Genomic DNA, 50,827 nt, shown 5'->3' on the forward strand with positions numbered 1-50,827 from the left:
ATGACTGACCTGTCCGATCAACTTAAGGCTTGTGGTTCCCAAGGCGTGGTTATTGCCGGAATGAAGACCCAGTATTGTGTCGATAGTACCTGCCGAGCCGCACGAGATCTTGGATTCGATGCAGTCCTGATCGCCGATGGTCATACCTGCACCGACACTCCCGCTTTGAAGGCTGAAAGTATCGTCGCTCATCACAATGCAACCCTGGCGGGCCCATTCTGTCGTGTCGTTCACGCTGAGGACTGGCGTTTCTAACCGGCATTGATAGATCGACTCAAGTTCTGGGTCGATCTGTCTGCTTTGGGTGGCCGGTGCCCCCACGGCAGGCAGCAATCGGCCATAAACGGACGTTCACAGGTGACCGCTACTGGCCAGGAGCGGACGACAGGATACGGTGAAGGCTATTGAATGGCGTCTTCGATGCAGCTTCTACTCTCGCAGGCCGCAGGGCTTAGCGTCTTCCATGTCGCGATTCTTCATGAGCAATGTCGTGTTTTCCGCAATCACGTCTAAACTGAGCAAGGACTTATAGGACGACAAAGAAGGATTTGCACCTAATTGCTAGGCGTCCGGATCACACACACACAATTGCCTTCGAGGTGAAAAAATGACATCGGAGACAGACCCGTTCTTCTGGAAGCTCATTCCAATCATTACCTCGATCCTTGCACTGGTCGTCATATATGCCAACGCGCGTTTCGGACTGAGAAATAAGCAAGCTGACCTGATTATTCACTTCCACAAGCAGTTCGACGAACTTCAGAAGAAGAGAGCGGAACTTCTAACCGCACATAGCGAGAGGGCTGCAAGCGTTGAAGGAGCATGGTCACAGCAGCGAACCGAGGTCGAGGCAGAGATGTTCTTCGACAGATTCTGGAGTCTGCAGTTCGATCAATTTCTTGCCTGGTACGAGGGTTATGTTCCCACGAGGCTCTATGTCTACTGGGCGTTCTCGCGCTGGCGCGAGCTGCACACGACGACCGCCGAATGGACCATCGCGAATAGGACGATGGCCTCCACACTAGACCAACTGAAAAATCGTTGGCAGAACAACCCCGATAAATCATCCAGGCTATCTACACACGTCAGCAATTTTCTCGGACTGATGTTCGCGCTTAAGCAGACCTCCACATCTGCCGACATGAACGACCTCCTTCGTAGGTATGGTCCTTCGAGTTTGCGTCGACTAGCTCGTCTTTTTTTTGGTGCTGACTGACGCCTAACCCTTCGTTCCAGCGGACCGCCTTCGGCAGCCGGTGAACGTATGTGCCGGTCATGGCACGTAACTATATCGGTGAAAGTTTTGCAGGTTCGCTTCGACCTCAATCTGATCAGATGTTTGTTCTCCTAATCGATTTTAAAGCAATGCTAAGTAATCGCTCGGCTAAGTCTGCGATTGGCGCGATTCCCAGCGAGACAGATAGGCGATCGTCGCTTCCGTTGCCTCGACACAGATTGCTTCGCTGATGCTGCCCTCTGTGAGGTATCCATAACGCAGGCAGGCAAACGCGATCTCGACCGCCAGCGTCGCGGCATCCGGTTGCCGCGGCAAGTCTTTGAGCACGCCCTGAGCCTGCAAGGACTGACGCAGGAGGTTGCCGATCATGGCGTCTTTCTCCTCATGGGCCTTGCAGTCGGTCGGGGTGAAGTTGCCGCGCATGAGCAAAGCGGCCGCCGCCGGATGCTCGTTGTAGTAACCGGCAACGCCACACACCACTCTGCCGATCGCCACTTTCCAGTCCTCACCCTCCTGCGGATGCATCGCCAGGACGAGTTCGCCGATGCGTTCCATCTGCAGCGCCGCCAGATGGGCGAAGAGTGCGTACTTGTCGGGAAAGAACTGGTAAATGCTGGCCCTTGGCACACCCGACAGTTTGGAAATTTCCGGGATCGATGCCATATCCGGCCCGACCTCTCGGAGCAGTTGCTCGGCGGCCTCCAGCACCTTGCTGATACGCGTCTGCGAGCGCGCCTGTTGGGGGAGTCGTCCCTCCCTTTTACTTTTGGATGTCGACGAGGGGTCTTGCATGCTCACTAAATCAGACATATGTTATGTTTTAAAACGTGACAAATGTTGTATTTATAGATATCCCACCCTTCCTTGTCCAGCGCGAGGCCGTCGATGAGCTACACAGAACAGACCCAATGGCAGGCAATTCAGGCATTCCTTCCACCCAACTACCGCATCGACGCGAGCAATGCTCCTTTAGAAGAGCACTGGCCATGGCGCGGGCATACCGTTCACCTGGATCGCTACACCAACCCCACGGCCCCGGCGCGAGTCATCCTGTTTCATGGTGTCGGTACCAATGGCCGGCAAATGTCCACCATCACCGGCCTGCCGCTCTTCCGGCAGGGACTGGAGACCGTGGCCATCGACATGCCTGGCTACGGTGAGACCAAGGTCGCGACAGGGGCGAATGTCCGCTATGACACGTGGGTGGAGCTGGCCAATGACTTCATCGAATACGAACGCGCCCGCGACCCGCGTCCGATTTTTCTATACGGTCTGAGCGCGGGAGGGATGCTGACCTATCACGCCGCCGCCATGAACCGGCACGTCGCCGGCATTATCGGGATGACTTTCCTCGATCAGCAAGTTCCGAGGGTTCGAGAGCAGACCGCTCTTTCTCCCCTGATGGGGCGCCTGGGCATTCCGATGATCCATTTTCTGGCGCGCACGCCGCTGAGCGGGCTGAAAATGCCGATGTGGCTGGCCAGCAAGATGCACACACTGGTCAATGACCGAGCTGCGTTGAAGGCTTGCCTGAAAGATCACACCTCGGCCGGCAACTGGGCCAGCCTGCGCTTTTTGAGTTCCTACCTTGGATACACGCCCGCCATGGAGCCGGAATCCTTTGACGTCTGCCCTGTCCTGCTGACCCAGCCCGCAGCCGACCGCTGGACGCCGCTCGCGCTGAGCCAGCCATTCCTGCAACGCCTCATCCGTGTCGAGGTGGCGACCCAGATGCTCGACAACGCCGGACATTACCCGCTGGAGGAACCAGGCTTGAAGCAAATGAACGAAGCGATTCTTGCGTTTGTGGAACGAACCTTAGCGATGCAAAACGTCGAGTGGTCGGCATAGAGATGAACACACACGAGATTTTAGTGAGGAGTTACCGACATCGCTTAAACCGTAATGTCAGGCGTCACTTTAAGGTGCTGCATGTAAAGTTAGGATTCGGGAGGAATGCGGAGATAACAGAACACCCATTACAGGTCGAAAGCCTACGGTCGCGAACGGCAGAATCGGCCAAAAATGGACGTTCGCTAGTGGCCGCTAACGGACATTAACTGAAGGCTAATGCAGCTCGTCGTCTCGTCCTCGTCGGCCGAGCCCGCCTCATTTACTGTATATCCAAACAGCCAGCAGCAAAGCCCTACCGTGGATCCCTACGAAATCGAAAACACCGACGACTGGCTCGGCTGCCCGACGCCGCTCGAAACCTGCCGGCACCAGCTCAAGATCTACGAGAACGAGTTCGAGGAACTGACCCTGTAGCTGCGCCAGCAGCGGGATCGGATCTTCAAGCTAGTCCAGAGGTAGTTTTAGACAGCTTCTTGGTTCAATTTTCCAATTCTTAGGTAGCCTGTTGCTCTTTCTCAAAAGCCCTGAGAGAATCAAAGCACTTTGACATCACTGGCGATTATCAGTGGTGCCTTCGCACTGGTTGGGCTGCTGTCCCATTGTGTCCAGTGAACACGCAAAGACAGCAACAGTCTGAACTTCCCCGCCGGCCACTACATGAGACTGGGAAAACAGCTAGGGAGGATTGCCATGGGCATTTCTGAACAAGCTGGTTCAGCAGCTTTACATCTACGCCTTGGGGCGTTGGGTAGCTTCGTCGGAGTGCTCTGCATTCATGGCGCCGCTCCGGTACTCGCTGTTGCACTGGGGCTTATTGCTGCTTTTGTTTTAACAAAGATGTAAGGCTAGAGTGGTCACGGAACGCGAACGTGACCATTCGAACCTTAGACCTCCCTCCCCTGCAACTTCCTGCCTTCCAAACACCAATACCTACTTTTGCACTTCCCGCACATAAGCCTGGCACGCCTTCAGCGCGATCAGCCCCCGGTCTCCTTCGTCGGTGATGGCGACAATTCGTTGAGCAAACGCCGGGTCAAGCTCGGCTCGTACTCCTGCATGAACCACGCCGCCGGCGCCGGCGGCCTTTGGCACGTCACGGGCACCGGCGGAACCTGCATCGAGGATGACTGACAGCCGCAGATCAGCAGTGGCAAGACGATCGCGCAGGTGCGCTTGGTCTTTTTGGGCATCGCTGAGTTCCTTGTAGTGGGTTTGTTCGCTGGCCGACAGCCGCTGCTCGAGCGCCAGCCGCTTGTCCTGCTCGGCCTGCTGGGCGCCGGCGGCGGCCTGGGTCAGTTGGTTGAGGGTTTCGGCGTGCTGGCGGGCCTGCTCGGCCAGCTGCCGGCCGTAGCGCCAGTCCTGGAACCGCCAGGCAGCGCCGGCGCCGATCAGCACCAGCACCACCCCGGCGACCACCTTCCACGGGATGGCCATCACGGGACGTCCCTGAAGAAGACGTGCCCGCCAAGCTGCAAGGTCTTTTTCGCCTCCGCGGCCCAGGCCGGCGGCGTCCTCATGCTGAGTGCGTAGTAGTGCGTGGCCCCGCCGGTTGGATCTGGCACCTTGCCGTCGATGACCTGGTCCGCTGCCACCCTGGCCTGGGACAGCTCGCGGGCCGGGATCGGCTTCGCGCCGGACAGGTAGGCGAAGTTCGGGTCGCCCTTGTTCCAGCAGCTGAACTGGTACGGCTTCTGGCACACGCCGGCGTAGCCCTCGCCCCACCAGGAATTGGCCTTTCCGTCGAGCACCCGGTTGCGGATCGTCCAGGCCACGGCCACTTGGCCGGCGGGAGTCTCGCCGCGGGCCTCGCCCCACAGCGTGCGCGCGAGGATGTCTCGGTCTTGTTCGGTGACTGTCATGCTTTTCTCCAGGCAAAAAAAACCGCCCGAAGGCGGCGCAAAAGTTATGTAACTTGATTAGTGGATTAGGACAGCTGAGTTCCGAAGTAAGCACGCGACTCCATACGCTATCGTGCAGACTGAGAACGCTCCTACTGTTTGCCAAAGACCATAGGTCGTTATGCAGAATTTAAAAATCTCTGCGAAGGGAGTAAAATCAGGCATCGTTAGCCTCCTTGCTTTTCAAGGGGTTGATGTAAAAAGCCCCAGAGCGTTGCGAGCGCCTGGGGCTTTTGCTTTGTGTAAGCCATGGTGAGGGGTTTTGCTTTGATCTATCTATAATGCAACTTAATTCCCGTTCTCTAAATGTTGGATCCGCCATGACGGAGGCCAGCCATTCGAGATGGATTGGGGCTATGCATTAGACTTTTCCTGCTACCATTATATGGGGCTTCAAAGCTCTCCTGTTTTACCTGTCAACCTCCTCCATGTAGAAAACCTGTTCGGTCACTGCTGGTCTTCGGCAAATATCCCGGCGCTGATCATCACGCTGCCGACGATCTGGTACTTATGCATGGCCGCATTGAGCGCGGGCGCAAAAACGCCGGCTTTCTTGCCGGCGTTGGGGAGGATCTGCAGCAGTTATAAGGTCACTCCGATTAGGCTGCGTCTGGCGACTTGCCTTCCGGCGAGGCGACGATGACTGGAGCTGGGGGCACCACAGGCCACACAGGGGCGGCGTGCCAAGTAGGCTGCTTCGTTACCTTGCCCAATGCGAACTTGTAGGCCTTCCAGGCGGCCAGGACAGGCTGCAGCGCAGCCTGTTCGGCGATCTCCTCTTCCGTGGCCTCGCCGAGCTCTATGCCGTATCCGATGGTCTCGATCCTGTCATTCACCCGCGCGATCTGCAGGACAGCCTGCGCATTGCGCTGCGCCAGTTCTGCCTTCATGGCTGCCAAGTGCTCGGCATCAGCCGCCGCAGCCTTCATCGCGGCCGTCACCAGCAGAGACCAGTTGATGTATCCGTCCGCTGTGCCTTCCGGAGGGAACTCAGGAGCCTGGTATGGCGGGTCGTTTTCGCCGAGAACGGGTTGGGGGAATGCAATATAGCCGTCCGGCACATCAAGCAGCGGGACGGGGAATGCCTGCTCCTGGCTGTAGTTCCATGGCAGCGGGAGCAATAGCGTCACAGACAGCTCGCCGCTTACGACATCAACCGATCCGGCCTCGGACAGCCAGATGCTGTGGAAAGCTGATCTCGGCAACGTGTCACCTTCCTGCATCCTGGAGAAGTCGAAGACCTCGCCATTGATGGTAAGGAAGGCGCCAGACTTGTAGACGGTCAACGTGTCGTCGCGGCGCTGAGGGCTAAGTATGATCTTCATCAGAACCATCTCCCGATAGCGATGCAGTCAAAATCGACGCCGTAGGTGGCGATATCGCCAACCACAAATTGAGCGAGACTGAACACGGAAACGCTCGCGCTTGTGCCTGTGCGTGCATAGGCGCTCGCCGCTGTTACCTGCTTGGCGGTGCCGAGCGTCCCAAGAAGGTTCGCCCCGACATACCCAAGTGCCGCAAAGGTGATAGGGAACGTCCAGGTGAACCCGATATTGGATGTGTTGAAGAACCCAATGCCGCCGGCGCCGAGCCTCCAGGCGATCATGGTTCCATCGGCGATCTTGATGCATGAACCATTGCCATTGGTGACGTATTCAATGACTGCCCCGGTTGGAGCCCCGGCGGTCTGGGAGACTGTCCCAACGATGTTCGACCTGTTGTAAGAGAACCCGACCGTCCCGCCGCTGTCACGCTTGTAGAACAGGCAGATCCAATTGCCACTGCCCATGCTCAGGAACTCGGCCGAGTCGTTAATGGCGGTGGTGATATTGGCCCCTGTCGGCAAGATCATCGAGGCGCCGTTATAGGTAAGGGTGAGCACCCCCGTGAATCTGACCGTCCTCCTGGCGCCTGCGGCTATGGTGCCGAAGTTGGTGATAGTCGTTGTGCCAGTGATATAGACCACGTTCGAAGTGGCCGCACCGATGTCGGTGGTCGCCCCGGACGCGATCGACTGCGGTGGCGCATCATTCATGGCGCCAGTGAGCGTGCCACCGGCAATCGGGAATTTCTGGTCTCTCAGGAGCGCGATGTAAGATGCATAGACCCTGAGATAGTCGTCGATCAAGGACGGCGATTCGGATCCCGGCGGGCTGTTGCTGCCTGCAGTCGTGGACAGATCGTTTATCGAAGACGGGAGCGGCATGTTTGGTCATCCCAATAAAAAGCCCGCTCAATGGCGGGCTCTAGTTGAATGATTCGCTACGCCCTAGAGAGATTTATGGACGAGCATTGGTTGAAGGCGATTCAGATGTCCGCCGTTTTCATCGGCGTGCAGCTGCTGGTCAAGCTGGAGGACTGGCTGACCGTTCTGGCGAAAAAGCACCTACCTAAAGGCAGCAGGATCAGGAAGATCGTCCTGATCAACCCCGACGAGGACTAGGCTACTGCTCCGAGAACCCAAGCAAGCCTGGCGCCGTGAAAAGCGGCAAAAGGCTTGGCTTCGGGTCTTTCGGGACGATCACCTTCAATGGCGGGTTCAGCGCCGAGCCGACGTCAGCCATCTGCTTGGCCTTGCCGGCGGCTGTGACCGTCATGTTCAAGAGCCCATGTGCAATCGGAAGCTTGGGCATGGCCTGGACGAACCTCAGCAGGTTAGGAACCGTGCTGGAGCCGGCAGGCTTCATTGGTGGGTTCATGATCGCCCCGCCAGCCCTGAGGATGCGCTGGTAGTCGCTCCAGCCGGCGTTGCCGAAAAGTTCCTTGCCTTTCTCTGGCCCGATCTTATCCAGCGCCTTCCGCATACCATGGATGGTGAACGAGCCGCCCGTCTCTCCCTGAAGCGTCGCTGAATCCCGGATGTAGGCCTGGGCCGCGCTGCGCAGCGAGCTCATGATCGGCACGCCTCTCTGGCTCTCAAGCTGGGAAAGGTCTTTCAGCTGGTCGACCTTCATCTTGCCGACGATGTCAGGCAGGTCTTCCGCAGCATAGTTTCCCTTCAGGATCTTCTCTATCAAAGGACTGGCTTCCTGGAAGCGGAAGCGATCTGCCGCTGCCGTGCGCGCAGCGCGGAAAGCGTCGGCGATCCCCATTGGGCCATCTGCGGCGGCCTGCTCGGCGCCCCCGGTTAACGGCCCGATCCCACCCTGATATGGAACGATGCCGCCTTGCCCTGGAGCTGGGGTACCTCCAGGAAGGAAGCGCCCCGGTCCTTCGATCATGCCGATATCCGATGGAGCCGGCTGGACACCTGGGGTCGCACCAGGGCGGAATCCCGGTGCCGGGTTGAAGGCCGCCGACTCGCCATTGTCGATGGCGTTGATCAGATGCCTTTTGACAATGTTGAGGGCCACCGCCTCGGCCTTGTCGTTCGTGCTGTAGATCCTGCCGTTCAGGGCCTGGAGCCGCTGCAGCGCAGTCCCCATGTCGAACGGCTCCTTGCCAGTGGTGGCCTTCTGAAACCAATTCAGGGTGTCTGCTGGCAGTTTTGACCCGAGCATCTGCTGGTCAAGTTCGGTGGAGGCATCATTGACGAACCTGTGCGGGTCGAGGGGAATGTCTCGCCCGGCAGTGTCGCGGGCTGCCTGGTAAAGCTTGTCGGCTTTATCCTTCAGGCTGGCATCGTAGTCGGTGATCGACTTTTGCAGGGTCTGCCCGCGCTGGTAGTCGGTCTCCATGCCGGCGCCCTTGCGGACGCCATAGAGCAGCGACTGATTGGCATCGACAAACCGCTTCTGGATCTGGTCGTCGACAGTGTTCAGGTTGTTCTCCATCCACCATTGCTTCGGATCGCGGCTGAGCCAGCCGCGCATTGGCTTAATGCCAAGAGAGTTGAAATCCGCCATGCGGCCCAGCTGGACGCCGTCAAGGTTGTCCACGTCATCCATCGACTTCTTGCCGATATCGACGATCTGATCCTTGATGGCCTGCGGCAGTGCCGAGAAATCGACACCCTTCCTGGAGAGCTTGGCAGCCACTTCCATCTCAATGGGCGCAGCCGGCTTCATCATGGCCTGGATGCCGCTGGCGACCTTGCCGATTCCTCGCCCTAGCGCCAGGCCTGCTCCACCCCCAGCGCCGCCAGCGAGGGTATTCGCCAGCCGGTCAGATATGTCGCCAGGCTGAGAAACAGCTCCGAAAGCTGCGCCGGCGCCGATAGCCTGTTTGTAGGTTGAAGGTTTGACCATGGCAGTGCCGGCGCTCTCCAGAAGGCCACCAGCGGTTTTCAGGCTAGGCATCATGCTGGCTGCCTTGGTCGCTCCCAACGCCTGGCCGCCGGCCTGAAGTCCGCGTCCGCCAAGGTATGCGAGGCCAACCTGCCCGCCGATGTTGCCGACAAGGCCCGCAGGATCTGACATCAGGTCGTCATCGGCCCCCGGCGCACGCTGCCACCCACGAGGCCAGATGACGCCGCCTAGGCCGATGCCTTCCATCAGGTCTGCGACCGCCTTGCCAGCGCCGAGCGTGCCCCGCTCAAGCCAATTCCTGCCAGCCAGACGATCTGGCGGAGTATTTCGCGCTGGTAATGCAGCGGCCGTCGCCGGAATAGCCGAGGCCGGATGCGCTTGGGCATCGTCCCAGACTATTCCAGATGGGTTGACAGCCGGCTCGTCATCCCACTGGATTGATCCTTGTTCAATCGCCATAACCGATGCTCCCGTCCGAGTATTGAACAACTCTACGTCCGCTGGCATCTCGCCCAGTACGCAATACTCTCACTTGAGGCATTGAAGCCGCTTGACTAGGCTGTGCATGGTTACGTGGAGACAACTTGTCTGCGCCACGGCCGGCCGGGATACGCATGTCCTGTTCAGTTTGGCGCCTGGCTTCAATTTTTTGCTGAATCACTTCCGGGCTATCCCCGACAACTGGAAAGAAGGTCCGAATATTGTTGTCGACTTCATCCGCTGTCGCCGCGGCTCCTGTCTTTGCCCGCAAATATGACTCAGCCCATTGGCGTTGAGTCTGGGCGACCTTTTGCGCCTCCGCCCCTGCAAACATGTTGGTGTATTGGCTGTTGGTCAGCGCAACACGCGCAGGCGATACCGACGCGCCAATCTTGTCGAAGGTGTTCGAAGCATCGCGCATTTGACTCAAATAGAGCGTGTTCTTGCCTTCCGCCTCCGTGAGTTTCGACGCGGTTCCATCTTGGAATGGCATGCCATTTTGTGTAACCACAGGAGTGGCTTGCCCGGTCCCCTTATCAACTCGGTAAGTGTTTCCGTCAGGCCCTGTAAAGATCTGCATGCGCTGTGCTTCCTTGTTGATGTTATTGGCATCGTCCAGTGCCCTGATATTGGCCCAACCGCGCGCATTGGCAGCCTGTTCTGACGGAGACATCGTGACGTTGAAAGCTTGCCCGGCAGTCGGCACTACGAACTGCTTCATGCCACCTTGATCAACCAGCTGCGGCGCCACGTATGAGTCGACGGCCTGGCCGACCGGGCGCCCATACTCGTCATACTGCATGGTCTGCTTGCTGCCGTTTGCGCCAGGTACTTCTATGGTGCGCGCAACCTTGCTCATGGCCGCATTCGGCATCTGCGCAAGCTTCATGATGTCTTCAGGCGTTGCGCCGACCTGCAGCGCCGTCTTGTAGTCGAAAGTTGGATTACCGTCGGCATCCTTACCGTACAGAGTCGGCAGCGTGTCACGCTGCAGCTGCAGCAACTGGGCTTTCTGGGCCTTCAAGGCATTGGCGTTTGCAGCTGAATAGCCAGCGACTCCGGAAAGCCCGGCGGCACCCAAAGTGTTGATCGGGCCGCCCCGGCCAGCGCTGGCGAGACCGCCAAAAGCTGCCGCAAGCAACCCCTGGCCTGCTGGGGTCTTAACGAAATCAAGAAGTCCGTCCATTTCAGCCTCGCAGGAATCGGTGTTGGGCGTTCATCTGCTGCCGGCGTGCGCGCAGGGGGTCTTGCGGGCCATCGGCGAGCGCGGCCATGGTTTCCGGGCCGCCGCCGACCTGTTGCATTGGGGCTGCCTGTGGCTGGCCCTGGCCACCGCCAAGCAGGCCTGCTGCCTGCATACCGGTAGACGCCGCATCCAGGAACGGTTTGGCCTGGGAGGCGAACTGGCCGGCCTGCTGGCCGAACGTACCGAGCAGGCCTGGCGAGGCCGCTGCGGATCCGCCGGCGGTGGTCGATGCCCCCATTGCGCCGCTGACAAGTGGCTGGCCAAGGCCATACCCTGCGCTCCCAGCCCCTGCCCCAGCGCCGGCCGCACCTGCACCGCCTGCAGCAGCACCGCCCGCCATGGCGCCCCCCAATAGGCCGCCTCCGGCACCCATGGCGCCACCGATGGCAGCGCCCTTCAGTGGGTTCTGACGGTTCGACATCGCGCCTGCGACGGCCCCGATTGCGATTGGAATCAGAAGTGGGAGCATTACTTGCCGCCTCCGGACGATTTGGTGGTCGAGGTCTGCCCAATGCCAGAGCCGAACACGCCGGACATGGCGGCGAGTTGCTTGTATGGCAGGTTCTGTTGATCCAGGAACGACTGGTATTGCGTGTCCAGTTGCTGCTGCTGGTTGTCCTGGTACATGTTGGCCGCGTTCATGAAGTTGTTGGCGACGTTCATGCCCTGACTCTCGTAACCCGGCGCAAGGCCGAGCATCTGGCTCTTCATCTGGTCGTTGCGATTGGCATAGTTCTCGGCCAACTGCTGTTGGGCGGTGTAATCCTGCATACGCATGTTGGACGCTGTATTGGCCAGGTTCTTGGTCAGGTCATTCAGCGAGTTCTGGGTCGCCGCCTGGTTCCCGGTATTGCCGAAGGAGCCGGAGTTGACCATCTGCGTGGTCAGTCCCGGGGCGATCGCATCGTTGTAGTTGCGGGTGATGTCGCCCATGGCTGCATCGATGTTCTGCTGCAGGTATGGGTTCGATCCGGAATACGGGTTCTTGGTGGCTGCGGATCCAGAGGTCAGGCCGGCGGTCACTGCGTTCCTGGCCGCATTCATGGAAGAATCGCCATTGTTGAAGATCTGCCCCAGCCTGGCGGTCGCCGAGTTCTGGAAATCGTTCATGCCGGCGACTTGCTGGCCCCAATATGGCTGGTATGGCTGGTTCGACAAGTCCATGGCCTTGGTAGCGTAGGCTGACGCAAGCGGCTTCAGCTCTTGAGGGATGGACTGGGTAGTCGTGCTCGAGCCTCCACCGCCCTTGTGCGGACGCAGCGCATCACCGCTGAACCGAGGGATCGCCCCAAATGCAGGTCCGCCGAATTCGGCGTCCAGATGTTCGTGCAGGGTATCGATGTTCACAGGTCGACCTCCAATACTTGATATACCGGCGCGAAACCGCAACGCTGCCGATAAAGACGCTCCTGGGCCGGCTTTGCTGCGCAGCGCAGCTTCAGGCATCCGAAACTGATTGCCATGCCGCGCAGCTCGTCGAAAAAGCTTTCGAAATGGCCATTGGGGGCATAGACCTCATAGACATATAGGACGCGGAAGTTGGGCAATTGCTCGACGCCGATCACCCCCCAACCGGCGATCGTTTCGTCATGGTCAAGACGCACCAAGGTGCGTTCACCGCGGCTGAGCATCATCTTCAGCTGGTCGCCGGTGATCTCCCCGCCGGATGTGGCGCAGGCCAGCCCAAGGTTATGGGCACCCTCCTTCCAGGCCACGTCGATATGGGTCTGCGGCACAACGATGATCTTGCTCATCAGTTCCCCGTGAGATAGCGGTTCTGAACCCAGGTGCCGGGCGTTCCAGAGACAACGCATGTCCACCCGGCGATGATGTATTTCGAGCCGGCTGTGCCGAGCTCTGTGGGCGCCGAGTTCTTCAGCGAGTCGCCCTGCATCCATGAGCCTGTGGTCGGAGCCGCGGTGCCGGCGGTGTAGAAAGCGGTAATCCGTCCTTCGGACAGAAGGTTGACCTGACTGGCATGCTCGCGCAGTTCGCGCTGCATGACCGGATCAGTTGTGCCGGCGCGCGGAGTCGTGTTCAGCCTCATGTCAGCGCATCCCCTGCGGCATTACCTCGGCATCCATGTGCGTGACCCGCACAGGCCCGACGAACGTGAACGTCGCCTTGTGCCAGCGCGCCGACTGCCGCAGGTCGAATTTCCCGTCCAGTACCGATCCAGTGGTGCCTGCGGTGAATCCAGCCCCAGAGTTCTGCTGCATGAACGTCTGCACCGTTGCGCTCATCGGCGCCTTGGCATAGCGCAGGCGGATCTTGTTGATGCATGACACCGCGTCATCATCGCCGACTTCGCCGGTGGTGAATGAGCTCCCAGTTGAATTCCCGGTCATGGCCTGCAGCTGATGCGAGTTGTTGAAGATCGACAAAGATTTGCCGCCGGACAGCCAGAACTGCGAATCAAAGGAGTACGGCGCCAACCCGTCGATGGTTGAAGAGATCGATGACAGGCCATCGATGGTGACGCCAGACGAAACATAGTTCAGGGCCGCTTCGATGCTTCTATTGGCAACACCCCATTTCCTAGCGTTGACGTGATAGACAAGCGCGGCGTCTGGGGTCTGCGAGCTAAGCGAAGGGTAAAAAATCCAGACCAGGTTCTTCTGCCGATCGAAGACGCAGATCGTCCTATAGCGGTAGGACGGATTCGAGTTGTCGAAGAAGAACTGCCGTACGAACCCATCGGCCACCGGCGCCGGCCGCGTTCCGTCGAAGATCCACATGTTGTCATCGCCGACGAAGAAATGCGCGCCGCCGATGTCGCAGATCGCCTCTTTGCCGATGCATCCTGCGTCACCGCCGGGCACCTGCAACCAGTTCCATACCGTAGGTGCCCCGACATACTGCCCCAAGTAGATTGAACGCTGCTTGTAGGCTATGGCGTATTCGCCGAGCCGCATGCCTGCCGTGAGGCGCCCGGCAGTCGCCACAAGCCTCCCTGCGGTAGCCTGAGTGGCCAGGCTTGGCGTCCACGATGTATCGTCGAAAGCCGCGCAGCACTGCCAGCCATCTGGCTTCTCTGAGCCGTCGTTTAGGTTGAGTGCCATGACGAACGAGCCGACGGTGAACAGGATCTCGGCCTTTGGCGCTCCTGACACGTCGGAGAAGGCTGCCCCTGTAGAACGCTGGATAACGTCCGCGCGGTTGGCGCACAAGGTCGCGTCTCCGAATTGGGTGATCGACCATCGGGTATCCACGCCACCGCTGTAGGGCGACGCGCGCGAAACGTCATTCCATGAACCTGAGGCGAGCTCGTAGAGCTTTGTCGCCGTGCCAGCGATGATGCGACGCGTATCATCAAGCTTCGCCACTACAGCGGCACCGATGCAGGAGGCAGCCAGCGCCGGCGTCCCGGCAGGCGTTGCAGGCTCAGGAGCGCCCTCCATCCCATTGAGGTATGGGATGAGGTTCGTGCAGTCGGAAACAAGCCCTGGCGTCGTCACGTCAGTATCCGGCGCAAAGCCTGTCAGTTGGATCATCGTGCGATGACCTTCATGGTGGAGCCGCTGTACCAGTCGATTCCGTTGATCCCATCGACCGCTTGCTGATAGAGCTGCCCCCAGGTCGCAAGGCGCGCGTCGTTCATCAGGAACGGCATGGCGGCCAGCAATGAGGCATAAAGATAAGCATTCGGCCAGCTCGCGAGCAGCCAATTGCTGGTGTTCGTGTCGGATAGCGCCGGCAGCCGCTGCTTGTAGATCAGTTCTAGCGAATACACCGCATCCGGGGTCGGGCCCAGCTCAAGCTGTCCACCGATGACGGTGAACACGACCGGCTGGCCGGAAGTATTCGCTGCATAGTCGATGCCGATCTCGTCCGGCGACCTGTAGGAAAGCGGCTGGTTGTACGTGCCGACGACCTGCAGCCTGCGCATATCCAGCATGTCGGTCGGCAGCGTGACGGTCTCTGTGCCGGCTACGGTGGCAAGCGTCGTCCTGGCCTCCATGCTGCGCGCATTCAGGTCGATGTTCAGCTGGGTTTCGGCCAGCGTGATGAGGTCTGGAATGATCGCGGACAAGTCGCTGCGGTTGAGCCAGGAAGCGACAGAGGCCTGCAGCTCTGCATAGGTCGTGATGCTCATACCTTGCCCTTCCAGACGCGGAACGCAGACAGATCAGGATCGTTCAGCATGCGGCGCATGTGCTCCTTGTTGCCGATGCACTCGTGGAACGTGATGTTGTGCTTGTTGCAGTAGTCCTCGATGATTACGAACGGGATGCTGGCGGCATGCTTCATCTCCGAACTGCCGTGCAGGCCGGCGTTGTGCAGCGCCTTCGTGTGCTCGGCGATCGGCGTGCAGTCCTGCGTGCGCTGGACAATCATCTTCCCGTCGTCGAAATGGAATTTCGTCTCAAGGTCGAGCATTACATGTTCTCCAATGGAGATACCTGCACAACGCCGGCAGACGTCACCTGAAGTGCAGCAATGTTCTTCAGGTTGGATACCGCGATGATCACGGCGTCACCTGGCTGAACCATCATGTCGGTGTTGACCGCAGTCACCGTGCCATTGCCGATGCGCACATATGCACCGGTGCTGGCCGTGATGCGGATGTAACGTGGCAGTTCGCCGCTCTGCGCATTCGGGATGGCTGAGCTGGCCGACGTTCCGCTGGTGGCGATGTTGACGCCCGTGGCGACGACCTGGATCGCGCCTTCGAAAGTGTTGCTCATGGCGAGCCTCCTCGATGGTTAGCGCCCCCACAGGGGCGCAGGTCAGGCCGGGTTGAGGGTCACGGTGAGGTTGCCGACTGCGGAAGTCGCGGTGCCGGTGAGGTCGTAGCAAAGCGAATCGCCGGCCGCCATCAGCAAATCGCTGGCGGTGGTCGACAGTGTCAGGGCCTGCTGGGCATTGGCGGTGCCGACGAGGTTGTAGCTGCCGGAATGCAGCGCGGTGCCGGAGGTGATTGCGGTGCCGCTCGGAACCTTGCGGATGACCGCGGTGCACGCGCCACCGGTGCCAGCCACGTCAACGCGGCCACGGATGGCCTTGACGGTGTACGGACGGTCGGCGGTGAAGATGGTGCAGTCGACGGTTGTGGCCAGGTAGTTCAGCGTCACCGGGATGAAGCCGCCATCGCCGTTCGCAGCACCCTCGATGCCGAGCGAGCTGTCCGCGTTCTGTCTGATCTGGGGCATTTTCGTTCTCCAAAAAGAAAGGGGAGCCGAAGCTCCCCATGGTTTTGCCGTCAGGATCAGGCCACGTCGTACACGGCGCCATTGGCTTTCGGGGCGCGGGCTTCGACAGTCCATTCCACGATCAACTCGCGCTTCTCGGCGTCGCCAGTCTTCGCCAGTTCCACGGTGCTGAATGGGCGAATGTAGCTGATCGCCCATTTGTCGGCCTGGAGCACGAACACGTCGTTGGCATCCTGGAAGCGCGAAGGGATGGCCTTCAGCTCACCGAAATCCGAGACGTACACGTCGACCGACGCATACAGCTTGGCGTCCTCGCCCTTGTCAAAACGGGTCGAGTTGCCGGTGAAGGTGGAGAAGGTCTGTTTTGCGGTAGGAGGCAGCAGGATCGAGTCAGGATCGCCGCCGGCGGTGAAGCATTTTTGCAGCACGTTCTTCAGACGAGCCTCGGTGAACGCCACGGCGGTGCCCTTGGTGCGGCCGGTGTTGCCGGTGTAGGACGCCAGGGTGCCACCATTACGGTCGACGTTGTCCACGACCCAACCAACAAGGCCACGAGATTGGCGCGGAGCGGTTGCCAGCACGTCGAGCTGGGTAGCGGAGCTCTCCATGTCGCGGCGCAGTTCCAGCGATGCCAGGCTAAGCTGGTAGGCCAGTTCGTTCTTGCGACCGGCGGGGTTCATCGCCTGCTGCGTGCCAGAGACGATCACGGTCTTGGTGGAGATCTGGGTGCGGTTGTTCAGGCGCACGGTCGGGGTCACGGTCTTCGCCGTTGCGTCGTCACCTTCCGCCTGGGCATTGTTGGTCACGGCAGCGGCAAGATCCTGAGTTTGCCACTCGTGCAGCGTGTTGGTCGCAGTGCCCTTCGATGCCAGCGAGATGAACGGCGTGGCGGTCGGCGATATACGGTAGATGGTATCGGTCAGGTCTTCCCGGTTGCCGATAGCGGCAGTCGTCAGGAACGTGTTGGTTGGTGCAGACATGATGATGTCTCCTGGGTCAAAGGATTTGTGCGAATACGGCGGCGGCATCCTCGACTCGGCCGGTCTTCGCAAGCTGCTTCACAGCGGCTGTGCGACCGTCCGGCTCGCCTTTTGCCGTCACGCCTGGCTTGACCACTCGCTGAGGGAGCTCCTGCACCTTCTTGGCTTGCACTTTGGCATTGGCCATCAGTTGGTCATAGAGCATCGCCTTACGCGCAATCAGCACGTGCCTGTGGTCGGCGATTGACGAAATCTCCTCATCACCGAAGCCCTGCTCTTGCAGGAATTTGGAGATTGAGGATTGTTCGGCTTTAGCCTTTGCGCCGTCCTTCCAGTCCGGGAGCTTGGCGAGAAGTTCTTCCCGCTGCTGGGTCAGGTAGTCTTGGTTGGCCTGGGCCTGTTCGGCTTGGAACTGCTCGGCGAGCTTGTGCTGTTCCGAAAGGTTGTGCTGGTACAGCGCTTGTCTCTGCTGAAAGAGATGCTGCTGCTTCAGGAACTCCATCGGATCCGACTCGCGAAGCGCGTTCCAGTCGATTTGGTTCTGCTGCTCGAGGACGCCTTCGAGTTGGATCGCCATGCGCTGGAGCTCGCCATGGTACTGCTGGCGCTCCTGGTTGGCTTTCTGCTTATCGGCGTCCGCTTCTTTACGCTGGGCTGCGGCCTCCATCGTCTTGCGGGTGTAGTCCGACTGACGCTGATAGCCGTTCTTCAGCTCGTCGAGGCTGACCTCGACTTCCTTCCCGTCGATCTTGACGGTGAACTTCGGTTGCTCTTCTTCCTGGCCGTCGTCGGCCTGATCCTCGACATCGTCGATCGGCGCATCTGCTGTGGCTTCAATCGAGGGCTGATGCTCCTCCTGACCCTGCTCTTCCGATTGCGCCTCAGGCTGCTGCGGCTCAAGCAAAGCAGCGAAGGCCGCAGCGCCTGAGTTCACGTCAAGCGCACCGCCAAGGTCGCCGCCATCGCCGGCTTCGCTCATCAGGAAATTGCCGAGCGAGCGATGAATGAACTGATTCATTGATTGTCCCCTGTGGGATTCATTTGCGAATGATTACGGAGCGGCCGGTGAGGATGGCCTTCAGAGCGGCAAGATCTCGCGCACTCGGTCGAGAGCGGACTTCTTGTGGATTCTCTCCACTTCCGCCAACTTGCCCGTCTCCAGGCTGCTCTGGAGCGCCGCTTTCAACTTGCGCAGCAGCTGCAGGGACAGGTAGATCTTTTCCCTTCCTTCCACGTCTCGCGCCGGTGATGTTTGCCATGCTTCTGTCAACTCCCGTTCGATGCCGTCGAAGGCCCGATTGAACTGCTCATTCTCCAGGCACTCGCGGGCGCGGTTGCCGTCGTATATCCGTTGCTCAATCGTTGCCATTACCGGCTCCGTTCTCTTCGAATTTCTGGGCTGAGCTCATCTGCGCAGCGCTCAAGGTGGTCTGCTGGCTGATCTGGGCAACGGCGATCTTGGTCTCGGCGTCAAGTTCTGCCTTCCATCGGTCGAAATCGAGCTGCATTGCAAGCTGCTGGGTCTTCTGCTCGTCCTTCAGCGCCTCGAGCTGGGCCTGCTGCTGGCTCTGGAGCGTCTTCTGGTCGGCCTCGACCTGCTGACGGTTGGCGTCCACCTGGGCCTGCATGCCCATGCGAGCCTGCTCGAGCTGCAGCTCGTGATTGCGCTTGGCCTCGTCGAGCGCCGCGGCGTGCTGCAGCTCCATCTGCTTGAGTTGGGTGCTCGCCTGAAGCTTCGCCTGCTCGATCTGCATCTGCGCCTGGGCCTTCATCTGATCAGGGTCAGGCTTGTCCTGCGGCGGCTGCTTGCTCGGATCCGTGAAGAATTTGTCGGCGTTCTTGAACCCGAGTTGCTTGGTTAGCTCGGTTGCCGAGTGATAGATGTTCTCCGGCGTCGCGATGCCGATCTGAAGGCCCTGCGCCTGCGCCTGGCCGAGCATGGTCAGGTGCTGGATCTTCTGATCCTTGTTGCCCATGCCGATGCCGACATTGATGCATACGTCGAACTGGTTGCTCCATTCGCGCGGGTCGATCGGCACCCACCCGCCAGTCAGTTTCACGATCTGCTCTTTCTGCTGGTACTGGCAGACAAGCTTCAGGATCAGCTTGAACAGGTCGACATAGCCCTCAGAAAAGTTGCGGGCGATCAGGTCGAGCCGCATGTCGGCGCGGTTGGTCAGCACATTGACGCCGGTCGCCGTGTCGTTCAGCGAACCCTGATCATTGCCTTGGCTGTACCGCGTCCAGCCGGTCTTGTTCTCCAAGTCCTGCTGCATGTACTCCATCATCTGCATGGAACTGCCAATATCTGGTGCGCCCTGGTCGAGACGGCCAACCGCTCCTGGTTGCTTAATCCGCACGACGCCACCCGGGCGCGAGGTAAGAAGGTCATCTAGGTTGACTTGGTTCTCCAAAGCGAAATACCGACCGTTGACGGCAAGGTACATGTTGTCGAGCTGGGCCCGGAGGATGCTGGTCTTGGTCTTCTGGCTCTCCATGGCCAGGTCTGCAATTGACAGGCCAAAGAACTCATGGGGCAGCGGTACTGGGGTGATCGACACGAACGGGACGACGTCCACCGCCTCGTTGTCCAGCAGTTCGTTGCCGGCCATCGTGACCTTGCGCAGCTCGGCGATGCCATCGCCGTCGAAGTCGCAACGCATATAGGCCTCCAGCACCCAGATGAGCTCCTGGCTCTCTTCGGTCTGGCCGTAGTTGTCCGCGTAGGCGTTCTCGTCGTTCCAACTGCGGCGCTGGATGCGCTCGTAGTTCATCGCGGCGCCGGCGTCCTGTGAGGTCAGCTGCTCGACGTCCTTGTAGCCCATGGATTTCAGTTCGGAGCGGGTGCGCTGCACGCGGTGGCCAACGAAGCGGGCCAGTTGGATGTCGTCGCGGGCATCCCGGGAGATCAAGAACTCCTCCGGCGGCACATTGTCGATGCAGACCTTGCCGCCAGACTTGGTGCGCTTGCAGACGACGTCATAGACCATCTTGGGAGGCTGCGACTCGATCATCTTGATCTGCTGCTGCACCTGCGGGGCCGACTGCGGCTGCGCCTGGGCCTGCTGCAGAAGCTGCATGATGGCCTGCTGGCGCTGCTCCATGTCATCCTCGTCGATCGAGGTGGAGCTTTCGGTGATCTCTATCTCGTCGTCTTCGGTCAGGTTGACCAGTTCAACCTCTGATAGTCCGCGGTATTCCTCGCGCGTCTCTTCGGTGCGCGTGTCCCACCAGACCTTGACGATGCCGTTCTTCTGCAGCAGCGCGTCCTTCATCCAGGTGTACGCGATGCGGTGTCCGTTGTTCTTCTTGTAGAAGAGGTAATTGACGTATTCGGTGGCCTGCTCGGCCTTCTGCTCATCGCCAGGCTTGGTCGCCTCGAACTCGGCCACGGTGTCAGAGCCGACGAACGTCACCATCAACTGAGGCAGCATGGATTCGATGGTATCGCGCACGTCGGTGGACACGACAGAAGAGCGCCCGTCGATCTCCGGCGGCGACAGATCGCCAACCGGCATGCCGAGGTAGTAGTACATCGATTTCTGCCGCGCATTGCTCAGCTTCGACGACGAATACCCAAGCGCCTGGCGCATCTCGGCCCCGACCAGGGCTTTGAGTTCGTCCTCGGTCAGACCCTTTGCCATGTCTTGCCCTTATGCGTTGTTGAGCTTGCGGTAGTTGAGCTGGCCGCCCCATTCGTCGTTGCTGAGCTGGTCAGAGACGACGGCCAGGTAGCGCATGACGTCAGCGCCGTGGCTGTACTCGTCGTGCAATGGGGCACCTGGTTCATTGGTTTGCTGGTTGATCTGCCTGCGGTAGCGCTTGAGGCACTCGACCAGCCTTGCCGTACGGTCACGGTTGAAGTATGTGCGCGGGAATACTTCCCTGACGCGGTTGATGCCCTGCTCGACGTGCATGTTCGGCACTGGCATCACTGACCAGCCAAGCTGCTGCATAACCTCGGCGTCTGACTTGCCGCTCTGATGACGCTTGTGGTAGCCGTCGTGCGGCAGGTAGACGTGACCCCAATTGATCGGCTGGCCATCCAGGTCAAGCCCCTTCAGCTCCGCGCTATACTCGGCCAGCGTGCGCTGATGGCCTTCGATGTAGTGAATGATGCGGATCTCGCCGGCGACCTTCTGCGCCAGGATGATCGTCATAGCGTCATTCCAGCCCAGGTCGAAGATGACGTGGGTCTTCAGCAGCCCGTCGTGCGGCACATTGGAGATGCGCGACTCCGCCTGGCTCATCTGCTCGAAGTAAATGGCGCCTTCGACGGCCGGCATGCATTTCCCTTCCCAGATGTGAGCGTACTGCTCGGGCTTCATGGTCGCCTGCGCGTGCAAGCGCTCTTGCTCAAGCACGGCCGGGAACCATGGATTGTCGTTGTAGTTCATCAGCACCGACATGCAGTCGGGCGGAGGCTTGATCACGAAGCGCTGATGCGTCTCGTCAGACTCAAGCTGCGGGTTGTAGGAAACCCAGATCTCCGATTCAGGCTTGCGGATGGTCGGGAGCAATACGTCCCAACTCTTCTTGACCACCGCGTGGGCCTCTTCAATCCAGACGATGTCTACACCCTCGTAGGACTTGATCGAATCGACCGTGTGTTGCTGCAGGCCGGCGAAACTGAACTCAGTCCCGTTCCTGCCTTTGATGTAAGCCTGCTGGACATCGTAGAAGCCGCTGAGCGATAGGCTGACGATCTGGTCTGCCAGCAGCTTGTGCACCGAGTCGGCGATGCTTTTCTGGATTTCCCTGGTGCACAGGATGCGCATCGGCTTCTGCGCGCCGAGGATCAGCAGCGCCCTGGCAAAGCTCCAAGACTTACTGCTACCACGGCCACCTCTTGCCACCTTATAGCGGTGCGGCTCGAACAGGAAAGCGAGCTTGTCCGGGAACTCAATTGCCATTTGGCTTGATGAAGCTGATGGTCAGGCTTGCATCGGCTGAATCGCCGCCGTCTGGGAGCGTGTCGAGGCTGTATGCCTGACGCTCAAGGAGGATCAGCGTCTTTAGCGTCTCGCTGAGCTCTTTCATCACCTTGCTGCGCCCTGGCAGCCCCGCAACCTTCTGAGCGATCTCCAGCAGCGATGATGGGCCTTCTGTATCTGCAAGCTGGTCAATCAGCTCACGTAGCGTCCCGTTATCGTCTGTCATCGCCTCCAGCTCATCCAGAAGCTTATTGGCGAGCCGGCGCGAACGGCTGATGTCTGTTCGGTGGCCAAGCCGAACATTCGCAATGGCCTGAGCGTTGGCATCAATGACACTGCGATCTGTTACGGCGCGGTCGGCTGTAACAGATTCTGTAACAAGCTGCCGTGTAACAAGGTCTTCGGCCTTGGCCTTGATCTTGGCCGCAAGATCTTGAGTCCATCCAAGCTTCTTGGCACGGCGAGCGATCGCCATGTGATTCGAGCCAGGGCAAGCAGCAGCAATCTCCCTGAGCGAAAGCACACCGGCCCGGTAGAGCTGCTCAACGCGCTCCCAGTCAGGTTGATCGGCCATGCTTAATCCTTGCTATTCGATTTCGCGGTAACGCGTGACTTGCTTGGCCTGGGCGCGGATCACGTCCGTGTCGACCTCAAGGCCGGCAATGTAGGCGAATATGTAGACGGTGCGGACATAGGTTCTGAACCACCATGGAAGGTAGGCTTTGGCCTTGATCTGCCTTGGCATGTCATTGGCCGCCGGTGACTGTCTTCTTCAGGTCTTGCAGGTCTGTAGCCAATTGGGCCAGATCCTTGTCCTTGCGGTTCTCGGCCCACTTGAACCAAGCACGCACCAGAACCCATGCTGGGAGTCCGCAGACGAAGATCACGCCGCCGAGGGCGATCAGGCCGATGTCGTCGTTCGCCCAGGCCGCAAGACCAAACCAGCGCACCACGAAGGCACCCCCGCAGATGCTGGATACCGTCGTGCTGATGATCGCCACAACGAACTCGCGAACCGTCTTGGGGAGTGTCATCGCCATGACGACCACTGCAGCCAGCACAGCCACGAAGCCGAAGGCGCCGAGCTTGTACAGAGCGATACCACCTACAGCGGTCAATGGGCCTGGCTCTGACATGGCTTGGTCTCTCATAAGCGCCTCGTGGGTCTCGGCGGGTGGAATAAAAAAGGCCGTGGTGAACGGCCAAGCGCTGGAGGGGCAGCGATGAAACTGGTGCCGCCTCAAGGATTCGAACCTTGTGTCGTCTCGTTACGAGCGAGCTGCATCGCCATCAATGCTTAAGCGGCAGAAACAAAAAAGCCCCGCACTATGGCGAGGCTTGGAGAAATCAATGTGATCAACGAAGGAATGGATTGTCCCGAAGAGCTCGTTTTTTGTCGAGTTGCTCAAGCAGATCATGACCTGCCAAAGTAACCCTTGTGACATACGGTCCGTCCTGCCCGTTACTAAGCTTGAGATATCCACCATCCTCCAAGAGCAAGAGATGGCCTTGAACTAGCGAATCCGGCCATTCTTTAGCCTCGTCCTCTGTCAAATTGGCAGTAAAGTCAGTTGCACATAAATTAAGCCTCCAATCTAAAGGCTCGGCTTCAGTACAACGCTTCAGAATCGCGTGAAAAACTCGATCATTCTTGACCACTCGATGCCCCTCCAATATCCGATTAGGGGCCGAGAATATTTCATAGTTCTCAAACAAAAAAGCCCAACGCACTGGCCGGGCTTTCTCTGGGGGGCGCGCTTTAAATCTGAACACGGTGACATGAAATCAGTTCGTTATCCGCGTGGAAAGACTTTTTTACGCTGCCTCACGGATCGTCTCCAAAGCCGAGTCAATCCAAGCGACACCAGCCTTGATGACTTCCCTCGCTTTTGCCTCGCCCATGTCGTTCCCCCTTGCGATGCGCAAGGCCGTCCATTTGGCACCGAAGTAAAGCCAGATAAAGTCTCCCATCTGCTGATCCCGCTTCGTCAATCGCGCGACGGCTCCATCCAATACTAGGGCCAGGTCATCGGTCACTGAATACTCCTTTATCCCCTCGTGGCACTGCGTATGATCACGCATCAAAGCATGGAGCGGGGAAATGTAATGCGGGACACCCATTCCATCCATTCGCCAAAAGCCCCACTGCTCCAGAAGCCACTCGGTGTCCCCCAACGGTTTGCCAACGTACGTTCGTTTCTTCATGCGGCTTTCCTCGGGTCTGGATCGCTCAGGCCGAACAGGTCGCGGAGCAGCCGGCCAGCAGGTTGGCTTTTAGCATTTCCCTCGATCAACCATCGCTGCCCGAAGTCATGGAAGCCAATCTGGGCGCGGGTGCCATGCCAGCTGGCGACCATATCCAATAGATACGCAAGAGCCGTCGGCCCGCCTATCTTGACCTTGGCCAGCTCCTCGCCGGCGACCTTCAAAAACTGCCGCTCCAGGTCACTCATGCTCTTACGCGGAAGCATTGCGGCAACTTGACCAATCATTTAGCACTCCTCCTGTACTTGCTGGCGAACGGACGATTCATCTCGACCTCCTCATCGGACGGATAAGAACTGCTGCAAAAATTGACGAACCTGGCGTATTGGCCCTGTTGCTGGACGAGGCAAGATCCGATCGGAGCGTGCCTGCACTTGGGCATGATCAACTGGGTGACTCCGTTCTGGCCTTCCTCAGAGTCGTTGTCGCGATGAACAAGGATGATGCAGTGGGCGTCCGCCTCTATCTGTCCCGAGTCACGAAGATCCGAGGCGGTTGGCTTCTTGCCTGGACGCCTCGTGGGCTCGCGGTTGAGCTGCGCCAACAAGATCACCGGCACTTCTAGCTCCTTGGCGATATTGACGATGCCGGTCGAGATTCTGCCGAGCTCCAATGTTCGGTTGAGTGCCTTAGTGTCCGAGCCAATTAGGCCGATGTAGTCGATCACAATCACATCGAGACCGTGCGCCCGCTGCGCCTGGCGGGCAATGTTGCGGATGCGCGCGACAGTCAGGCCTGGCTTGTCACAGACGAACAGTGGCGCATCGACGATCTTCTGAACCGCCGCGGTGAGCCGTGGCCAGTCCTCATCCTGCAGGCTGCCGTCATCAATCCGCTTAAGGTCGATACCGCCCAGAGACGCCAGCGCACGGTTGCCGAGTTCCTCCTCAGGCATCTCGAGAGAGAACACCAGCCCGACGCCTGCCCCGCTACAAGCGATGTGCTGGGCGATCTGCAGGCCAAGCGTTGTCTTACCGCTGCCCGGCTGGCCGGCAACGATGGTCACGGTCTTCTTGCGCAGCCCGCGGATCATCTTGTCCAGATCTATCAAGCCGGTCGACAAACCTGACTCAGCGGCGCCGTTGAACTTGGCGTCGATGACGTCAACGTTCCGAGCCACCACCTGGGCCATGCGCTTGTAGTCAGGCTCACCGGTCTGCAGATCTCGCAGATCCGCCATTGCCTGCTGGGCGCTGGCGATGATGTCCCCTACTGGCCGGTTCTCGGTGGCCAACTCGCGTACCGCATCGGCAGCATCCACCAGTCGGCGCAGCACTGCTCGCTCCGTCACAACCTTGGCATAGGCCTTCCAGTTGGCCGTGCTAGGGGTGTTGCGCGCCAGTTCGGCGGCGTAGCCCATCGTCCTGGCTCCGCTCGGCAGGTACTCTGCGAAGTCATGCAGCGTCACGGCGTCGATGGGGCTGCCGGCGGCGTGGCACTTTCCCATAACCTGGAATAGCGCGGCGTTCTCCGGGTCATGAAAATCGGCCACCGATACCTGGCTGGTGATTGCGTCGAACAGGTCGCCGTTCACCAGCACGGCACCCAGCAAGGCTTGCTCTGCCTCATCGCTGAACAGTTCCCTGGTCATACCGCACCTCGCGCTGAAACCCAGTTAAATCCGACCGCTTGTCCCGCACCCTGCCGTAACCGATCCAGCCCACGATCACCGATATAGCGAGCAAGCTCCGCAGCTGCCACGTTGGAAACCACCACAGTCGGCAAGACAAACTGGTAGCGCCGATCGATCACTTCGTGAAGAACGCTCAGCTCATACGCGCTGCCGCTTTGAGCGCCGATCTCATCGATCACCAGCAAGTCGAACGCCGCCAGTTCGTCGAGGACGTCGCGATCCGAATACTCTGCGCCTCGATCCATGGCCCCCTTGAAGACACGGATGATCTCGGCCGCGGTGACGATGACTGCTTGAGCCCCGTGCTTCCGGATGACAGCCTGGACAATCGAACACGCAAGGTGGGTTTTGCCATTGCCGACATTGCCGGTAAGAACCAGGGAGCGGCCGGCGGCATAGTTATCGGGAAACTGATCGACGTAGTCCCTGCAGGCATGAAGCGCCTTGGGCATTCCGTCACATCCCCCGGCAGTCCTGTAGGTCTCGAACGAACAACCTTTGAATCGCGGTGTAATGCCGGAGCCTACAAGCAGCCTGTTCAGGTCTTCAGCCCGCTTTCTACCGCTAGCCAGGATATGCGCCTCGGAAGATTTCGGCGCCGTATGCAGCGCCTCCCAGTGGCAATGCTGGCAGCCACGCGGCAAGACAGAACCGTCGAACTGCTCGACCTCGGAACTGCTCACCGTCCCATGCAGCGCGCACTCCAGGTCGAAGAAACGAACGTGAGGCGGCCGGCAAAAACTAGAAGTTCGAGCCATTCTTCTTCTCCGGATACATCTCGTGCGTGTGGTTCGGGAGGCCGTGATAGGCCGAGTTCGAGCTGGCCCCAGCCGGTGTGAGCACGTCGTTCCAGCGCTCACCGAACAACCAGGTGGAGGCCATCGGTACAAACCGGCCATAGTCCTTGACCCAATCGCGCGACAAGCAGTGATCGCTCAAGGCTGTCATCAACGTCTGGCGCAGTCCTGGATCAGGTTTCAACTTGGCCCATCGCCTACACGCCTCCTTCTTGCCCTTCTTGTTTGGGTAGAGCTTCCAGAACTGTTCGAACCCCTCCAGCGGACTCTCCTGGCTGCACGAAGAATTCTCTGTAGTAGTCTTTGTTGTAATCTCTGTAAGAAGATCAGGGCATCTTGCCCCGACCGATTGGGGCAAATTGCCCTCCTCTGATCGGTGCAAAATGCCCTGTTCGATCAGGGCAGCCGCTTGATAATTGATGGTGTAGTGATTCGTCTGATCATGCTTGGCCCTCGCCAGCTTCTCGACCATCACCAATCCCTGCTTCTGCAGCGACGTGAGCGTCCGCTTGACGGTATCTGCCGACCAAAACGGGAACTGTTTTTGCCACTGCTCAATCGTGTTGTAGATCCAGCGCCGGCCCTCATGCTCCACACCAGACGTGGTGTCGCTCAGCCAATAGCTCAGCTGCTGCAGGACGATCGCTTCGTTTAGCCCAATGCGCTCAGCAAGCTGAGGGTTGATAACCAGAGGGCGGCAGTTGAACAACAGACTCATACGTCAGAGCTCCATCTCGTCGGTGACACGTTTGATGAACGTTTCGTACGATTCGGCCATGACGAACCCCTGATCCTCCAGTGCCTGCCGGTAGGCCTTTGCGCTTCCGTAGAGCACCCAGCGATCGCGCTCAGGAAGATTTCGGAAGCAGGTATAGGTAGGCCAAGGGCCTGCGATTCTGCAGGCGCTGGATAGCTCTGAATGTGCTCGCGGCGAAACACTCATGCTGCATCCTCCTTGCGCGCCACTTCCCCCAACTGCCCCTTCAAATCGTCGCCACGGGCCATCAACTCACCACCCACAATACGAAGGCCCGCGGCAATGCCACCGAGGGTGTAACCGTTCAGAATCCGATCGACTGCGTCCGGCGCTTCGCTGGCCAGTTCTTGAAAGAGACGGCCGATAGCGTCGACGAAGTAGCCGGATGAGTGCATTGCCTCGGCATCCTGGGCAATACGGGCAGAGCGCATCGTTGACAGGCTCACTGGTCGTCCTCCTCTGATGGCTCAAAGCGAGCCTCTCCGGCGCGCATGGCTCTGAGTCCCAAGACGGCTGCCCGGGCAATAGACTCACTGAACCCGATCTCCAAACAGGTGTAACGCCCCCCCATGCCCGTGATCGCGAACTGGATCGCTTCGAAGGCTGCAGTTTCATCGAAGCTGGCCAGCGCGCCGACTTCTTGCTCGAAGAAGGCGATTCCCTTTTCCCAGTCCGTCGCGACACCTGGATTGTTCTGCGGCCAATTGACCATATGGCCCAGAGCGTTACGAGCGGTGAAGCTCAGGTCGTCGCGTGTACGAATCGGTGATGAGTTGATCATCATCAAGGGACGAGCTTGTTCACTACAGATTGCGTATGCCATGATAAGTACCTCTTGAGATGTGTTGTCCTGGTTGCACAGGACGATTTGATAGGCTCGGTTCCCGCCGGGCTTGTTGCTTTCTGCTCCGGGTGAAGCTGATCAACCACCCGTTTGAAGTAATGAAAATCCCGCTCTGATCACCTGCTCCGGCTGAATGGACTCATCATCTACGCCAACCCGCTGGAGGATGATTTCTTGACCGCTTAAGGTTTTCGTCGCCCCTATCAAGCGGCCTTTACCGACTCTTCCAGCACCAGCAAGCACTGGCGCACATGGCCGATCTCTTTCTGGATTCCAACCTTCTCGATCTGCGAAACGTGCCCATCCGCCAGCGCGTCATGAACTGCACGAGAGACATCACCCGACTCGGCCGCAAGATGTACCAAGGCCTGAATTAGGCTGACCCCTTCAGGCCTCACCCGGGGCACCAGTTCGTACCCCAAGGCGCTCGCCAACTGCTGCAGAGGCTCAGGATTTTTGCTGTGCACCAGAATTTGCAGGAACTGCTCCAGGTTCAGCCGGTGCGTGTCATCGTTCGGATTGCTGCGGTTCAGCAGCGCGGTATGGCTCATGCCCATCAGATGAGCCAATTGCTTTGGCCCCGCATCCAGCACTGCTTCATGAATTGCGCGATGTACCTGTTCCATTCGGGAAACCTCATGCCGGTTGTCGTAACAGCGCGATCTGACGATGAGCGACACTTCGCTCGTCGAATCAAGCGGCGGATTGCTCGGAGCTGGTTGGAGAATTGCGGAGGTAAGCCCAGTCGATATCAGGGCGCAGCTCTTCACAGGTGACCGCCCTGCCCGACTCCCGATCAAGATTGATGGCAAGCCCGGGCCCCGCGAGGCGATACCCGTAGGCGATCTGTTTGAGGTTGCCGACGCTGGTGCCGCTGCGCTCTGCCAAAGCACCCAGTTGAGCCGGCTCCAGGGAGCGGATGAATTCGAGTAGCTTCATGGTGATCTCCGAAAGAATTTCAGATTACACATTGCTAATTCGACTTGCAATAGCACTTTATAATTTACTGTCTGCTAAATCGAGACCAGTATTCGCCTATGGATATGAAAACTCTTAGGGTCGAAGCGCTAAGGCGCGTCATCGGCTCCCTCAGCCAGAAAGAATTCGCCGACCAGCACGATCTGGACGCCTCCTATTTGTCCCAGATCCTCAATGGACATCGAGGCCTGGGCGAAAAAGCGGCTCTCAACCTCGAGCAGAAGATTGGCCTGGCCCCGGGCATTCTCGTAAACCCCGCCGGGTACGGCCCGAACGTCATCGAAGGTGAGTTCAGCCGCCACGAAGTCATTCGCGAACAATCCCCTGCTTACCAGGCCATGCTGGGCAGCGCATCGCCGCGGGCGATCGCCATCATCGACAAACTGGCCCGAGCCGCGGCCAAGGGCAAGCTCACGGAGTCAGACCTGGTGCTGCTGGAAGGCATCGCCGGCCTGCTCGAGAAAGCGAACTCCGAAAAGCCCTGACCTCAGACAGCAAAAAGCCCGGCACATGGCCGGGCTCTCTCCCCCTACTCCTTCAGTAGATCCTCTTCGCGGCTCTGCCACATCGCCTGAAGTTTGGTCAGCCCCTTGCCGGTGATCAGCGTCGAGCAGGTAGGGATCGTGCCCTCTATAGGGTGCTCGAACGTACCCAGTTTCACATCAAGCAGGCCGGCTTCAATCTTCGCTTGGTAAGGCTCATTGCTCCTCGTCACCCACCCCTTCTGCCGCATGAACTGCAGCAGCCTTGTGCGGCCAGTCCCGATGATCTTCGCAGCCTGGGCAGCGTTGTACGTCTTATGTGACACCGTGACCATGTCATGGAATGCCACCTTCGGCGCGTCCTGCCCAACCTTCACCTCAAGCAGATGGTTCTCTTTGGTCAGCTCAACGTTGTCGGCCTCCAGCGCGACGACCTTCGTCACGTTTTCGGTGAGCAACGCCAAGAGCGTCCGAGGGTCGCTCAGCGCAGCGGCGTAATCAAAGGACGGCTTAGCAACCTGATCCTCCAACTCCTGCCAACGATCCACCAGGCGAGCAGTGAACTCTGGACAAAGCTGGGCGACGACGATGAAGCTGTCGCGCTTGCAGACCATGTACTCAGAGGCCTTGCGGCCGAGACTGTCGAAGTATTCCCCCATTGGGGGAAGAGCGATGACCGGCTTTCCGTTGGCATCGTTACGCGCGGCCAGGCGCTCGATGGATTGCTTGACCTTATCGTGGCGGGATCCGACCAGGTCGGCGATTTCGCGGGAGGACATGGTGGTACGCGACATGCCTTGTCGGATCTGAAAAGGTGTCGCGATACCGCTCGAATGCTCGAATTCAACGAAGGAGTTGTTCATGCGAACTTCTCCAGGCTTTCGTAAACCGAGTCAATCACCGCCTTCGCTGACTCCACCGCCATGTGAAGCAGCCACGCCTGAGTTGGAGAGATTACAGCCTGTTGCTGCATCCCAGCCTCACACAACTCAGCTCTCACGTTGTAGAGAATGCATGACGCTTCGTTGAGAGCATCCGCGACCGGAATACCCGGTCGTACCGCAAACAGCTCCTGCTTCTCGAGATTGCAGCTGGCGAAAGGGCTCTCAACGGTCAGCGGTGCCTTGACGGGGCTAACATTGAGTTTTTCGATTACTTCGGTATGCTTACTCATGACGTTTTTCCTAGTAGATAGACGTTGTGCTTCACAGCCTCAAGCGTTGCACCGCTTGAGGCTTTTTCATGTCCGCTGTTTTTGCGCAGATTGTTTCTCCTGCTCCAACGACGCCCTTAAGCGAAACACTATTTCGCCACTCAAGCTGCGTCCGTTCATAACTGCAAGCTCTTCGAGCTTTTGACGCATTTCGCACATCATTCTCACAGCGGTCGTGATTTTTTCCGGCCTCATGGTTGCCTCCGCTCCATTGCTTTTCGTGAGTTTTTTGCCTTTTGTGATCTTATTGCCTTTTGTGAGTTTGTCAAACATTTCTTGCTTTTTGTGAGTTTCCTGTACACTCCTAGGGATATACACGAGGCTCATCATGTCCCAAGAATTCGCGAATAGACTCATCCACTTAAGGGGTCAGCAAAACCTCACTCAGCAAGAATTGGGTGAAGCGGCTGGGGTATCACCCTCTCAGATATCCCGATACGAGTCTGGGTTGGCGATGCCTAGGAAGACCGTTATGAGAAAGCTCGCGGACATCCTCGGCATCTCTACAGAAGCGCTCTCTGGTTCGCCCAAAACCAAGAAGCTGACCATCGACCTCCCCCCTGAAATCTCGACCCACGTAAACCAGGTGGTAGAGGAAACCGGCAAGACGTTCGAGGAAGTCATTAGTGAGATGATCGAATTGGGTATCAGAAAATTCGCGGAAGATCCTGAGTTTGCAGCGAAGGTAGCGAAGGGTATCGAGGCCCGACGGCAAGCGGACTCGAAAAAATAACCCAGGATCCGGCATGCCTGGCTTTGAGCGGCCTGTACGAACGTTTTTGCTTGCCCGTATAATTGCAGCGGCGCCAAATGAGTAGTGATGCATTGTGAGCTCCCCATAGTCATTAGAGATAACGGGGTTAGATTCGCTGTTTACTTGCCATTGATATATGACGATTCGCCACTATTTTAATCAATGTTCTCGCGCGGCAAGCTAAAGCTTTTGTTTGCTTTTAGTGTCGACAGAACCTGGTTGAAATCCAGCCCTCTTTTGTCGGAAATACGTTTTGCCGCAATCTCCCGATGCGCCTCCACCTCGCTTTTCGCCAACCTTTCTATAGTTCTCATTTCCAACGGTCGCGCCACAAATGAGAGGCCCATCAGATGAAATACGGCTTTTTTTTGAAAAGAGTTAAAAATTACTTGATTCATTTTCAACAGATCGGATGCAAATAGGCGAGATGGTAAATCTGCGTCATTCCTGCGGCTTACAGGCGAAGTTATTTCGCTGCAGGACTCTAGATCACGTAATGCTGCTTTCGTTCTTAGGCTATAGGCGAGATTCGTCCGAAGATTGTCAGGTAACCATTCGACACTGAGCACCTCGTCGACTTCCGTTATCAGTTCTTTCAAACGACGCAAAATAGATGGCCCTTCAATTACAGTGCGATAACCGACACCGCTAGTGTACCTAAAGGAAGCTCTCGCGACATAGGACACAAACTTTGTGTAGTGGGCACAAAAACGAGCAATTCTCATAGCAACATAACTTGTAGAGGAGCGCTTCTCCTCCCTAAACCTAGGCAGCCACCTCTCTAATTCTTGGCGTATTTCAGCCTCCCAATAATTTTCATCCACCTTGACGAATCCCACCGTTTTAAACGCCATGGCATATGCTGGCTCGGCTTCAAACCACTCCAAGGTTGCCTTACACCTATCACCAAGGACGTCTTTATGTATGTCCTTGAGAATTTTGTTACATGCCGCAACGACTACCGAGAGATCAGAATCGAGATAACCATCAAGTGCGAACTTATCCAGTTCAGAGACGACCGATTTGGATGCTCGATCTACAAAATACTCAAAAATCAGAGACAACTCATAGAAGTCCTGCGGTGTAGGGATTCCCGCCAATTGAAGGCCCTCCTAACATTTGCCATGCCCATCTTGTGGATGGTGGACTGCTCTATCGCCTATCTTTAAGCCAGTCAAATACTGGTTAAAGTGCTGCTTGTGACCCAACAATAGCACGCAGTCTATCGCCAGTTAGCAAAATGTAATAGGTAAGTGTAAGCCAGAAAAATGAGACCGATGATGTATCGGGAATGCGCTGAAAGCCCAAGAAACGGCCCGTTTCTTGCTTTACTTCCACTTGTCTGAAAATGGCATTGCGCCACCCAACATTTCGTGGCGTAAACGATCAGAGGCTATACAGTAGATCTCAGGCGTACCGTAAATTACGGCTTCCCAATGCGTCACATCGACCAGGCAGAATCATGAAGCGAGACTATCAGCCACCGCGCCACGACCCTTCTTCGGAAGAGGTCAATTTTGATTTGGCTCGGATGCAGCAAGCTATCGGCGGTGAAAAATTCACCATGCCCGAGAATATGTCGCGCGAAGAATTTCGTGTATGGATGCGCGAGAACGCTGAAAAATGCCAGGCCAAGTAGACTTCAGCGAACATTTCACTCAGCTTTACACGGCCCTTCCTGATGATGAAAAGGACTTGATTGATGACTTCATCGAGCACTTCAAGGTGCATGGCCTCCTGAAATTCAAAGGAAAGGTCGGCCCCACCGATGCAGTTCCTCACAGCGACCCCGACCGAGCTAGGAAGATACGCTTCGCTCAGCTCAACAAGCTTTGGCATGTCCACATTGGCCACCCTCGATGGAACCCCTGTAAGAACCCGCTAGCCAGCTACCTCACTTCGGATTTCGTGGTTCATTTCCAGAAACTATCGAACTCTCATATCGCCCTCGTCGACTACAGCTCCCACAATCCGATGAGACAGCCAGACGGCAAGTGGCTATTCAAGCAGCGCTAGCAATTGTTCTAATGTCGGATCTGTGCTTCCGCACTCAAGTCGAACGCTCTCACTGTAACCATTGCTAATGGTGGTTTAGCTGCGCGGAGTGGTACGGTCGCCCTCCTCACCCCGTGTGAAGAGACAAGAGTATGGCCGCACTTGAAAAGCGCTTTCCCCGCGAATCCTTCACGAAGAAACTGGAGCGGATCTGCCAGAGGCTGGATGAGGCACCGATCCGTACCGTCGCCCATAGAGACTTCTTCAATAAGCCGGCGACCTCGCGGGTGGAGATCACCTCTTTGTGGGTGGTCGGCTCCTACGCCCGCGGCGCCATGACTTGTGGTGACCTGGATCTCGTCTTGGAATACGAGGTGATTGAAGGCCCCCACCCTGCCTCTCGGGTGTTGGCCAAATCGTTCTTCGGGGCTCTCCAGTACGTCCGCTATTACTACGGCACGCCGGAGGACAGCACCTCTGGAGTCTTATTTCCTGATGCCGTTCATATTTGGGGCGAACCAGGCTGCGATTGGCGGAAGCAAATCGCCTCGATCACACCAGATCCAAACACCGGCCGTGCGGAGCGAGAGACGGACTCGATCCCTTTGCGGGCGGAACAGCTTTACATGGCTCCTGAGCGACTTAAGCAGCTAGTGGCTCAAGAGAAAGAAGGCATCATCACATGGAGCTTTGTAGAGATCACCCAAAATGATCTCGCGCCCATCCAGGCGACGGCGATCAGCGACCGTGACCGCAAACTCATTCGAGTTGCGCCCATTATGGGAAAAAAGTCCCAGGTGTTAATACCGGCGATCATTCGGTTGATGGCCAAGTACTCACCTTTTGGGGACTGGGATGCTTCGGAGAGCCACCGGGGAAGATTGAGATGTGGCGCCACAGTTCTGCATCTGGGTCGGCCCTCCCTACCGCATTACCCATTTGACGATGAGCCGACTATCGAGCAGTTCGTGCTGATTCCGCACATCAGTGCCAAAGGCCCCAACGGCGCCTGGATTATTCGCCGGGGGCCGAAGCATCCAGATGTTCAAGCACTCGCTAGAAAGCACGCCTTTTTTCTCGCAACTGCTGAATCGCCAGACAAGATCCAATACCGCGATCACAGCAAGCTTTGGTCGACGGAAATCCTCGAACTCTTCAACTCACGAGAAGAAGCTGAAGCATCGGCCGCCGAGTGGGATGACGGTACTGCTCGAGAAATCCGCAGCGCAAATGGACTTGAACTGATCTCTCTCTTTGCGCTGGTGGACGTCATCGAGATTGGTGATCACCGGCTCCCGATCACACACTCAGGGGCCTCCTACTTCGACCGAGGCCTAGCGACGATGGAGGAGCTTTTAGCCGCCTTGCCTTCGTTACCCTGAGCTGCGAATTGAATGACCTAGGCGCACCGTCTCAGGTCAAATGAGAGTTCTGACGAGACAACACCATTTCCTCAAGGATCTCCCGGGCCAGCTTGGCGACACCGGCCTCGCCGTGATAACACCGCCTGTTGATGTTGGCTATCGCGAACTGATGACCATCCGGCCCAGTCACTTCGACCGCCAGGGTGGTGTCGGGGTTGATTGAACATTCCACGATGCACTGCGGCAAGCGGTGAAAACTCGCTTTTTTCAATGCCCTGATCGCTACCAAGCGCGCCGCAAGGGGCGCCTAAGAATCCCATCAGCTATCAGAAAGCTTCTGGCAGCTAGATCAGCTTATCCAGTCCCAGGGCTTCAGCCTCTTCCCGATCGCCTTGCTCACGAAGATGCTGCACATCGACCCCACTACCTTCTACGAGCGTCAGCATGTATGTCCAGGGAAGAAGACCACAGTCTGCAGCGGCTTCTTGGATAGCTCGCTGCAGTAGCTGCTCACGCTGCTGCGCGGCGGTGATCCCCAGGAAGTCAGCTTCCGCAGGATCCAGCTCCTGCAGCGCTGCCTGCAGAGACGCATTTCCCTTCAGGTGAATCCTCGTGGCTAGCTCGTACACTTCATCAGTCGTCATCACATACTCTTCCTTGGAAGCCTTTGCCTGGGGGAATCAGCATCACGGGATCTGAAGCTCCCCCAGGCTATATCGTCATCAGACCCGCACCTAGCAGCGGCGTAGAGAAATTCCATTGCTCGAAATCTAGCACCATTGAATCTCCGCGACGAGCGGCCACAGGCGTGGGCCGCCCGGAAACGCGGATCGCAGATAACATTTAGCAATTTGCATTGATTGTAATTTTAGCTTTTGCTAATGTTGATTCACATCTCCTTTGCCTCATGGCGAAGCCAAAGCTCTTGATCGTCCTGCGCGAACGCCAACAACCGCGGCAGGACTTTGCTCGCCCGGGAGAAATTACCCTGTTGGCATTGCACGACGGAGAGAACACGTGATGACGACTCAAGCACAGAACCAAGCAAGCGAATTCGCGGAGTTCGGCCAGCGCCTGATAGACCTGGGCATGGCGATGAAGCGGGATCAGACGACCGTGCGCGATCTGCAGGTGCTGGCCAAGGCCTGCGGCATCAAGCTGCTGAACCTTCGTTCGGTTCCCAAGGCGGAATTGAACAATGGCTAGAACAATTCTGCGTGCCCACAGCGCCGGTATCCACTTCTACCTGAACAGTGAAAGCTCATCGCCCAACACCGGGCACAGGAACCGCTATCGGTTGTTCAAGACCGAGAACCATGGCGCCGTTAAGTCGGGCTGGATTCAGGTTGGTTCGGTTGCAGGACAAGAACTGATTGCCATCGGAGATGAAAAGGCCTTGTTCGAAGCTTGCGAGAGGCTGTTCGCTAGCAAGCATCCACGGGCCTACCAACACCATGGAACGATACGAGGAAAGCCAGGGCGCTGGGAGGGTGTCGCGTTCCCTAATAGGAAAAGCCAGCCGGCGGTTCGAAGCAGCGAACCGCCGATTGATCAACCGGATGTCTAGAGAGCACCGCCATGAAGCGAGAGCTGATCAAGATCAGTGAATTCCAGCGCCGGCATTGGGGCGATCGGGGCACTCCACCCTGTTCGCAGGCGATCCGCAACTACATCAGAAACGGCCAGGTGCCCGGCGAGCAGATCGGCAAGCTCTGGTATGTGGACTGGATCGCTTTCACTCGAACCCACGGCAACGAGCTCGTTGCAATGGTGCTGAAGGGAGCGGCGTGATGGTTCCCCGGCCGCGCAAGCCTGCCAACAAGGGGCTGCCACAAAACCTGTACTACGATGCGCGACGCTCAACCTACCGCTACCGGCGCCCTACAGACGGAAAGTGGTTCCCGTTCGGCGCCGACCGCGTCAAAGCGATCGCTGCCGCAAAACAGCTAAACCTTGAGTTCATGAAGGGGGCAGACCTGGTGGGTGCTGTGTTGGATATCGCTACCGAGACCTTCGCCAGCTTCCTAGACACCTATGAGCGCGACGTCCTCCCGCCGCGGGAGCTGGCCAAGGGCACCCTGGGACTGTACGCGGTGCATTTCCGCCGATTCCGCAAGCAGTTCGAGGGCAAGGCCGTCGACCAGATCACCATCCGCATGATTGCGGAGATGCTGGACGCCCTCACGCCCCGCACTGCCAACCAGTGCCGTGCCCTGCTGATCGACATCTTCAACCATGCGGCAGCGAAGGGCCTTTGCCCGGACAACCCTGCGGCCAGCACCATCAACCGAATCGAGAAAAAGCAGCGCAAGCGCCATACCGTAGAGGGCCTCAAATCGATCCGAGAGAAGTCGCCAGGCTGGCTGCAGAACGCGATAGACCTTGCCCTGATCACCGCCCAGCGCCGGACGGACATCCTCAATATGCGGTTCGATGGGGTTCGTGAGGGGTATCTGTACGTGGTGCAGCAGAAGACGGCGAAAGCCACCGATGCTGCGTGGATCCGCTTCAAGGTGACCGACGAGCTCCAAGCCGTTATCGGCCGCTGCCGTGACGAGGTTCCCTCCCCTTACCTGGTTCACCGGCGTCCGGATCGCCTGAAGCAGAAGCAGGCGCAGACAAAGGAGCACTGGACGCAGGTTGAGGAGCGGTATTTGACACGGGCCTTCAAGGAGGCGCGGGAGGCGGCCGGCTGTTACAAGGGATGGAAGGAGGAGGAAATGCCGGGCTTCCATGAGGTGCGGGCACTGTCGCTGCACCTGTATCAGAAAGCCGGAAAGGACGGGCAGAAAATCGCCGGTCATGCCAGCGAGAGCATGACCAAAAACTACCAACGCGACCATGCTGAAGTCGTCTGGTCGGAGGCGATTCCAGACCTGAATATCAGCGAAATCACCGGGTAGTTTTGCGCCAGTTTTGCACCAGTTTTGCGCAGGCACAAAAAAGCCGATCTAGCTGATCGGCTTAAGTGTCTGATTTTACTCAGGAATAATGGTCGGGACGGAGTGATTCGAACACTCGACCCCTAGCACCCCATGCTAGTGCGCTACCGGACTGCGCTACGCCCCGACTAGGCGTGAATCTCGTTCCTCGTCTCGAGGAACGCTCAAGAATATATCGCAAGCTTTTGAAAACTGGAAGTATTTAAAAGCAGGAATTTATTGCTTGAGCACCACCAGCACATCTTCAAGCTCGGCGATCATCTGGCGGATCATCTGTTTGTACTGCGTGGTGTCGTCTTTGGCCTCATCGCCGGACAGCCGTAGACGTGCACCACCGATGGTGAAGCCTTGATCGTAAAGGAGTGCGCGGATCTGCCGGATCATCAGCACGTCCTGGCGCTGATAATACCGGCGGTTTCCGCGCCGCTTGACGGGGTTGAGCTGAGGAAACTCCTGCTCCCAGTAGCGCAGCACGTGCGGTTTCACCGCACACAGCTCGCTGACTTCACCGATGGTGAAGTAGCGTTTGCCCGGGATGACGGGAAGTTCGTCGTTATGACTTGGTTCCAGCATAAGCCTCAACTCGGGCCTTCAACTTCTGCCCTGGACGAAAGGTGACCACACGGCGAGCCGTGATCGGGATTTCTTCCCCCGTTTTCGGGTTGCGGCCAGGCCGCTGGCGTTTGTCCCGAAGGTCGAAATTGCCGAAACCCGACAATTTGACCTGCTCGTTGTCTTCAAGAGCGTGCCTGATTTCCTCGAAAAACAGTTCGACCAACTCCTTGGCTTCCCGCTTGTTCAGGCCCAGCTCTTCATACAGACGTTCCGCCATCTCAGCTTTCGTCAAAGCCCCCATACGTCACTTCCTTAACGTGGCGTTCAACCTTTGTTCGAGCGAGGTGAGGATGTTTTGCGTCGTCGAATTCACCTCATCGTCATTAAGAGTGCGCGATGGATGCTGCCAGGTCAAGCCGACGGCAAGGCTTTTTCTATGCGGATCAATGCCTTTACCCTGATAGACGTCAAACAGCCTGAGATCTGTCAGCCATTCACCTGCATTTTCACGGATTACGTCTAGAACAGCACTGGCGGCGACGTCTTTGTCGGCCAACAGCGCCAGGTCACGACGCACTTCAGGAAAACGCGACAACTCACGGAATTCAGGCATTTTGCCCTGCGCCACTTCAGCCAGGACCAGCTCGAAAACAAAGACCGGACGATCAAGGCCCAAGGCTTTCGACAGTTCAGGATGAATGGCACCGATGAAGCCGACTTCACGGCCGTCTCGCTCGATGCGTGCGGTCTGACCCGGATGCAACGCAGGGTGCTTGCCCGGTACGAAAGTGAAAGCACCCAATGCACCGGCGAAGCCCAGCACCGCTTCCACATCGGCCTTGACGTCGAAGAAGTCGACGGCGTCGCGACCTTGCGCCCAGCCTTCCGGCAGACGGCTGCCGCAGACCACACCGGCGAGCATCGGTTCTTGCTTGAGCCCTTCCAGCTGACCGACAAAGCGCAGGCCGCTCTCGAACAGACGGACGCGATCCTGCTGACGGTTCAGGTTGTGCTGGAGCACTTTGACCAGCCCCGGCCACAGCGACGAACGCATGGCGGCCATGTCGTTGGAGATCGGGTTGGCCAACAGCAAAGGCTCGACGCCTGGATTGAACAGCTCGAACTGCTTCGGATCGATGAAGCTGTAGGTGATCGCTTCCTGATAGCCGCGAGCCACCAGCAGACGACGCAACTCCGGCAGATCGCTGCGCGCTTCCGCCTTGGCCTGCGGAGCCAGACGGGCTTGCGGGTAGCGAACCGGCAGACGGTTGTAGCCGTAAAGGCGTGCCAGCTCTTCGATCAGGTCGACTTCCAGACTGATGTCGAAACGGTGGCTTGGCACCTCGACACGCCACTGCCCTGCTCCGTCGGCCGAGATTTTCAGGCCCAAGGCGCCGAGAAGACGCTCGACTTCGGCCGAATCCATTTCCATGCCCAGCATCTGTGCGATGCGCTGCGCACGCAGGGTGATCGGCGCGATCGACGGCAGATGCGGCTCGCTTACCGTTTCGATGATCGGCCCGGCTTCGCCGCCGGTGATGTCCAGCAGCAGGCCAGTGGCGCGCTCCATGGCTTCACGGGCCAGTTGCCAGTCCACGCCACGCTCGTAGCGGTGAGAGGCATCGGTATGCAGACCGTAGGAACGTGCCTTGCCGGCGACCGCGATCTGGTCGAAGAACGCGCTTTCAAGGAACACGTCGCGGGTGGTCGCGGAGACGCCGCTGTGCTCGCCCCCCATGACACCGGCAATCGCCAGCGCGCGGGTGTGGTCGGCGATCACCAGCGTATCGCTGCGCAGGCTGACTTCCTGGCCGTCGAGCAGCACCAGTTTCTCGCCCTCTTCCGCCATGCGTACGCGGATTCCGCCATTGATCTCGGCCAGGTCGAAGGCATGCAGCGGCTGACCGAGCTCGAGCATCACGTAGTTGGTGATGTCCACGGCGGCATCGATGCTGCGCACGTCCGCACGACGCAGACGCTCGACCATCCACAGCGGGGTTGGCCGGGACAGATCCACATTGCGGATCACACGACCCAGATAGCGCGGGCAAGCGGTCGGCGCCAGCACGTCGACCGGACGCACCTCATCGTGAGCCGCCGGCACCGGGGCCACGACCGGGCGCACCACCGGCACGTCGTACAGCGCACCGACTTCACGGGCCAGGCCGGCCAGCGACAGGCAGTCGCCACGGTTCGGGGTCAGGTCGACCTCGATGCTGGCATCTTCCAGATCCAGGTAAACGCGGAAATCCGTACCTACCGGCGCATCGGCCGGCAGTTCCATCAAACCGTCGTTGCCTTCACCGACCTGCAGCTCGGATTGCGAGCAGAGCATGCCGTTGGACTCGACGCCCCGCAGCTTGGCCTTCTTGATCTTGAAGTCGCCCGGCAGTTCGGCGCCGATCATGGCGAACGGAATCTTCAGGCCAGGGCGCACATTCGGCGCACCGCACACGACCTGAAACGTTTCGCTGCCGTTGCTCACCTGGCAAACGCGCAGCTTGTCGGCGTCCGGGTGCTGCTCGGTGCTCAGCACCTCGCCCACCACCACGCCGCTGAATGCGCCGGCAGCCGGGGTGACGCTATCGACCTCGAGACCGGCCATCGACAGACGGGCAACCAGCCCGTCACGATCTACCTGCGGGCTGACCCAGCCGCGCAGCCATTGTTCACTGAATTTCATCCTGCTCTCCTAAGAATTCGTTACGACTAGCGAAATTGCGCGAGGAACCGCAAGTCGTTGTCGAAGAACAGACGCAAGTCGTTCACGCCGTAACGCAGCATGGCCAGACGCTCGACACCCATGCCGAAGGCGAAGCCCGAGAACTCTTCCGGATCGATGCCGGACATGCGCAGCACGTTCGGGTGAACCATGCCGCAGCCCATCACTTCCAGCCAGCCGGTCTGCTTGCAGACGCGGCAGCCTTTGCCGCTGCACATCACGCATTCCATGTCGACTTCGGCGGACGGCTCGGTGAACGGGAAGTAGGAAGGACGGAAGCGCACGGCCAGTTCCTTCTCGAAGAACACCCGCAGAAACTCTTCGATGGTGCCCTTGAGGTCGGCGAAGTTGATGTCGCGGTCGACCAGCAGGCCTTCGACCTGGTGGAACATCGGCGAGTGGGTGATATCGGAGTCGCTGCGGTACACGCGACCCGGGCATACGATGCGGATCGGCGGTTTTTTCGACTCCATGGTGCGGACCTGTACCGGCGAGGTATGGGTGCGCAGCAGCATGTTCGCATTGAAATAGAAGGTGTCATGCATCGACCGGGCCGGGTGATGGCCTGGGATGTTGAGCGCCTCGAAGTTGTGGTAGTCGTCTTCGACCTCAGGGCCTTCGGCGATGCCGTAGCCGATGCGGGTGAAGAACTGTTCGACGCGTTCCAGAGTCCGGGTCACCGGATGCAGGCCACCCGAAGTCTGACCGCGGCCCGGCAGGGTCACGTCAATGGACTCGGCGGACAGTTTGGCGGCCAGCTCGGCCTCTTCAAACAGAGCCTTGCGCGCATTGAGAACCTCTGTGACACGCTCCTTGGCAACGTTGATCAGGGCGCCGACCTGCGGACGCTCCTCTGCCGGCAGGTTGCCCAGGGTCTTCATCACCTGAGTCAGCTCGCCCTTCTTGCCAAGGTAGTGAACCCGGATTTGCTCCAGGGCATTGATATCTTCAGCGCTTTGCACAGCCTCTAGTGCTTGAGAGACCAGCGCATCCAGGTTTTCCATGTACAGACTCCAGATACGAAATAGGGGAAGAGCTTGAAGGCTCTTCCCCTATTTATGACGTTTAACACCTGACCCCACAGATGCAGGGCCGGGTGACTGTCGGGGGTACTTAAGCCAAGGTGGCTTTAGCTTTCTCGACAATCGCAGCAAACGCCGCTTTTTCGTTCACTGCCAGATCAGCCAGAACCTTACGGTCGATCTCGATGGACGCTTTTTTCAGGCCGGCGATGAAACGGCTGTAGGACAGACCGTTGGTACGAGCACCAGCGTTGATACGGGCGATCCACAGAGCGCGGAACTGACGTTTTTTCTGACGACGGTCACGGTAGGCGTATTGGCCTGCCTTGATTACCGCTTGCTTGGCAACACGGAACACGCGCGAACGTGCGCCGTAGTAGCCTTTAGCAAGTTTCAGAATTTTTTTGTGACGCTTACGGGCAATGACGCCACGCTTTACACGAGCCATGAGTTACTTCCTCTATTCTTGATCCAAAAATTAACGAAGGCGCAGCATGCGCTCGACTTTTGCCACGTCAGACGGATGCAGCAGGCTGCTTCCGCGCAGTTGACGCTTACGCTTGGTCGACATTTTGGTCAGGATGTGGCTCTTGAAAGCGTGCTTGTGCTTGATGCCGTTAGCAGTTTTCAGAAACCGCTTGGCAGCACCGCTTTTGGTTTTCATCTTTGGCATGTTCGGATACTCCGCATTCAGTGGATAAACATAATCAGAAGGCCTGCCGTGCCCTGTTGATTACTTCTTCTTTTTCGGGGCGATGACCATGATCAGCTGGCGTCCTTCCATCTTAGGATGCTGTTCGACCGATCCGTACTCGAGCAGGTCTTGTTCGACCCGCTTGAGGAGATCCATCCCCAGCTCCTGGTGGGCCATCTCACGGCCGCGGAATCGCAAGGAAACCTTGGCCCTGTCCCCGTCACTCAGGAAACGTACCAGGTTGCGTAGTTTTACCTGGTAATCCCCTTCCTCCGTCCCTGGACGAAACTTGATTTCTTTGACCTGAATCTGCTTCTGGTTCTTCTTCGCCGCAGCAATCTGCTTCTTCTTTTCGAAGATCGATTTGCCGTAGTCCATCACCCGGCAAACCGGCGGGACTGCGTCGGCGGAGATTTCCACCAGATCAAGCTTGGCTTCTTCAGCTATACGAAGCGCTTCATCAATCGAGACGATGCCAATCTGCTCGCCGTCAGCGCCAATTAACCGAACCTCGCGTGCCGAGATATTCTCGTTGATCGGGGCCTTCGGTGCAGTTCGTTTATCCTGTCTCATTTCACGCTTAATAATAATTACTCCGAATCTTGGCGACCACGCCGGGAAACCGCTTGCGCGAGGAACTCGGCGAACTGGGCGACCGGCATCGAGCCGAGGTCTGCACCTTCACGAGTACGCACAGCGACAGTCTGCATCTCGACTTCCTTATCCCCAATAACCAAGAGATATGGAACCTTGAGCAAAGTATGCTCGCGGATTTTAAAGCCGATCTTTTCATTTCTCAAGTCAGACTTGGCACGAAACCCGCTTTCGTTGAGAGTTTTTTCGACCTGGGCGACGAAATCCGCCTGTTTGTCGGTGATGTTCATGATCACCGCCTGGGTCGGCGCCAGCCACGCAGGGAATGCCCCTTCGTAGTGCTCGATCAGAATCCCGACGAAACGCTCGAACGAACCGAGGATCGCCCGGTGCAGCATCACCGGATGCTTGCGGCTGTTGTCTTCGGAAACGTACTCGGCACCGAGGCGCACAGGCAGGTTGAAGTCGAGCTGCAAGGTGCCGCACTGCCATACGCGGCCGAGGCAGTCCTTGAGCGAGAACTCGATCTTCGGACCGTAGAACGCACCCTCGCCCGGCTGCAGGTCATAAGGCAGGCCCGCGCTGTCGAGCGCCGCCGCCAGCGCCGACTCGGCACGATCCCACAGCTCGTCGGAACCGACGCGCTTTTCCGGACGGGTGGACAGCTTCATTTCGATGTCCTTGAAGCCGAAGTCGGCGTAGACATCCATGGTCAGCTTGATGAACGCAGCGGATTCGGCCTGCATCTGCTCTTCGGTGCAGAAGATGTGCGCATCGTCCTGAGTGAACGCACGTACGCGCATGATGCCGTGCAAGGCGCCGGACGGCTCGTTGCGGTGGCAGGCGCCGAACTCGGCCAGGCGCATCGGCAGCTCACGGTAGCTTTTCAGGCCCTGGTTGAACACCTGCACGTGGCACGGGCAGTTCATCGGCTTGATCGCGTAGTCGCGGCTTTCCGACTCGGTGGTGAACATGTTGTCGGCGTAGTTGGCCCAGTGCCCGGACTTTTCCCACAGACTGCGGTCAACGACCTGCGGTGTCTTGATCTCGAGATAGCCGTTGTCGCGCTGCACCTTGCGCATGTACTGCTCAAGCACCTGGTAGAGCGTCCAGCCGTTCGGGTGCCAGAACACCATGCCCGGCGCTTCTTCCTGGGTATGGAACAGCCCGAGACGCTTGCCGATCTTGCGGTGGTCGCGCTTTTCGGCTTCTTCGATGCGCTGAATGTAGGCGGCCAGCTGCTTCTTGTCTGCCCAGGCCGTGCCGTAGACGCGCTGAAGTTGCTCGTTCTTGGCATCGCCGCGCCAGTAGGCGCCGGACAGCTTGGTGAGCTTGAAGGACTTCAGGAAACGGGTGTTCGGCACGTGCGGGCCACGGCACATGTCGACGTATTCTTCGTGATAGTACAGGCCCATGGCCTGTTCGTTCGGCATGTCCTCGACCAGGCGCAGCTTGTAGTCTTCGCCGCGGGACTTGAACACTTCGATCACTTGCGCGCGCGGAGTGACCTTCTTGATGACGTCGTAATCCTTGTCGATCAACTGCTGCATGCGCTGTTCGATGGCGGCCATGTCTTCCGGCGTGAAAGGACGCTCGAAGGCGATGTCGTAGTAGAAGCCTTCGTCGATGACCGGGCCGATGACCATCTTGGCGGTCGGGTACAGCTGCTTGACCGCGTGGCCGACCAGGTGGGCGCAAGAGTGGCGAATGATCTCCAGCCCCTCTTCATCCTTTGGCGTGATGATTTGCAGCGTCGAGTCGCCGTCGATGATATCGCAAGCGTCGACCAGCCGACCGTTGACCTTGCCGGCCAGGGTGGCCTTGGCCAGGCCCGCGCCAATGGATGCGGCGACCTCGGCTACGGAAACCGGATGATCGAAAGAACGTTGACTGCCGTCGGGAAGAGTAATAGTTGGCATGGCGCCTCCTCTCCTAGTGGTGACCCCTACCAAAGGTCACGTGGGTTGGGATGAGCCAGTACAAGATCCGATCCAGGCCATTCAATGACGAACGCCTGCCTTACAGCGGCAGGAGCCTTGCGGCCAACCGGAAAACCGAACCAGAGTGACTGGGATTCAAACAGAAACACGGGAGCCGCATGGGCCGTGGAGGCCTGCGGTCGCCCGAGCCCGGCATGCTAGCACAGATGAACGGCTGCGGAGGCTTCAAGGTTGCAATCCAGAGCAGATCATCCGTTTTTATGCCAGAGTGATGAACTTGATCCGTCCTTCGCCCATCTGATGAAGGACATTGACCCACAAGGAGCATCTTCGCATGCGTCTGCACACCCTTTTCGCCGCTCTCGCCCCCGTAGTTCTGCTGCTGCCGCTGAGCGCCCATGCCGACTGGCCGAAAGGCGAGCGCGAGAAATACATGGCGCAGTGCACCCAGGCGGCGACACCGCAGATCGGCGCTGCGGCCGCCAAGTCCCATTGCGCCTGCGGCGCCGACGCCATCAAGTCTTACCCGGCCAGTGACATTCAGGCCCTGATGGACAACAAGGCCAGCGAGGCGCTGCAACAGAAAGCCTTGGGCCAGATCGCCAAATGCAAGGCCAACGTCCCCGCGAAAAAATGAGCGAACGGCGTGCCTGAGGCCCCCGGACACGGGAAAAAGGCCAGCAAATGACGAATTTCCACCTGTTTCGTGCAGGTTTTACAGGTTTTTTACTGATACCCCAAAGCCCTTGAAAGCCTGTCAAACCGGGGCCTCCAGCCGAAACAACCTGCAAAGAAAACACGACTGATTGGCAAACAACACCTGCGGGGGGCTACCAAAGCGAACATTTCGACTATGATACCCCGGTGTGCCCAGTTGGCCTGAGCAGCACAGCACTACTGAAAATATATGTTTCTTGGAGATACACCATGTCTAATCGCCAATCCGGCACCGTCAAATGGTTCAACGATGAAAAAGGCTTCGGCTTCATCACTCCTCAAGGTGGCGGTGACGACCTGTTCGTACACTTCAAAGCTATCGAAGTTGACGGTTTCAAAAGCCTGAAAGAAGGCCAAGCCGTATCCTTCGTGGCTGAGAAAGGCCAAAAGGGTATGCAAGCTGCACAAGTTCGCCCAGAGTAATCTCCCGGCGCACAAAAAAACCCCGTCCATGTGACGGGGTTTTTTATGCCTGCCGAAAAGCCCGCAGCGATCAGCCGCAGCTGGCGCGGGTGACGATCAGATCGTTGTCGGTGTTCAGGTTCAGGCGGTCGGAACGGTACTCCAGGGTGATCATGTCATTCGGCTTGAGGAACCGGGCGTTCTGCGCACCGGCACGGGTGCGGGCCTGATCCAGAAGTTCCGGCGAGGCCTTTTTGCCGACGGCGAACTCTGCGGCCGATGCCTCGCAGCGGCCATGACCGGACTCGCTGGCCACAGGATCCTTAGCCGGCTCACTCGAAGTCGCACTGCAACCGGCCAGCATGGCAATGGTCGCGAGCGCGCCCAGCGACATGAATTTAATAGGCATGAAGCCTCCTTTTCCAATGGTTGTTTCGAGATCGTGCGACCACCAATCCTGCGTTTGGTTTCACGGCGGGGCTGATGCTCCCCTCCTCCACGATCACAAAGGTGCCGAGTGTGCCTGAACGACGGGCCATGCTTCACTCCGCAATCGTGACTGAATATTAACCGGCCTCAGTAAACGTCGATGTAGTCGAACGGCGGATTCGGCCAGTTGTCCTTGAGCGCGTTGTAGATCTGCATCACCCAGACCTCATCGCTCGCCGCCACACGCCCGACGCACCCTAAACCCTTGGCCCAGGTCTCCAGACGGAACGACAGGCCGTCGACGTCTTGACCGCCGGTCACGCCCGAAGAGATATAGGCCATCCCTCCTTTGGTCACCCGCAACTGCGTGTGCGCATCGTCACTGGCCTCGGCCAGCAACCGGCGCACAGCCTCGAGCGTCAAGCCATCGGGAGCATTCAAGTCAATCTGCACGGTGCAATCCTGGGTTCGGTCGGAAACGACCAAGTGTCGCACAGCCCTGCGCCCATGCCTAAGTCGCAGTGCCAAACGCCTGGCAACATGATTTACTCAAGGCTCCGACAGACCCGACTCCAGAGCCCGCCATGACCACCGTAAGCATCACCGCCGACATCAAGGCCATCTGGCCCCAGGGGCACAGCTCCTACAGCCCGGGCAGCCCGGAAGAGCTTGCGCTGATCAGCGTCGATTTGCTGGTGCGGACGCTCGGCACGCAAGGCGCGCGGTCATTCATCGATCAGGTCTTCGAGAAGTACCCCGACGACTTCCAGGGCACTCCGGACAGCGAAAGGGAATAGAAGCCCGCAAGCTCGAAGCTTGCGGGCGCATCATTCATTTCAAACGTTTCAGGCGCTCGGTCAGCAGGTCGAAGAAGCCCTGGGCATCGCCGTTCTCCACCCAGAATGCGTTCTTCGGCTGTTTCAGGCCGTCGTACCAATCAACGATGGTCTGACCGAAAGTCGGCCCTTCACGGCTGTCCACCACCACATTCACCGAACGGCCGGTGAACAGCTGAGGCTTGAGCAGGTAGGCGATCACCGTGGCGTCATGCACCGGGCCACCCGGGATCCCGTAGTGCTCCATGTCGCCTTTGATGTATTCGTTGAGGATGTCGCCGACGATCTTGCTGGCATTGTTGTTCAGCGCCGCGATCTGCTTCAGCCGTGCGTCGCTGGTGAGCACCTTGTGGGTGACATCAAGCGGCAGGTAGGTCAGCTTCACGCCGCTCTTGAGCACCACCTCGGCCGCTTGAGGGTCGGCGAACAGGTTGAACTCCGCCACCGGGGTGATGTTGCCGCCGTTGAAGTGCGCACCGCCCATGATCACCACTTCCTTGATGCCCTGGACGATCTCCGGTTCCTGGATCAGCGCCAGCGCCAGGTTGGTCTGCGGGCCGAGCATGGCGATGGTGATGCTGTGGGGCTTGGCCTTTTTGAGCGTGTCGATCAGGTAGTTGACCGCATTGCCTTCGGCCAGGCCTTTCTTCGGTTCGTGAACGGCGACTCCCGACAGGCCTTCCTTGCCATGGATGTTTTCGGCATAGATCGGTGTGCGCATCAGCGGCTTGGGAGCACCCGCATACACCGGCACGTCTTCGCGCCCTGCCCACTCGCGGGCCAGCCGGGCGTTGCGCGAGGTCTTGTCCAGGCGCACGTTGCCCGCCACGGTGGTCAAGGCGCGGATGTTCAGCTCATCCGGCGACGCCAGGGCGAACAACAGGGCGACCACATCGTCGGCGCCCGGGTCGGTGTCGATGATCAGGTCGATCTTTTCCGCCGCCTGGGCGCCGGTCGCGGTCAGTAGGGACAAAAGCAGCAGGCTCCGGAACAGTTGAGGCAGTTTTTTAGCATAGCGGCGCATGGCGCACTCCTTGTGCATGTGAAATCGAATGGGTTTGCGACCCGTCAGAAGGTGACGCCGGCCACCAGCACGATGTTGCAGTACGGCTGGCATTCGCCCGTACGGACAATCGCCCGCGCCTGGCGACTAAGCGCCTTGAACTGCTCATGGCTGAGCAGGTCGCGCCGACCCAACGCCCCTGAGCCGTTCAGCTCATCAAGGACGGCCAACGGCGCGGGACGTCTCTCGAGAATTTCCTGGGCCAGCACATGGCTTTCCACCTGCATCTCGCTGAGCACGACCTTGAGGGTGTCGGTGAACTGCGGAACGCCGTGGGTCAGCGCCAGGTCGATCAGCTCGACACCCGGCGGCACCGGCAGGCCGGCATCCCCGATCACGAGCATGTCGCCGTGACCGAGGGAGGCGATCAGGCGCGACAGGGCGACATTGAGCAAAGGGGTCTTTTTCATGAGGATTTGAATGCCTTCACTTCGGAACGTGTGGGAATGGACGGCTGTGCGCCGGCGCGGGTGACCGATAGCGCCGCGGCGACCTGGCCGTAGCGGATGGCCTGCGCTTCGGACTCGCCGCGCGCCAGCGCCGCGGCGAAACCGCCGACGAATGTGTCGCCCGCCGCCGTGGTGTCGACGGCTTTGACCTTGGGTGCCGGAAAATGCTCGAAGCCTGTGCCGCTGGCGAACAACAGCCCTTGGGCGCCCAGGGTGATGAGCACCTTGCCCGCGCCCAGACCGATCAGATGGCTGGCCGCCCGCTCTGCCGACTCCAGCGAATCCACGGGCAGCCCGCTCAGGGTCGCCGCCTCGCTTTCGTTGGGAATCAGGTAGTCGATGGCGGCGTACCAGTCCGGCGGGAGCGCCCGACCGGCAGGCGCCGGATTGAGGATGACGGTCTTGCCGAGCGCCCGGGCACGCTTGAGGGCGTGACCGACCGTGGCGTCCGGAACCTCGAGCTGGCAGATGACCACATCCGCCGCCTGCAGCACGTCATCGAACCGGTCCACCACAGCCGACGTCAACGCACCGTTGGCACCGGCCACGATAACGATCGCATTCTGACTGTTGTCATCGACCACGATCAGCGCTACGCCGCTGGAGCCCTCGACCGTGCTGACTGCGCGGCAATCGATCCGTTCGGCCAGGAGCGCATCACGCAATTGCGCGCCATACGCATCGTTGCCGACGCAGCCGACCATCGCCACAGCCGCCCCCAACCGGGCGGCCGCCACTGCCTGATTGGCGCCCTTGCCGCCCGGCACGGTGGCGAACGAATGGCCGATCAGCGTCTCGCCGCCAAGGGGCAACCGAGGCGCACGGGTCACCAGATCCATGTTCAGGCTGCCTATTACCACTACATTTGCTGACATACGTCGCTACTCATCAATTCGGTTTCAGCGGTATTCGGTGAACACGCCGAACAGGGGGGCCGTCGACTCACGCAAGACGATGCTCGGCGTGACGATCCGTTGGTCGGTGGCCAGGTTCGGGCTGGCGATCCTGCGCAACAGCACTTCCGCCGCCATTTCCCCCAACTGCAGGATCGACTGGCCGACCGTGGTCAGCGCAGGGTAAACGTACCGGCTCATCTGGATGTCGTCGAAACCGATCACCGACAGCTCGGTGGGCACGCGCACGTTGCGTTCCGCTGCGGCCCGCAGCACACCGATGCCGATCATGTCGTTGCCGGCGAAGATCGCCGTGGGGGGACTGTCTTCGAGCAGCAGGGCCGCCGCGTTGTAGCCGCCGGTGCTGGTGAAGTCGCTTTCCAGTATACGACCGGGCGACACGACCACCCCCGCTTCATCCATTGCCCGACGGAAACCGGCCAGACGCATCTGCGCGACGCTGGTGCCGACCGGCCCGCCGATGGTGGCGATGTCGCGATGCCCCAGCTCCAGCAGGT

70 protein-coding genes, 2 tRNA genes and 2 pseudogenes (2 of these 74 running past the window's edge) are annotated in these 50,827 nt (G+C 58.6%); 18 read left to right on the plus strand and 56 right to left on the minus strand.

Translation table 11 applies throughout. The annotated features are described in order from the left end of the window. Together KVG96_RS14460 and KVG96_RS14465 are read left to right on the plus strand one after the other, a co-directional pair. Positions 1-255 (plus strand): annotated as a pseudogene (locus KVG96_RS14460) (cysteine hydrolase family protein) (it extends 263 nt beyond the left edge of the window). Positions 256-607: 352 nt separating this feature from the next. Further along, positions 608-1,216 carry a hypothetical protein gene (locus KVG96_RS14465; protein ID WP_217892758.1) on the plus strand — a complete coding sequence of 203 codons (609 nt, stop codon included), beginning with the start codon at positions 608-610 and terminating at the stop codon, positions 1,214-1,216. Positions 1,217-1,384: 168 nt separating this feature from the next. Here the strand turns inward: KVG96_RS14465 and KVG96_RS14470 are convergent, their stop codons facing one another. After that, entirely contained in the window at positions 1,385-2,029 is a 645-nt protein-coding gene (locus KVG96_RS14470) for a TetR/AcrR family transcriptional regulator (RefSeq protein ID WP_217892759.1), read from the minus strand. Positions 2,030-2,122: 93 nt separating this feature from the next. On the opposite strand from KVG96_RS14470, the gene KVG96_RS14475 reads away from it, so the two are divergent. After that, positions 2,123-3,088, plus strand: a complete 966-nt coding sequence (locus tag KVG96_RS14475; protein WP_217892760.1) for an alpha/beta hydrolase — start codon at positions 2,123-2,125, stop codon at positions 3,086-3,088. Between the two features lie 693 nt (positions 3,089-3,781). Further along, positions 3,782-3,934: a hypothetical protein gene (locus KVG96_RS14480; RefSeq protein WP_217892761.1), complete on the plus strand. Its 153-nt coding sequence runs from the start codon at positions 3,782-3,784 to the stop codon at positions 3,932-3,934. An 87-nt stretch (positions 3,935-4,021) separates the two neighbouring features. Here KVG96_RS14480 and KVG96_RS14485 read toward each other — a convergent pair whose 3' ends face one another. The 5 genes and pseudogenes from KVG96_RS14485 to KVG96_RS14500 form a co-directional block, all read right to left on the minus strand. Then, complete coding sequence (locus KVG96_RS14485; RefSeq protein ID WP_217892762.1) at positions 4,022-4,525, minus strand: lysis system i-spanin subunit Rz; 504 nt, start codon at positions 4,523-4,525, stop codon at positions 4,022-4,024. After that, on the minus strand, positions 4,525-4,950 hold the full coding sequence (locus tag KVG96_RS14490) for a cell wall hydrolase (protein WP_217892763.1): 426 nt from the start codon (positions 4,948-4,950) through the stop codon (positions 4,525-4,527). The genes KVG96_RS14485 and KVG96_RS14490 overlap by 1 nt, the downstream gene beginning before the upstream one ends. 507 nt (positions 4,951-5,457) lie before the next feature. Beyond that, positions 5,458-5,571, minus strand: a pseudogene (locus KVG96_RS27550) (glycoside hydrolase family 19 protein); the annotation flags it as partial. Positions 5,572-5,588: 17 nt separating this feature from the next. Further along, positions 5,589-5,918 carry a phage tail protein gene (locus tag KVG96_RS27555; RefSeq protein ID WP_225927463.1) on the minus strand — a complete coding sequence of 110 codons (330 nt, stop codon included), beginning with the start codon at positions 5,916-5,918 and terminating at the stop codon, positions 5,589-5,591. 395 nt (positions 5,919-6,313) lie between these two features. Then, the gene (locus KVG96_RS14500; protein WP_217892765.1) at positions 6,314-7,117 is read right to left on the minus strand and encodes a hypothetical protein; all 804 of its coding nucleotides are present in this window, start codon (positions 7,115-7,117) and stop codon (positions 6,314-6,316) included. 153 nt (positions 7,118-7,270) lie between these two features. On the opposite strand from KVG96_RS14500, the gene KVG96_RS14505 reads away from it, so the two are divergent. Beyond that, positions 7,271-7,432, plus strand: coding sequence for a hypothetical protein (locus KVG96_RS14505; RefSeq protein ID WP_217892766.1), 162 nt, complete (start codon positions 7,271-7,273; stop codon positions 7,430-7,432). A gap of 1 nt (position 7,433) precedes the next feature. On the opposite strand, the gene KVG96_RS14510 is transcribed toward KVG96_RS14505, so the two are convergent. Together KVG96_RS14510 and KVG96_RS14515 are read right to left on the minus strand one after the other, a co-directional pair. Further along, complete coding sequence (locus KVG96_RS14510) at positions 7,434-9,635, minus strand: hypothetical protein (protein ID WP_217892767.1); 2,202 nt, start codon at positions 9,633-9,635, stop codon at positions 7,434-7,436. Then, the gene (locus KVG96_RS14515; RefSeq protein WP_217892768.1) at positions 9,625-10,842 is read right to left on the minus strand and encodes a hypothetical protein; all 1,218 of its coding nucleotides are present in this window, start codon (positions 10,840-10,842) and stop codon (positions 9,625-9,627) included. Before KVG96_RS14515 ends, KVG96_RS14510 begins: the two co-directional genes overlap by 11 nt. Positions 10,843-10,864: 22 nt before the next feature. Between KVG96_RS14515 and KVG96_RS14520 the strand changes: the two genes are divergently transcribed. Further along, the gene (locus KVG96_RS14520) at positions 10,865-11,257 is read left to right on the plus strand and encodes a hypothetical protein (protein ID WP_217892769.1); all 393 of its coding nucleotides are present in this window, start codon (positions 10,865-10,867) and stop codon (positions 11,255-11,257) included. A 113-nt stretch (positions 11,258-11,370) separates the two neighbouring features. On the opposite strand, the gene KVG96_RS14525 is transcribed toward KVG96_RS14520, so the two are convergent. From KVG96_RS14525 to KVG96_RS14655, 27 genes are all read right to left on the minus strand, one after another. After that, entirely contained in the window at positions 11,371-12,249 is an 879-nt protein-coding gene (locus tag KVG96_RS14525; RefSeq protein ID WP_217892770.1) for a hypothetical protein, read from the minus strand. Beyond that, entirely contained in the window at positions 12,246-12,656 is a 411-nt protein-coding gene (locus KVG96_RS14530) for a hypothetical protein (RefSeq protein WP_217892771.1), read from the minus strand. The genes KVG96_RS14525 and KVG96_RS14530 overlap by 4 nt, the downstream gene beginning before the upstream one ends. Continuing rightward, the gene (locus tag KVG96_RS14535; RefSeq protein WP_217892772.1) at positions 12,656-12,904 is read right to left on the minus strand and encodes a hypothetical protein; all 249 of its coding nucleotides are present in this window, start codon (positions 12,902-12,904) and stop codon (positions 12,656-12,658) included. Before KVG96_RS14535 ends, KVG96_RS14530 begins: the two co-directional genes overlap by 1 nt. Before the next feature lie 46 nt (positions 12,905-12,950). Continuing rightward, positions 12,951-14,396 (minus strand): hypothetical protein, encoded by a 1,446-nt coding sequence (locus KVG96_RS14540; protein ID WP_217892773.1) that lies wholly within the window; start codon positions 14,394-14,396, stop codon positions 12,951-12,953. After that, on the minus strand, positions 14,393-14,998 hold the full coding sequence (locus tag KVG96_RS14545; protein WP_217892774.1) for a phage adaptor protein: 606 nt from the start codon (positions 14,996-14,998) through the stop codon (positions 14,393-14,395). Before KVG96_RS14545 ends, KVG96_RS14540 begins: the two co-directional genes overlap by 4 nt. After that, a complete protein-coding gene (locus KVG96_RS14550) occupies positions 14,995-15,282 on the minus strand; it encodes a hypothetical protein (RefSeq protein ID WP_217892775.1) in 288 nt (95 codons plus the stop codon). Before KVG96_RS14550 ends, KVG96_RS14545 begins: the two co-directional genes overlap by 4 nt. Next, the gene (locus tag KVG96_RS14555) at positions 15,282-15,590 is read right to left on the minus strand and encodes a hypothetical protein (protein WP_217892776.1); all 309 of its coding nucleotides are present in this window, start codon (positions 15,588-15,590) and stop codon (positions 15,282-15,284) included. The genes KVG96_RS14550 and KVG96_RS14555 overlap by 1 nt, the downstream gene beginning before the upstream one ends. A 42-nt stretch (positions 15,591-15,632) precedes the next feature. Next, positions 15,633-16,055 carry a hypothetical protein gene (locus KVG96_RS14560; RefSeq protein ID WP_217892777.1) on the minus strand — a complete coding sequence of 141 codons (423 nt, stop codon included), beginning with the start codon at positions 16,053-16,055 and terminating at the stop codon, positions 15,633-15,635. 56 nt (positions 16,056-16,111) lie between these two features. Then, positions 16,112-17,035, minus strand: a complete 924-nt coding sequence (locus tag KVG96_RS14565; RefSeq protein WP_217892778.1) for a DUF5309 domain-containing protein — start codon at positions 17,033-17,035, stop codon at positions 16,112-16,114. Positions 17,036-17,051: 16 nt separating this feature from the next. Next, entirely contained in the window at positions 17,052-18,053 is a 1,002-nt protein-coding gene (locus KVG96_RS14570; RefSeq protein ID WP_225927411.1) for a hypothetical protein, read from the minus strand. A gap of 60 nt (positions 18,054-18,113) precedes the next feature. Next, positions 18,114-18,404: a hypothetical protein gene (locus tag KVG96_RS14575; protein ID WP_217892779.1), complete on the minus strand. Its 291-nt coding sequence runs from the start codon at positions 18,402-18,404 to the stop codon at positions 18,114-18,116. After that, on the minus strand, positions 18,391-20,679 hold the full coding sequence (locus tag KVG96_RS14580; RefSeq protein WP_217892780.1) for a portal protein: 2,289 nt from the start codon (positions 20,677-20,679) through the stop codon (positions 18,391-18,393). Before KVG96_RS14580 ends, KVG96_RS14575 begins: the two co-directional genes overlap by 14 nt. 9 nt (positions 20,680-20,688) lie before the next feature. Then, a complete protein-coding gene (locus KVG96_RS14585; protein ID WP_217892781.1) occupies positions 20,689-21,948 on the minus strand; it encodes a PBSX family phage terminase large subunit in 1,260 nt (419 codons plus the stop codon). Continuing rightward, positions 21,938-22,543, minus strand: coding sequence for a hypothetical protein (locus tag KVG96_RS14590; protein WP_217892782.1), 606 nt, complete (start codon positions 22,541-22,543; stop codon positions 21,938-21,940). Before KVG96_RS14590 ends, KVG96_RS14585 begins: the two co-directional genes overlap by 11 nt. 12 nt (positions 22,544-22,555) lie before the next feature. Further along, positions 22,556-22,714, minus strand: a complete 159-nt coding sequence (locus KVG96_RS14595) for a hypothetical protein (RefSeq protein ID WP_217892783.1) — start codon at positions 22,712-22,714, stop codon at positions 22,556-22,558. Between the two features lies 1 nt (position 22,715). After that, positions 22,716-23,120, minus strand: coding sequence for a hypothetical protein (locus KVG96_RS14600; RefSeq protein WP_217892784.1), 405 nt, complete (start codon positions 23,118-23,120; stop codon positions 22,716-22,718). Positions 23,121-23,199: 79 nt separating this feature from the next. Beyond that, positions 23,200-23,275, minus strand: a tRNA-Thr gene (locus tag KVG96_RS14605). Between the two features lie 509 nt (positions 23,276-23,784). Then, a complete protein-coding gene (locus tag KVG96_RS14610) occupies positions 23,785-24,174 on the minus strand; it encodes an antiterminator Q family protein (RefSeq protein WP_217892785.1) in 390 nt (129 codons plus the stop codon). After that, positions 24,171-24,440: a hypothetical protein gene (locus tag KVG96_RS14615; RefSeq protein WP_217894229.1), complete on the minus strand. Its 270-nt coding sequence runs from the start codon at positions 24,438-24,440 to the stop codon at positions 24,171-24,173. Before KVG96_RS14615 ends, KVG96_RS14610 begins: the two co-directional genes overlap by 4 nt. 17 nt (positions 24,441-24,457) lie before the next feature. Continuing rightward, entirely contained in the window at positions 24,458-25,825 is a 1,368-nt protein-coding gene (locus KVG96_RS14620; protein WP_217892786.1) for a replicative DNA helicase, read from the minus strand. After that, positions 25,822-26,625: an ATP-binding protein gene (locus tag KVG96_RS14625; RefSeq protein ID WP_217892787.1), complete on the minus strand. Its 804-nt coding sequence runs from the start codon at positions 26,623-26,625 to the stop codon at positions 25,822-25,824. The genes KVG96_RS14620 and KVG96_RS14625 overlap by 4 nt, the downstream gene beginning before the upstream one ends. Next, positions 26,609-27,382 (minus strand): LvrA C-terminal domain-related protein, encoded by a 774-nt coding sequence (locus KVG96_RS14630; RefSeq protein ID WP_217892788.1) that lies wholly within the window; start codon positions 27,380-27,382, stop codon positions 26,609-26,611. Before KVG96_RS14630 ends, KVG96_RS14625 begins: the two co-directional genes overlap by 17 nt. Positions 27,383-27,385: 3 nt before the next feature. After that, positions 27,386-27,607 (minus strand): hypothetical protein, encoded by a 222-nt coding sequence (locus KVG96_RS14635; RefSeq protein WP_217892789.1) that lies wholly within the window; start codon positions 27,605-27,607, stop codon positions 27,386-27,388. Further along, positions 27,604-27,867: a hypothetical protein gene (locus KVG96_RS14640; protein ID WP_217892790.1), complete on the minus strand. Its 264-nt coding sequence runs from the start codon at positions 27,865-27,867 to the stop codon at positions 27,604-27,606. Before KVG96_RS14640 ends, KVG96_RS14635 begins: the two co-directional genes overlap by 4 nt. Beyond that, the gene (locus KVG96_RS14645) at positions 27,864-28,244 is read right to left on the minus strand and encodes a hypothetical protein (RefSeq protein WP_217892791.1); all 381 of its coding nucleotides are present in this window, start codon (positions 28,242-28,244) and stop codon (positions 27,864-27,866) included. The genes KVG96_RS14640 and KVG96_RS14645 overlap by 4 nt, the downstream gene beginning before the upstream one ends. A 224-nt stretch (positions 28,245-28,468) precedes the next feature. Beyond that, positions 28,469-28,891 carry a phage regulatory CII family protein gene (locus KVG96_RS14650; protein WP_217892792.1) on the minus strand — a complete coding sequence of 141 codons (423 nt, stop codon included), beginning with the start codon at positions 28,889-28,891 and terminating at the stop codon, positions 28,469-28,471. Positions 28,892-28,958: 67 nt separating this feature from the next. Then, positions 28,959-29,204: a transcriptional regulator gene (locus KVG96_RS14655; RefSeq protein ID WP_217892793.1), complete on the minus strand. Its 246-nt coding sequence runs from the start codon at positions 29,202-29,204 to the stop codon at positions 28,959-28,961. Between the two features lie 98 nt (positions 29,205-29,302). Here KVG96_RS14655 and KVG96_RS14660 point away from each other — a divergent pair, with 98 nt between their 5' ends. Further along, on the plus strand, positions 29,303-29,728 hold the full coding sequence (locus KVG96_RS14660; RefSeq protein WP_225927412.1) for a helix-turn-helix domain-containing protein: 426 nt from the start codon (positions 29,303-29,305) through the stop codon (positions 29,726-29,728). A gap of 44 nt (positions 29,729-29,772) precedes the next feature. Here the strand turns inward: KVG96_RS14660 and KVG96_RS14665 are convergent, their stop codons facing one another. The 3 genes from KVG96_RS14665 to KVG96_RS14675 form a co-directional block, all read right to left on the minus strand. Beyond that, positions 29,773-30,588 carry a phage antirepressor KilAC domain-containing protein gene (locus KVG96_RS14665; RefSeq protein WP_217892794.1) on the minus strand — a complete coding sequence of 272 codons (816 nt, stop codon included), beginning with the start codon at positions 30,586-30,588 and terminating at the stop codon, positions 29,773-29,775. Beyond that, entirely contained in the window at positions 30,585-30,899 is a 315-nt protein-coding gene (locus tag KVG96_RS14670) for a DUF3077 domain-containing protein (protein WP_217892795.1), read from the minus strand. The genes KVG96_RS14665 and KVG96_RS14670 overlap by 4 nt, the downstream gene beginning before the upstream one ends. A gap of 66 nt (positions 30,900-30,965) precedes the next feature. Continuing rightward, positions 30,966-31,211, minus strand: a complete 246-nt coding sequence (locus tag KVG96_RS14675) for an Arc family DNA-binding protein (protein WP_225927413.1) — start codon at positions 31,209-31,211, stop codon at positions 30,966-30,968. Between the two features lie 55 nt (positions 31,212-31,266). On the opposite strand from KVG96_RS14675, the gene KVG96_RS27800 reads away from it, so the two are divergent. Beyond that, positions 31,267-31,671 (plus strand): helix-turn-helix domain-containing protein, encoded by a 405-nt coding sequence (locus tag KVG96_RS27800; RefSeq protein WP_225927414.1) that lies wholly within the window; start codon positions 31,267-31,269, stop codon positions 31,669-31,671. Positions 31,672-31,847: 176 nt separating this feature from the next. Here KVG96_RS27800 and KVG96_RS14685 read toward each other — a convergent pair whose 3' ends face one another. Beyond that, positions 31,848-32,792 (minus strand): hypothetical protein, encoded by a 945-nt coding sequence (locus KVG96_RS14685; RefSeq protein WP_217892797.1) that lies wholly within the window; start codon positions 32,790-32,792, stop codon positions 31,848-31,850. Between the two features lie 362 nt (positions 32,793-33,154). Here KVG96_RS14685 and KVG96_RS14690 point away from each other — a divergent pair, with 362 nt between their 5' ends. The 3 genes from KVG96_RS14690 (at position 33,155) to KVG96_RS14700 (ending at position 35,069) form a co-directional block, all read left to right on the plus strand. Then, on the plus strand, positions 33,155-33,331 hold the full coding sequence (locus KVG96_RS14690; protein WP_217892798.1) for a hypothetical protein: 177 nt from the start codon (positions 33,155-33,157) through the stop codon (positions 33,329-33,331). Beyond that, a complete protein-coding gene (locus KVG96_RS14695; protein WP_217892799.1) occupies positions 33,316-33,708 on the plus strand; it encodes a hypothetical protein in 393 nt (130 codons plus the stop codon). Before KVG96_RS14690 ends, KVG96_RS14695 begins: the two co-directional genes overlap by 16 nt. A gap of 131 nt (positions 33,709-33,839) precedes the next feature. Further along, complete coding sequence (locus KVG96_RS14700) at positions 33,840-35,069, plus strand: hypothetical protein (protein WP_217892800.1); 1,230 nt, start codon at positions 33,840-33,842, stop codon at positions 35,067-35,069. 31 nt (positions 35,070-35,100) lie between these two features. Here the strand turns inward: KVG96_RS14700 and KVG96_RS14705 are convergent, their stop codons facing one another. Together KVG96_RS14705 and KVG96_RS14710 are read right to left on the minus strand one after the other, a co-directional pair. Continuing rightward, positions 35,101-35,322 carry a hypothetical protein gene (locus tag KVG96_RS14705; protein ID WP_225927415.1) on the minus strand — a complete coding sequence of 74 codons (222 nt, stop codon included), beginning with the start codon at positions 35,320-35,322 and terminating at the stop codon, positions 35,101-35,103. Positions 35,323-35,395: 73 nt separating this feature from the next. After that, positions 35,396-35,695 (minus strand): DUF6388 family protein, encoded by a 300-nt coding sequence (locus KVG96_RS14710; RefSeq protein ID WP_217892802.1) that lies wholly within the window; start codon positions 35,693-35,695, stop codon positions 35,396-35,398. Positions 35,696-36,071: 376 nt separating this feature from the next. On the opposite strand from KVG96_RS14710, the gene KVG96_RS14715 reads away from it, so the two are divergent. From KVG96_RS14715 to KVG96_RS14730, 4 genes are read left to right on the plus strand one after another with little or no spacing between them, the layout of a single operon-like run. Beyond that, a complete protein-coding gene (locus tag KVG96_RS14715; protein WP_217892803.1) occupies positions 36,072-36,257 on the plus strand; it encodes a hypothetical protein in 186 nt (61 codons plus the stop codon). After that, entirely contained in the window at positions 36,250-36,618 is a 369-nt protein-coding gene (locus tag KVG96_RS14720; RefSeq protein ID WP_217892804.1) for a hypothetical protein, read from the plus strand. Before KVG96_RS14715 ends, KVG96_RS14720 begins: the two co-directional genes overlap by 8 nt. A gap of 11 nt (positions 36,619-36,629) precedes the next feature. Beyond that, entirely contained in the window at positions 36,630-36,842 is a 213-nt protein-coding gene (locus KVG96_RS14725) for a hypothetical protein (protein ID WP_217892805.1), read from the plus strand. After that, a complete protein-coding gene (locus tag KVG96_RS14730) occupies positions 36,842-37,954 on the plus strand; it encodes a tyrosine-type recombinase/integrase (protein ID WP_217892806.1) in 1,113 nt (370 codons plus the stop codon). Before KVG96_RS14725 ends, KVG96_RS14730 begins: the two co-directional genes overlap by 1 nt. Before the next feature lie 89 nt (positions 37,955-38,043). On the opposite strand, the gene KVG96_RS14735 is transcribed toward KVG96_RS14730, so the two are convergent. The 9 genes from KVG96_RS14735 to thrS form a co-directional block, all read right to left on the minus strand. Continuing rightward, positions 38,044-38,120: transfer RNA gene (locus tag KVG96_RS14735), tRNA-Pro, on the minus strand. Between the two features lie 89 nt (positions 38,121-38,209). After that, positions 38,210-38,566, minus strand: coding sequence for a MerR family transcriptional regulator (locus tag KVG96_RS14740; RefSeq protein ID WP_085577450.1), 357 nt, complete (start codon positions 38,564-38,566; stop codon positions 38,210-38,212). Then, positions 38,547-38,849 (minus strand): integration host factor subunit alpha, encoded by a 303-nt coding sequence (gene ihfA, locus KVG96_RS14745; protein WP_002553164.1) that lies wholly within the window; start codon positions 38,847-38,849, stop codon positions 38,547-38,549. Before ihfA ends, KVG96_RS14740 begins: the two co-directional genes overlap by 20 nt. Positions 38,850-38,852: 3 nt before the next feature. Next, positions 38,853-41,231 carry a phenylalanine--tRNA ligase subunit beta gene (gene pheT / locus KVG96_RS14750; RefSeq protein WP_217892807.1) on the minus strand — a complete coding sequence of 793 codons (2,379 nt, stop codon included), beginning with the start codon at positions 41,229-41,231 and terminating at the stop codon, positions 38,853-38,855. Between the two features lie 26 nt (positions 41,232-41,257). Then, the gene (gene pheS, locus KVG96_RS14755) at positions 41,258-42,274 is read right to left on the minus strand and encodes a phenylalanine--tRNA ligase subunit alpha (RefSeq protein WP_085577452.1); all 1,017 of its coding nucleotides are present in this window, start codon (positions 42,272-42,274) and stop codon (positions 41,258-41,260) included. A 109-nt stretch (positions 42,275-42,383) separates the two neighbouring features. Further along, entirely contained in the window at positions 42,384-42,740 is a 357-nt protein-coding gene (gene rplT / locus KVG96_RS14760; RefSeq protein WP_085577453.1) for a 50S ribosomal protein L20, read from the minus strand. Between the two features lie 30 nt (positions 42,741-42,770). Beyond that, complete coding sequence (gene rpmI / locus KVG96_RS14765) at positions 42,771-42,965, minus strand: 50S ribosomal protein L35 (RefSeq protein ID WP_002553160.1); 195 nt, start codon at positions 42,963-42,965, stop codon at positions 42,771-42,773. A 60-nt stretch (positions 42,966-43,025) separates the two neighbouring features. Further along, entirely contained in the window at positions 43,026-43,577 is a 552-nt protein-coding gene (gene infC, locus KVG96_RS14770; protein WP_170929973.1) for a translation initiation factor IF-3, read from the minus strand. Next, positions 43,577-45,499, minus strand: coding sequence for a threonine--tRNA ligase (thrS, locus tag KVG96_RS14775; RefSeq protein WP_217892808.1), 1,923 nt, complete (start codon positions 45,497-45,499; stop codon positions 43,577-43,579). The genes infC and thrS overlap by 1 nt, the downstream gene beginning before the upstream one ends. Before the next feature lie 355 nt (positions 45,500-45,854). Between thrS and KVG96_RS14780 the strand changes: the two genes are divergently transcribed. Continuing rightward, positions 45,855-46,157 carry a hypothetical protein gene (locus KVG96_RS14780; RefSeq protein ID WP_217892809.1) on the plus strand — a complete coding sequence of 101 codons (303 nt, stop codon included), beginning with the start codon at positions 45,855-45,857 and terminating at the stop codon, positions 46,155-46,157. 290 nt (positions 46,158-46,447) lie between these two features. Next, positions 46,448-46,660: a cold-shock protein gene (locus KVG96_RS14785; RefSeq protein ID WP_085577457.1), complete on the plus strand. Its 213-nt coding sequence runs from the start codon at positions 46,448-46,450 to the stop codon at positions 46,658-46,660. Positions 46,661-46,730: 70 nt separating this feature from the next. Here KVG96_RS14785 and KVG96_RS14790 read toward each other — a convergent pair whose 3' ends face one another. Both KVG96_RS14790 and KVG96_RS14795 read right to left on the minus strand, forming a co-directional pair. Beyond that, on the minus strand, positions 46,731-47,048 hold the full coding sequence (locus KVG96_RS14790; protein WP_217892810.1) for an I78 family peptidase inhibitor: 318 nt from the start codon (positions 47,046-47,048) through the stop codon (positions 46,731-46,733). Positions 47,049-47,215: 167 nt separating this feature from the next. Then, a complete protein-coding gene (locus KVG96_RS14795) occupies positions 47,216-47,521 on the minus strand; it encodes a hypothetical protein (protein WP_217892811.1) in 306 nt (101 codons plus the stop codon). 131 nt (positions 47,522-47,652) lie between these two features. Between KVG96_RS14795 and KVG96_RS14800 the strand changes: the two genes are divergently transcribed. After that, positions 47,653-47,865, plus strand: coding sequence for a hypothetical protein (locus KVG96_RS14800; RefSeq protein WP_217892812.1), 213 nt, complete (start codon positions 47,653-47,655; stop codon positions 47,863-47,865). A 34-nt stretch (positions 47,866-47,899) separates the two neighbouring features. Here KVG96_RS14800 and KVG96_RS14805 read toward each other — a convergent pair whose 3' ends face one another. The 4 genes in view from KVG96_RS14805 to KVG96_RS14820 are tightly spaced (at most 44 nt apart) and all read right to left on the minus strand, a layout consistent with a single transcriptional unit that may run on beyond the window. Then, entirely contained in the window at positions 47,900-48,928 is a 1,029-nt protein-coding gene (locus tag KVG96_RS14805; protein ID WP_217892813.1) for a nucleoside hydrolase, read from the minus strand. Between the two features lie 44 nt (positions 48,929-48,972). Then, positions 48,973-49,377, minus strand: coding sequence for a D-ribose pyranase (gene rbsD, locus KVG96_RS14810; protein ID WP_217892814.1), 405 nt, complete (start codon positions 49,375-49,377; stop codon positions 48,973-48,975). Continuing rightward, positions 49,374-50,291, minus strand: coding sequence for a ribokinase (gene rbsK, locus KVG96_RS14815; RefSeq protein ID WP_217892815.1), 918 nt, complete (start codon positions 50,289-50,291; stop codon positions 49,374-49,376). Before rbsK ends, rbsD begins: the two co-directional genes overlap by 4 nt. Positions 50,292-50,315: 24 nt before the next feature. Continuing rightward, positions 50,316-50,827: the 3' portion of a LacI family DNA-binding transcriptional regulator gene (locus KVG96_RS14820; protein WP_217892816.1), read on the minus strand. Its footprint extends 508 nt past the window's final position; 512 of the gene's 1,020 nt are visible here — the last part of the coding sequence; its start codon lies beyond the right edge, outside the window; its stop codon occupies positions 50,316-50,318.

Source organism: Pseudomonas ekonensis (genome assembly GCF_019145435.1).
In the GTDB taxonomy this organism is placed as follows: Bacteria; Pseudomonadota; Gammaproteobacteria; order Pseudomonadales; family Pseudomonadaceae; genus Aquipseudomonas; species Aquipseudomonas ekonensis.

What these genes read in the sequence shown, in the direction of transcription:
- KVG96_RS14465 (WP_217892758.1), top strand. Translation starts at nt 608, where the DNA reads ATGACATCGGAGACAGACCCGTTCTTCTGGAAGCTCATTCCAATCATT.
- KVG96_RS14470 (WP_217892759.1), bottom strand. Translation starts at nt 2,029, where the DNA reads ATGCAAGACCCCTCGTCGACATCCAAAAGTAAAAGGGAGGGACGACTC.
- KVG96_RS14475 (WP_217892760.1), top strand. Translation starts at nt 2,123, where the DNA reads ATGAGCTACACAGAACAGACCCAATGGCAGGCAATTCAGGCATTCCTT.
- KVG96_RS14480 (WP_217892761.1), top strand. Translation starts at nt 3,782, where the DNA reads ATGGGCATTTCTGAACAAGCTGGTTCAGCAGCTTTACATCTACGCCTT.
- KVG96_RS14485 (WP_217892762.1), bottom strand. Translation starts at nt 4,525, where the DNA reads ATGGCCATCCCGTGGAAGGTGGTCGCCGGGGTGGTGCTGGTGCTGATC.
- KVG96_RS14490 (WP_217892763.1), bottom strand. Translation starts at nt 4,950, where the DNA reads ATGACAGTCACCGAACAAGACCGAGACATCCTCGCGCGCACGCTGTGG.
- KVG96_RS27555 (WP_225927463.1), bottom strand. Translation starts at nt 5,918, where the DNA reads ATGAAGGCTGCGGCGGCTGATGCCGAGCACTTGGCAGCCATGAAGGCA.
- KVG96_RS14505 (WP_217892766.1), top strand. Translation starts at nt 7,271, where the DNA reads ATGGACGAGCATTGGTTGAAGGCGATTCAGATGTCCGCCGTTTTCATC.
- KVG96_RS14510 (WP_217892767.1), bottom strand. Translation starts at nt 9,635, where the DNA reads ATGGCGATTGAACAAGGATCAATCCAGTGGGATGACGAGCCGGCTGTC.
- KVG96_RS14515 (WP_217892768.1), bottom strand. Translation starts at nt 10,842, where the DNA reads ATGGACGGACTTCTTGATTTCGTTAAGACCCCAGCAGGCCAGGGGTTG.
- KVG96_RS14530 (WP_217892771.1), bottom strand. Translation starts at nt 12,656, where the DNA reads ATGAGCAAGATCATCGTTGTGCCGCAGACCCATATCGACGTGGCCTGG.
- KVG96_RS14535 (WP_217892772.1), bottom strand. Translation starts at nt 12,904, where the DNA reads ATGCAGCGCGAACTGCGCGAGCATGCCAGTCAGGTCAACCTTCTGTCC.
- KVG96_RS14540 (WP_217892773.1), bottom strand. Translation starts at nt 14,396, where the DNA reads ATGATCCAACTGACAGGCTTTGCGCCGGATACTGACGTGACGACGCCA.
- KVG96_RS14545 (WP_217892774.1), bottom strand. Translation starts at nt 14,998, where the DNA reads ATGAGCATCACGACCTATGCAGAGCTGCAGGCCTCTGTCGCTTCCTGG.
- KVG96_RS14550 (WP_217892775.1), bottom strand. Translation starts at nt 15,282, where the DNA reads ATGCTCGACCTTGAGACGAAATTCCATTTCGACGACGGGAAGATGATT.
- KVG96_RS14555 (WP_217892776.1), bottom strand. Translation starts at nt 15,590, where the DNA reads ATGAGCAACACTTTCGAAGGCGCGATCCAGGTCGTCGCCACGGGCGTC.
- KVG96_RS14560 (WP_217892777.1), bottom strand. Translation starts at nt 16,055, where the DNA reads ATGCCCCAGATCAGACAGAACGCGGACAGCTCGCTCGGCATCGAGGGT.
- KVG96_RS14565 (WP_217892778.1), bottom strand. Translation starts at nt 17,035, where the DNA reads ATGTCTGCACCAACCAACACGTTCCTGACGACTGCCGCTATCGGCAAC.
- KVG96_RS14570 (WP_225927411.1), bottom strand. Translation starts at nt 18,053, where the DNA reads ATGAATCAGTTCATTCATCGCTCGCTCGGCAATTTCCTGATGAGCGAA.
- KVG96_RS14575 (WP_217892779.1), bottom strand. Translation starts at nt 18,404, where the DNA reads ATGGCAACGATTGAGCAACGGATATACGACGGCAACCGCGCCCGCGAG.
- KVG96_RS14580 (WP_217892780.1), bottom strand. Translation starts at nt 20,679, where the DNA reads ATGGCAAAGGGTCTGACCGAGGACGAACTCAAAGCCCTGGTCGGGGCC.
- KVG96_RS14585 (WP_217892781.1), bottom strand. Translation starts at nt 21,948, where the DNA reads ATGGCAATTGAGTTCCCGGACAAGCTCGCTTTCCTGTTCGAGCCGCAC.
- KVG96_RS14590 (WP_217892782.1), bottom strand. Translation starts at nt 22,543, where the DNA reads ATGGCCGATCAACCTGACTGGGAGCGCGTTGAGCAGCTCTACCGGGCC.
- KVG96_RS14595 (WP_217892783.1), bottom strand. Translation starts at nt 22,714, where the DNA reads ATGCCAAGGCAGATCAAGGCCAAAGCCTACCTTCCATGGTGGTTCAGA.
- KVG96_RS14600 (WP_217892784.1), bottom strand. Translation starts at nt 23,120, where the DNA reads ATGAGAGACCAAGCCATGTCAGAGCCAGGCCCATTGACCGCTGTAGGT.
- KVG96_RS14610 (WP_217892785.1), bottom strand. Translation starts at nt 24,174, where the DNA reads ATGAAGAAACGAACGTACGTTGGCAAACCGTTGGGGGACACCGAGTGG.
- KVG96_RS14615 (WP_217894229.1), bottom strand. Translation starts at nt 24,440, where the DNA reads ATGCTTCCGCGTAAGAGCATGAGTGACCTGGAGCGGCAGTTTTTGAAG.
- KVG96_RS14620 (WP_217892786.1), bottom strand. Translation starts at nt 25,825, where the DNA reads ATGACCAGGGAACTGTTCAGCGATGAGGCAGAGCAAGCCTTGCTGGGT.
- KVG96_RS14625 (WP_217892787.1), bottom strand. Translation starts at nt 26,625, where the DNA reads ATGGCTCGAACTTCTAGTTTTTGCCGGCCGCCTCACGTTCGTTTCTTC.
- KVG96_RS14630 (WP_217892788.1), bottom strand. Translation starts at nt 27,382, where the DNA reads ATGAGTCTGTTGTTCAACTGCCGCCCTCTGGTTATCAACCCTCAGCTT.
- KVG96_RS14635 (WP_217892789.1), bottom strand. Translation starts at nt 27,607, where the DNA reads ATGAGTGTTTCGCCGCGAGCACATTCAGAGCTATCCAGCGCCTGCAGA.
- KVG96_RS14645 (WP_217892791.1), bottom strand. Translation starts at nt 28,244, where the DNA reads ATGGCATACGCAATCTGTAGTGAACAAGCTCGTCCCTTGATGATGATC.
- KVG96_RS14650 (WP_217892792.1), bottom strand. Translation starts at nt 28,891, where the DNA reads ATGGAACAGGTACATCGCGCAATTCATGAAGCAGTGCTGGATGCGGGG.
- KVG96_RS14655 (WP_217892793.1), bottom strand. Translation starts at nt 29,204, where the DNA reads ATGAAGCTACTCGAATTCATCCGCTCCCTGGAGCCGGCTCAACTGGGT.
- KVG96_RS14660 (WP_225927412.1), top strand. Translation starts at nt 29,303, where the DNA reads ATGGATATGAAAACTCTTAGGGTCGAAGCGCTAAGGCGCGTCATCGGC.
- KVG96_RS14665 (WP_217892794.1), bottom strand. Translation starts at nt 30,588, where the DNA reads ATGAACAACTCCTTCGTTGAATTCGAGCATTCGAGCGGTATCGCGACA.
- KVG96_RS14670 (WP_217892795.1), bottom strand. Translation starts at nt 30,899, where the DNA reads ATGAGTAAGCATACCGAAGTAATCGAAAAACTCAATGTTAGCCCCGTC.
- KVG96_RS14675 (WP_225927413.1), bottom strand. Translation starts at nt 31,211, where the DNA reads ATGTTTGACAAACTCACAAAAGGCAATAAGATCACAAAAGGCAAAAAA.
- KVG96_RS27800 (WP_225927414.1), top strand. Translation starts at nt 31,267, where the DNA reads ATGTCCCAAGAATTCGCGAATAGACTCATCCACTTAAGGGGTCAGCAA.
- KVG96_RS14690 (WP_217892798.1), top strand. Translation starts at nt 33,155, where the DNA reads ATGAAGCGAGACTATCAGCCACCGCGCCACGACCCTTCTTCGGAAGAG.
- KVG96_RS14695 (WP_217892799.1), top strand. Translation starts at nt 33,316, where the DNA reads ATGCCAGGCCAAGTAGACTTCAGCGAACATTTCACTCAGCTTTACACG.
- KVG96_RS14700 (WP_217892800.1), top strand. Translation starts at nt 33,840, where the DNA reads ATGGCCGCACTTGAAAAGCGCTTTCCCCGCGAATCCTTCACGAAGAAA.
- KVG96_RS14710 (WP_217892802.1), bottom strand. Translation starts at nt 35,695, where the DNA reads ATGACGACTGATGAAGTGTACGAGCTAGCCACGAGGATTCACCTGAAG.
- KVG96_RS14715 (WP_217892803.1), top strand. Translation starts at nt 36,072, where the DNA reads ATGACGACTCAAGCACAGAACCAAGCAAGCGAATTCGCGGAGTTCGGC.
- KVG96_RS14720 (WP_217892804.1), top strand. Translation starts at nt 36,250, where the DNA reads ATGGCTAGAACAATTCTGCGTGCCCACAGCGCCGGTATCCACTTCTAC.
- KVG96_RS14725 (WP_217892805.1), top strand. Translation starts at nt 36,630, where the DNA reads ATGAAGCGAGAGCTGATCAAGATCAGTGAATTCCAGCGCCGGCATTGG.
- KVG96_RS14730 (WP_217892806.1), top strand. Translation starts at nt 36,842, where the DNA reads ATGGTTCCCCGGCCGCGCAAGCCTGCCAACAAGGGGCTGCCACAAAAC.
- KVG96_RS14740 (WP_085577450.1), bottom strand. Translation starts at nt 38,566, where the DNA reads ATGCTGGAACCAAGTCATAACGACGAACTTCCCGTCATCCCGGGCAAA.
- ihfA (WP_002553164.1), bottom strand. Translation starts at nt 38,849, where the DNA reads ATGGGGGCTTTGACGAAAGCTGAGATGGCGGAACGTCTGTATGAAGAG.
- pheT (WP_217892807.1), bottom strand. Translation starts at nt 41,231, where the DNA reads ATGAAATTCAGTGAACAATGGCTGCGCGGCTGGGTCAGCCCGCAGGTA.
- pheS (WP_085577452.1), bottom strand. Translation starts at nt 42,274, where the DNA reads ATGGAAAACCTGGATGCGCTGGTCTCTCAAGCACTAGAGGCTGTGCAA.
- rplT (WP_085577453.1), bottom strand. Translation starts at nt 42,740, where the DNA reads ATGGCTCGTGTAAAGCGTGGCGTCATTGCCCGTAAGCGTCACAAAAAA.
- rpmI (WP_002553160.1), bottom strand. Translation starts at nt 42,965, where the DNA reads ATGCCAAAGATGAAAACCAAAAGCGGTGCTGCCAAGCGGTTTCTGAAA.
- thrS (WP_217892808.1), bottom strand. Translation starts at nt 45,499, where the DNA reads ATGCCAACTATTACTCTTCCCGACGGCAGTCAACGTTCTTTCGATCAT.
- KVG96_RS14780 (WP_217892809.1), top strand. Translation starts at nt 45,855, where the DNA reads ATGCGTCTGCACACCCTTTTCGCCGCTCTCGCCCCCGTAGTTCTGCTG.
- KVG96_RS14785 (WP_085577457.1), top strand. Translation starts at nt 46,448, where the DNA reads ATGTCTAATCGCCAATCCGGCACCGTCAAATGGTTCAACGATGAAAAA.
- KVG96_RS14790 (WP_217892810.1), bottom strand. Translation starts at nt 47,048, where the DNA reads ATGCCTATTAAATTCATGTCGCTGGGCGCGCTCGCGACCATTGCCATG.
- KVG96_RS14800 (WP_217892812.1), top strand. Translation starts at nt 47,653, where the DNA reads ATGACCACCGTAAGCATCACCGCCGACATCAAGGCCATCTGGCCCCAG.
- KVG96_RS14805 (WP_217892813.1), bottom strand. Translation starts at nt 48,928, where the DNA reads ATGCGCCGCTATGCTAAAAAACTGCCTCAACTGTTCCGGAGCCTGCTG.
- rbsD (WP_217892814.1), bottom strand. Translation starts at nt 49,377, where the DNA reads ATGAAAAAGACCCCTTTGCTCAATGTCGCCCTGTCGCGCCTGATCGCC.
- rbsK (WP_217892815.1), bottom strand. Translation starts at nt 50,291, where the DNA reads ATGTCAGCAAATGTAGTGGTAATAGGCAGCCTGAACATGGATCTGGTG.